This window comes from Lentzea sp. NPDC055074, assembly GCF_053608005.1.
This window is the reverse complement of the sequence record NZ_JBSGUQ010000026.1, coordinates 58,832-114,303: the sequence shown is the minus strand read 5'-3', so window position 1 is coordinate 114,303 and position 55,472 is coordinate 58,832. Positions and strand designations below refer to the sequence as shown.

The window sequence follows — 55,472 nt, the reverse complement described above, 5'->3', positions numbered from 1 at the left end:
GGCGTGATGGGTCTGGGCCGCCGAGTGGGTGGCTTCCAGGTCGTCGAGGGTGCCGGACGCGATCAGGGACTGGAGCTCCGCCCACGCGTTGCGCTCGTCCTCGGCTTCGCGCAGCAGGCGGTCCCAGTCCCGTTGCCACTCGGCGATCGCGCGCAGGAGGTCTTCCGGGCGGTCGCCGGTGCGGCCGATGGTGGTGACGGCTTCGCGCAGCAGGTCGAGGGCCTTGGTGTGGGCGGCCGTTGCCTCGGCGACGGTGGCTTCGGCCAGGCGGCGGTCGGCCAGGGTCTGGGCCAGCAGGGGGCGTTGGGCCGCCATGGACGCCTGGCGGGCTCGGACCTTGCAGTCCGTTTCGTAGTCCACCAGCAGGTCTGGGACGGTCATCGAGGCGTCGACCTTGCCGCGGGCCGCCAGTTCCACGCGGATGGCCTTCTCGGTGCGGGCCACCTCGGAGACCAGGTCGGCGTGTTCGGCCTCCCAGGCGGGGCGGTTCGCCAGGCGCCACAACGTTTCGCGGTCCGCGGGAATGCCGAGGGACGCGCACTCGGCCAGGGCCTCGTCGTGGATTCGTGCGGCTTCGGCGGCCACCGCTCGTTGGCCTTCTGCCTCGGCCAGGGTGCGGTCTGCGGTGAACAGGACGCCTCTGGCCTCGGTGGCGGTGGCGGCTCGTTCGGCGGCGAAGGCCACGGCGGCCTCGCGTTCGGTGGCGCTGCCCCTCGACATCGCGCCGCCCACGCCGGCCACCAGCGCGGCGACGAGGACTCCCATGGCGGCGAGTTGCTGGCCTGTCAGGAAGAGCAGCACGCCCACCAGTGAGGTGAGGCAGCTCAGTGCCAGCAAGGCGTTGCGCAGGAACGGGTTCGGCACCGCGATCTCCTGCACGCGCGCCGCCGCGACGTCCGCCTCTACCTGGGTTCGTGCCGCGGTGGCGGCGGCCTCGTCCTGGTGCTGGCGGGCGGTGTCCACGTCGATCGACGCCGTGGTCAGGCGGCCACCGGCGGCCGGGTCCAGGCGTGTGGCGAGCCCGCGCAGCGCGGACGGTTCGGCGTTCGTCCGCGGTGACGGACGGCGTTCGTGATGTGCCGCGGCGACAGCGGACGCGGTCGCGTAGGCCGAGGCCACGACGCGGAGCTCGTCGTCCAGCGCGGTCTCGCCGACCGGGAAGTCCGGCATGGCGGCGAGCTCGTTCTCCAACGCCTCCGCGGACGGGCCGGGCAGCACCCGCGGGGTCGGTGCGGCGCGCCACGCGGCCAGCGCGCGGTTCACCAGGTGCGTCAGCTCCTCCTGGGCGGCGAGCCCGGACGGCGGCGAGTCGCCGAAGCGCTCCTGCAGCTCGGTCAGCCTCGCCACCCGCGCCGAGATCGAGTCGAGCGTCGCCGCGTGCTCCTGCACGGCCAGGCGGGCACGAGCGGCGGCGGCCGCGCGGGCCCGTGCGCTCAGTCCTAGGTACCGGGTGTGCTCGCGCTGCGCCACGGCCAGGTCGGTCTCGGCCTCGCGCAAGCGGTTCTGGGCGTCCCGCAACGCGTCCACGGGCGCGGTCAGCCGCTGCAACGCCTGCTCGACCGTGCCGTCGGTGCCCGCGGTCGCCGCCGCGCGGCGCAGGTGGTCCTGCAGACCGTCCGCCGCGTCCAGCACCGTCAGCAGCTGCGCCTGGTCCACGCACGCGGTGGCGGCGAACGACAGGCGGTCCAGCCCGACCCAGCGCGAGCCGTCCGGTGCCAGGTCGGCGTTCAGGTCGCGATCCACCGCGACGACCTCGCCCGACTCCAGCGACACCGTCGCCGCCACCCGCCAGGAATCGCCCTCCCACGGGCGGTGCCGCATCGACGGGTCACCGCACAACGCCGCGCGGATGGCGGCGTGCCACGACGACTTCGCCGACTCGTTCGCACCCGACACCACGGTCAGACCAGGAGCCAACGGCAACGTGCGCTCGTGCAACGGCCCGAACGCGTGCGCCGTGACGGACTCGATCCTCATCGTTCCTCCAACGCCCGCAGGCCGGCCGACAACACGCGGCCGCGCAGCGCCATGTCCAAAGACGGATCAGCGAGCACGTCACGAACGAACTGACCGCGCACGGTCCGTTCCGCCGCGACGGTGTCGAAGTCCAGCAACGGGAACGTCTGCTCCGAGTCCATCCAGCCGAGCGACCGCGACGACGACACGTCGAACACCTCGCGCGACACCGAACCGTCCTCGTTCACCGTGCACAGCACGGCTCCGCGTTCCCCGGTCTCGCCCGGTGTCAGCGGGTCCGGGTTGCCCGGGAACGTGTAGTCCGTGGCGTGCTCCGGCGTGTGCACGTGCCCGAGGAACGCGTGGTCCAGCCCGGTGATCGCGACGTCATCGGGTGCGGAACCGTGGCACAGGGCCAGGTTCACGCCACCGCGGTTCACCGCGAACCCGTCCAGGACGTTCCGCGCCGGGCCGGGCCCGACGTGCGCGGCACCCCACAGCGTGATGCCGTCGGCGAGCTCCACGGGCGTCATCGACTCCGACGAGAACACGTGCACGTTCGGCGTCCAGTCCACCTGCTGGTAGACCGACTGCGGCCCGTACCAGTCGTCGTTGCCCGGGACCAGGAACACCGGCACCGGGCAGTCGAACGACGACCGCAGGAACTCCGCGGTGGACGGGGAGCACCGATCGTGCTCGTACAGGTCACCGGCGCACAACATCGCGTCGACCTCGGATTCCTGTGCGAGGTCCACGATGTGGCCCAGCGTGTCACGCAACGCTTGACGCCGCTCCGGTCCCGCGCTGGGAAAGCGCGTGTCCAGGTGCAGGTCCGCGAACAGCAGCAGTTTCACCAGTGCCCTCAGGTGAGGTCGATGTTGCCGGACAGGGTCAGGGTCGGCTCGAGCGCGCCCGCGACGGCGGTGGTGTCGGCGTGCCAGCCGGTCAGCTCCGCGACGGTCGGGGTCAGCTCGTAGCCGTGGTGCCGGATCGCGCGGCTCAGCGCGTGCCACAGCTGGGACGCGTCGTGCGCCACGTCGGTGTCCACATGGGACGGAAGGCTGATCAGCAGCGCGTGCACGGGCTGGTCGGCGTTGTCCGCGCCGCACGCGCGGGCCACCGACCGCTCCACCGCGGTGCGCAACAGCTCGGCGCAGCACCGGATCCGCACGCCGTCGAGCTGCTCCGGGCGCGCCAGCAGGTTCGCCACGCAGGTCAGCCGATCCTGGACGTCGGAGGGGAGGCTCATCTCTGCAGCCACCCCGCGAGCAGCTCGGTGTCGCGGATCAGCACGTCCAGGTCTCCGGTGTCGCCACCGACCCGGCACGCCAGCAGCAGGTCGACCGCCCAAGATCCGACTACCTCTTCCAGATGTGGCAACAGTTTCGACGGCTCAGCGAGGTCGTCCAGAACGGCCAGCGCGAGCTTCTGCCGGGTCGTGAGCGCGCATTCGAGCACGCGCTCCACCTCGGCGTGAGGTACACCGCGACCGAGCCGTGCGCGGCGGAACCGCGCGTGCGAGGCCGCTTCCAGAGCAGCCCTGCAGCACGACGCCACGAGCTCGGCCCGCAACGCGTCCGGCAGGTCCTCGTCTATCCGCATCGCGCGGGCGTCGGCCAGGCACCGGCCGACCGGGTCGTCGGCCAGCCGCACCTGCACGACGGAGTCCTCGCCGCGGCAGACCTCCCAGACCGTCGCCGAGAGCCGCAACCGCCGCAACGCCTCCACGAGCCGTTCGTCGTGCGTGAAGACCACGACCTGGCGGGTCAGCCCGACGTCGGCGAGCACCTGCGCGAGACCGTCCACCTTGGACGGGTCCATCGCCTGCACCGGGTCGTCGATCACGACGAACCGGAACGGGCTCTCGTCCACCATCGCGCGCGGCAGGAACAACGCGAGCCCCAGCGAGTGCAGCTCGCCCTGGCTCATCACCGCGAGCGCCGAGTTCGTGACGCCGTCGACCGACACGTCCAGCTCGACGTTGCGGGCGCCGCCGAGCCGCACCGCGCCCAGGTCGACGTTGCTCTGCTGGCGCAGCCGCTGCCAGATGCGCTGGGACTCCTTGGCGAACGGCGCGATCCGCTCTGACCGCAGCGTGGCCGCGGTCTTGCGGATCCAGTTCTCCGCCTCCGTCACGTCGGCGAGCACCTCGGCGTCCGCAATCGCTTGCTGCGCCTGGGAATGCCACTCGAACAACGCGATGGCCATCGGCCGCCACACCAGGTCGCGCCGTTCGATCTGCTCGCGGGCGACGGCTTTCAGCTGGTCGACAGCCTGTATGAGGTCTGCATACCGATCGAACACTTCCTGTCGCAGCCGCACGGGGTCGTCGATCGAGGCGCAGTCCTCCCACGCCTGCCAGGCCTGCAACGTCGTCGTCGTGTCGAGCACGCCCTGCGCCTCGGTCAGCACCTCGGGCACCGGCACGCACAACGCCCGCGTGGCCGCGACGGCCAGGTCCAGGCGGTCGGCGGCCTCGTGCAGCTCGGCGGCGGCCCTCGCGAGGTGCTCGGCGCGTTCCTTGGCCTTGCCGAGCCACATCCCGTCGAGCCGGCCGAGATCGCACACCGGGCACGTCTGGTCCCGGTGCGCGTCCTTGGCCGACTCCTGCAGCTGGATCGCGAGCCGCAGGATCTCGCTGCACCGCAACGAGTCCTGCGCGTTGGCCGTCGCCACCGCGGTGACGGCGCCGAGCGCGAGGTCGAGCGTCTCGCGGACCCGGTCGACCTCCTCGTCGGGCGGCAGCGCCACGTCCACGATCTGGTGCAGCAGGTTCGTGCCGCTGCCGACGTCCGCGCCGAGCGCGAGGTCCGCGATCGCGTCGAGGTCGGGGGAGTCGCTGCCGAGCAGCGCGGCGGCCCGGCGGGCGCGTTCGTCCTGCGACGCCAGCAGCTCCGTGCGCACGCGTTCGCGCCGGTCGTGAGGGCGGGCGACGATCTCGGCGAGGCGTTTGCGGTGCTCGGCGAGCGCCTGCTGCGCCTCGGTGATCGCTTCCAGGCCCAGGAGGCGGTGCATCGCCTCGTAGAGGTCCTCGGGCTGGGCGTCGAGGACGGTCCCCAGCTCGCTGTAGGGCAGGAACGGCCGGAACGTCTCCAGTGCCTCGTGCCACCGGCTGTCGTCGAACGGCTGCCCGTCCTGCGTCCACTCGCCCCGCGCCAGGTCGTCCTGCGGCGCCCACTGTCTTCGGATCGTCGTCCTGTTCGCCTGGCAGGCCTGGACGAGGTCCAGCTCGACGGCGGTGTCGCTCTGGTGCAGGTTGCGCCAGCCCTGCTTCCACACGTCGTGCCGTGCACGGGTCCAGCGCGCGTTGTAGCCGGTCAGCGCCAGTTCGGCGGCCTCGGCGAAACTCGACTTGCCCGAGCCGTTGCGGCCGGTGACGACGGTCAGTCCCGGACCCGGTGCCAGCGGCAGGCGTGCCTGCGGGCCGATGCCGCGGAAACCGCGCACCCGGATCTCCGACACGAAGATCCCCTGGCCGGGGCCGTTCGTGCGCTCTCGCGGGGCCTCGTCCGGGGAGGGCACGCCGGCGAGCGTGCGCTCCAGCGCCGCGTCGCCCCGGCACGCCGCCAGCACCAGTTCTGCCGCACGTGGGGTGAGATCGTCTTTGGCCAGTCGCCCGGCCATCAGTTCGAGTAACCCGGCTTCACCCGCCACGGTCACATTTCCTCCAGCTGCCACCACTCGATAGGGCGGCAACTTAGGCACGAAAGGGGACCTACTGGTGAGTACTCACACCATCGAGTGGTGTTGCATAGGGTGACTAAAGTCCGGCGCCGTCGTTAGGGACCCCACACCTGCAGGCCCCTGATCACGAAGTACGCGTCGGGCACGTACGTGCCGTGCTTCGGGTAGGTGGTGAACTCGGCCTCGGTCGAGCAGTTCTCCCGCTGGTACACGGTCGCGTCCCTGCTCAGGCGGTTCGCGAAGGACTTCCCGGTCACCGCGAGCGTGATGCACTCACCCGGATTCGCCGATTCCACGTCGAGGCGCTGGATCGTCCCCGTGTAGTCCGGTCCGGACCACACGCAGAACTCGCCCTTGTCGCAGGTCTTGTCACTCTGCGCTACGGCGATCCCACTGGAGGCGATCGCGCCCGCAGTGATCACCAAGGCGGTGATGAGGCTCTTCGTCGACATGGGCGCACCTCCGTCGGAGAAGAGTGTGCGTCCGTTCGGATCAATCGGCCAGACGATCTTGGAGCGCCTTCGCGTCGCGCGGGGCGTAGGCCTTCGCGTCGTTGTCGAAGTACACGAACACGTCGCCGCGCTCGCGCCACGCCCTGACCTTCTCCGCCCACTGGTCGAGGCCCTCGTCGGTGTAACCGCTGACGTAGAGCTCGTCGTGGCCGTGCAGCCGGACGTAGACGAAGTCGCTCGTCACCTCCTCGATGAACGGGTACTTGCCGGCCGCGTCCGCGACCACCAGCGCGATGTCGTGGCGTGCGAGCAGGTCGACGAACTCCGGCGTGTTGTAGCTGTCGTGACGCACTTCGAGGGCGTAGCGCATCGGTCGTTCGGCGTCCGTGGTCGTGTGCGCCGGGTCGACGCGGTGGTCGTGGCGCTTCGCGATCTCGGCGGCCTCGGTGGTGGTGCGGGGGAGACCCTCGAAGAAGTCGCTGAGCAGGTCCGCGTCGAACCGCAACGTCGGCGGGAGCTGCCACAGGACCGGGCCGAGCTTCGGGCCCAGCGCGAGGACACCGGACGCGAGGTAGTTCGCGAGGAGCTCGTTGCCGTCCTTGAGGCGTTTCATGTGCGTGATGAAACGGCTGCCCTTGACGGAGAACACGAAGTCGTCCGGCGTCTCCGCGGCCCACTTCTGATAGCTCGACGGGCGTTGCAGCGAGTAGAAGGAGCCGTTGATCTCGACCGAACCGAGCTGCTCGCTCAGGTACGCCAGCTCGCGCTTCTGCGTGACGCCCTTGGGGTAGAACACGCCGCGCCAGGGCGGGTAGACCCACCCCGAGGTACCGATCCTGACCTCGCCCATGTGGATATCGTGACACGGTGGACGACTACCTACAGCGCATCGGTGCCTCGAGCACTTCTTCGTTGGCAGAGCTGCACGAACGGCATCTGCTGAGCGTCCCGTTCGAGAACCTCGACACCCACATGGACATCCGGATCGTGCTGGAGGTCCCGTGGCTGTACGACAAGATCGTGGTGCAGCGGCGCGGTGGGTTCTGCTACGAGCTCAACGGCTTGTTCGCGGAGTTGTTGCGGCACTTGGGACATCACGTCGACGTGCTCGCCGCGCGGACGATCGGCGAGAAGCAGCGGCTCGGCCCACCGCTCGATCACATGGCGTTGCTCGTGGACGGCGCGTGGCTCGCCGACGTCGGGTTCGGCTCGTTCACGTTGCGCCCGCTCGAGTGGGAGTCGCGTGAGGACCAGCACGATCCGTTCGGTGTCTTCCGGCTCGTGGACGTCGGCGACGACGTGGAGGTGCTGATGGACGGCAAGCCCCGCTACCGGCTGGACCGCCGGCCGCGCGACCTCGCCGAGTTCGCGCCGACCTGCTGGTGGCACCAGACCGCGCCGGAGTCGCACTTCCGCGCCGGGCCGATGGCGTCGCTCGCGTTGCCCGCCGGGCGGATCACGGTGACGGACAAGAAGGTCGTGCGGACGGAGAACGGCCGCAGGACCTCGACTGACGTCGAAGATCCCGCGGCCGCCTTCCTGGAACACTTCGCCCTGAAGTTCGAGCGGAGTCACTTCCTGCAGAGCAACGCGTCCGGGGTCCTGCGCCAGTTGTAGGCGACACCGGCGATGTGCTCGTCCTGCGCGCACTGGCCCTTGTAGTGCCCGTTCGCCCAGTCGCCGCCCTGGTCCGGCCGGTTGTCACTCCGGTCGAACCACAGCACGCGGGTCTGCGATCCCTGCGCGACCGGGGCGCAGACCAACGTGAAGTTCGCGTAGCCCACAGCGGCGTTGCCGGCGGGGCACTGGAGCTTCGTGTAGCCCGACGCCCAGTCGTTGGTCACGTGCTGCTCGTTGGTGACCCTCGTCGTGCCGCTCCACTGTGGACCGCTGACGCACAGCCCGCGGTTGCCGGTGTGGCTGATGCCGACGAGCTTCTCGTTCTGCGGGCAGGACTCCTTCACCAGCTGGTTCCACCGGGTCTCGTTCGGGATCTGCCCGGTCCGGCTCGGAGCGTTGACGAGACGGTTCCACGCGCCGGCCCGCCAGTCGTCGCCGTCGTTGACGCCCATGCGGTTCCCGGCGGCGTCCCAGTGCAGCAGCGCCCATCCGTTGCCGCCCCGGTTGGTGTGGAAGCCGACCAGCGGCCAGTAGGCGAAGTCGGTGTCGTTCACGACGAGCTGGTTCACGAACCGCTCGAACCAGTCGCGCGCCTTGGGGTTGTTCTCGCCGCGGCCGCCGACGCCGAACTCGCTGATCCACAACGGCGCGGTGAAGTGCTTCTGCGCCTCGGTGATGAAGAAGGCCTGGCGCTGCAGGACGTTGACGTGCTCCTGCGGCGAGAGGTCCTGGTAACGCGGGTCGGTGGTCTCGCCGATTCCCGTCGCCCCGCTGTGGTTCGGGCCCGTGTAGCCGTAGAAGTGCGCGGAGTAGACGAGCTTCGCGGGGTTGGCGAGCGTGTGGCTGAGGAACCGCGCCGGCTCCAGCGTCGGCCGTCCGTGCGCGAACCCGTCGACGGGGATGCCCGTCCAGTTGATGCCCTCGACGATGACGAGCAGGTCGGGCGAGGTCTGCTGGAGGCGGTCGGCGGCCTGCTGGGAGGCCTTGTGCCAGTCGTGGTCGTTGCCCCAGCCCCAGTTCGGGTCGTCCCAGACGTTGCGGCGCACCTCGTTGTAGAGGTCCGCGCCCACCACGCGCTTGTTGGCCTTGTAGCGGTCGGCCATGAACGCCCAGTCGTTGATCCACTGGTCGGTGCTCTGGCTGGTGTTCCAGCGCTCGTTGCCGTCGACACCGCAGCACCACCGCGAGGTCGTGGTGTGGTTGTTGAGGATGACGGCGAGGTTGTTGCGCGTCAGCTCGGCCACGACGGCGTCGTAGACCTCCAGCGGCCGCTTTCCGTTGAGCTGCGCGTCCTTCAGACCGTTGACGGGGTTGGTGTCCTTGATCATCTGGTTGGAGAACGGCAGCCGGATGCTGTTGACGCCGATCTCCTTGAACCCGCTGATGATCGTGGCCATGGTCGCCCGGTCGAGGCCGAGCGGGACCTGGTCGGCCTTCTCGCCGGAGTGGTGGTTGGCGGGGTCGTTGATGTCGCCGGACCCGGTGTAGGTGCCGCTCGCACCGTGCCAGTTGCCGGACTTGAGCTTGAAGCGGTCGCCGTGGGCGTCGACGATCCACCGGCCTCGGGTGCTGAGGGGGCCCGTCCAGGCCGCCTCCTCCGCGTGCGCTTGCACGGGAGCCACGAGACTCGCGGCCAGGAGCAGGGGAGCCAAGACGCGAATCGTTCTCATATCTGAACAACCTAGTTGACAACCGGGGTCCCGAATCAAATACTCGGATCCGATCGATCGGAGTCGAGTGATGAAGAACCCGCTGGGTATGGCGGTGCTAGGTCTGTTGATGGAGTCGCCGTTGCATCCCCACGCGATGGCGGCCACGTTGCGCGAGCGCGGCATGGACCGGTCTTTCAAGGTCACGACGGGTTCGCTCTACGACGTGGTGCGCGCGCTCATGCGTGAGGGGTGGATCGAGGCGCGCGAGACCGTGAAGGTCGGAGCCCGGCCGGAACGCACGATCTACGGGCTCACTCCCTTGGGGCGCGAGGAGTTCACGCGCTGGGTCGATCGGTTGGTCCGCGAACCGCAGCCCGAGTTCCCGAAGTTCCTCTCCGCCGTCAGCTACCTGGGCGCGCTCGGACCCGCCGGGGCCGTGGAGGCGTTGCGGGAACGGGCGGAGCGGCTGCGGGCGTCGTTGGAGGAGATGCGTGGCGGCCATCAGAACGCGCTCGAGCAGGTGCCACGGCTGTTCGTCGTGGAGGTCGAGTACGCGGTGCGGCTCGCGGAGGCCGAGCTGGGGTGGGTCGAGGAGATCATCGGCGACATCGAGTCCGGCCGGCTCGCGTGGCCGGAGGAGGCGCGATGACGGTGCTGGTCGCCGGGGCGGGTCCGGCGGGGTTGATGGTGGTGGCCGAGCTCGCGCTGGCCGGAGTCGAGGTGACCGTGGTCGACGCGGCGCCCGCACGGTTCCCGCATCCGCGCGGGTTCACGTTGTCCGCGCGCAGCCTCGAGTTGCTCGACCGGCGCGGGCTGGTGGACCGGTTCCTCGCCGAGGGACCCGTTGTGCCGTACGGGATGTTCCTGCCGGGCGTGGGTCTCGACTTCTCCACGATGGACACCGATCACCCGTACACGCTCGGCATCGCGCAGAACCGCGTCGAGGAGTTGCTGGAGGAGTGGCTCGCTGAACTCGGCGTGCGTGTGCAGTGGGGGCGCGAGGTCGTGGACTTCGCGCAGGACTCCGATGGTGTCGACGTCGTCGTCGGAGACGAACGCCGGCGCTTCTCGTACCTGGTCGGCTGCGATGGCAGTCGTAGTGCGGTCCGCAAGCGTGCCGGCATCGCGTTCCCCGGCGTGGACGCGACGTCGTGGGGACTGATCGCGGACGTCGAGGCCGACTTCGACGCCCTGGCGACCGGTGAGGTCTTCGTCCTGCCCCGGCCAGGATACGTGCGGATCGTGCTGGACGAGCCGGAACCGCGGTCCGGGCCGGTGGAGCTCGGATACGTCCAGGAGCTGCTGAACGCGCGCCTCGGCCGGGAGGTGCCGCTGGGAAGACCGTTGTGGCTCAGCAGGTTCTCTGACGCGGCCCGGCTGGCCGAGAGCTACGTGGCGGGCCGGGTGGTCCTGGCGGGCGACGCGGCGCACGTCCACCCACCGGCGGGAGCCGTCGGCGTCAACGTGGCGCTGGCCGACGCGATGAACCTCGGCTGGAAGCTCGCCGCGACCGTCTCCGGCCGGGCGCCCGCCGGGTTGCTGCGGACCTACCACGACGAACGGCATCAGGTGGGTGCGCGAGTGGTGCGGACCGCGCGGGCTCAGTCGTTGCTCGGGCGCGAGGACCTCTCGCCGGTGCGAGACCTTGTCACGGAACTGAGCGGCGTGGCAGGCAAGTACCTCGCCGAGCTCGCGACCGGTGTCGACACGCGGTATGACCCTCGTATACCGGGTGACCACCCGTTGCTCGGGCGGTTGGCGCCGAACCTGGCGGTCCAGGTCGGTGGCAGGTCCACCACCGTCGCCGAGCTGCTGCGCCCTGGCCGGCCGGTGCTGTTGGACGAGTGCGGCGGGATGCTGATCAGGCCGGACGGTCACGTCGCGTGGGTGGCCGATCCAGAGACGCGGGACGCGGCGCTTCGGACGTGGACCGGGCCATGAGGCTGAGGGCGTTGCGCGGTGCGGCGCCGTGCATGGTGTTGTCGAAGTAGACGTACGTGTCGCGGTCCCACGCGCTGATCTTCTCGGCCCACTCGTCGAGCTGCTCGTCGTCGTAGGAGCTGATGTACAGCTCGTCGTGGCCGTGCAGGCGCAAGTAGGCGAAGTCGGCGGTGACGGCCTCGATGCACGGGAACGTCGGTGCGTCCGACACGACGTGAGCGACGTTGTGCGCGTGGAGCAGGTCGAAGTAGGCGTCGGTGCGGAACGACTCGTGGCGCGGTTCTAGTGCGTGACGGCCTTGGGGGAGTGCGGCGAGGAAGTCCTGGAGCATGGCGCGGTCGAAGCGCAACGACGGCGGCAGCTGCCACAGGATCGGGCCCTGTTTCGCGCCCAGCGCCAGCGAGCCGGCGAACGCGCTGAGCGGGTCTTCGACGTCGCGCAAGCGTTTGACGTGCGTGATCTGCTTCGGGCCCTTGACGGCGAAGACGAAGTCCGGCGGGGTCTCGGCGACCCACTTGCGGTAGTTCGACGCCGGTTGCGGGTGGTAGAAGGAGCTGTTGATCTCGATCGTCTCGACGTGTCCGGCGAGATGGCCGAGCCACAGTCGTTGGGGGACGCCGCGGTAGAAGTCGTCGCGCCACTCCGGGTAGCGCCAGCCCGACGTGCCGATCCTGATCATGTCGTCCGGGTAGCCCGCCGACGGTGTAGCTACTCCGTAGCGCCTTTTTGGGGATTGAGCTACAGTGGTGGCATGCAGCAGCTCAAAGCCATCGGCCAGCGTGAGCTCCGCAACGACAACGCGGAGATCATGCGGCGCGTCGAGGCGGGTGAGAGCTTCGTCGTCACCCGCAACAACAAGCCCGTCGCCCAGCTCTCGCCGTACCGGGAGGACGCCGTGACCCGTCCGCCGCTCGGAGACGTCCAGGTTCTGTTCGGCACCCTGCCGCCGGTCGACGCGGAGCGGTGGGAGGCCGACCGGCGGGCCGCCGACGAGGTGTTCGGCACGGACGACCCGCTGGACGACCCGTGGCAGAGCTGAGCTGTCTGCTCGACACCTGTGTGCTGATCAGGCTCGAGCGGGCGAACCTGGGCGAGTACGTGAACGCCCAGCCCTACCTGAGTGCCGTCACGATCGCGGAACTCGCGTTCGGGCTCGACACCGAGGACCCGGTCGAGCGGTTCGCGCGCACGGAACGGTATTACGCGGCGCTGCAGACGTTCGAGGTGCTGCCGTTCGGGGTCGAGGAGGCCAAGGTCTACGGGCAGATGGCGTCGCTGGTGCGGCGAGCCGGGCGCAGTCCGCGGCCGCGCAGGATGGACCTGCAGATCGCGGCCACGGCGGCGGTCGCGGGGCTGCCGGTGCTGACTATGAACGTCAAGGACTTCAAGGACGTCGGCCGGCTCGTCGAGGTCGTGCCGATCCGTCAGGCGTGAGCGGTCTCTAGGCTTCCGCCATGACTTCCCCGGGGTTCACCTGTTCCAGCTGCGGTGAGGTGCACGACGGCCTGCCGTTCGCCTACTCGATGCCCGCGCCGGTGTACTGGTCGCCGGAGGTCGCGGACAAGCCGGGCAGCTTCCTCGGCGGCGAGCAGTGCGTGATCGAGAACGAGCACTTCTTCGTGCGCGGCCGCATCGTGCTGCCGGTTCGCGACGCCGAGGAGGACCTCGAGTGGGGCGTGTGGGTGTCGCTGTCGCCCGCGAACTACTCCCGCATGATCGACCTCTTCGAGGACCCCGCCCGCGCCGCGGAGCCGCCGTACTTCGGGTGGCTGTCGACGGTGCTGCCCGGTTACGAGTTCACGACGCTCAACCTCAAGACCAACCTGCACACGCAGGAGCTCGGTGTGCGGCCGTTGATCGAGGTCGAACCCACGAACCACCCGCTGGCCGTGGAACAGCGCGAAGGCATCACGGTCGCGCGGGTGCGGGAGTTCGCGGAGATCGCGTTCCACCAGGGAGGAACGCCCTGATCCGTTCGAGGTGGTCGACGCCGATCCCCTTGCGCGGGTCGACCGGCACCAGCAGCGTGTCCGGCCTGGCGGCCGCCCAGTCCGGGTCACGTGGCTGGAACTCGTCGTCCAGCCACGCGATCGGCCGTGGGCCCGCCCACTCGGTGATCGCCGCGACCTTGCCGTGACAGCCGTCGGTGTGGTCCGAGCCGCGGCCGCCGAAGTCGATCCACTCCAGTTCGGGCAGCCCGATCAAGGGGCCGATGAACTCGTTCGCCTCGTGCTCCCAGGTCGTCGCCCACACCAGGTCCGCGCCGGTCGCGGCGGCGAGCGAGAGCAGCCACGGGCCGTGCGACGGGTCCAGCCACACGCGCAGAGGGCGAAAGAAACCGTACGGACGGATTCGATGCGTGGTGTAGCCGGCCGGACGCCGGGTCGGCTTCGCCATGAACGGGTTCAGCGGGCCGTCGACGTCCAGCAGGATGGCAGGACGCGGGAACATGACCTGATCGAAACATCCCAACGGCTAATGATCCCGTGATTTATCCCGATACGTGACACATGACTGTCACGGACATCGCGGCGTGGGGCACGGCGGACCACGTGCGAGCCGCGCTCGAACGTCACCTCGAAGGCGCGCTGGTAGAAGTCCCCGGAGACGACGAGTCGCCCCGCTGGGCGTTCGGCGAGGCGCTGCGCAAGTCGTTGATGCTGCGCCAGACGCACCCGTTCGACACCGTCGCCATCGGTCTTCCCGACCTGCCGCGCTACCGCGAGCTGGTGGCCGGTTCCGAGGTGACGCTGCGCGCGACGAACATCGACGCCTACTTCATCTGCAAGGCCGGCAAGGCCGAGCTGCACCAGCCGGTGATGGTGCCCGAGGCCTGAAATGTGAAAAGGGGCGCCCTCGGCTGAGGACGCCCCTTCCCGTCACGGCTGTCAGGCAGGCACGGAGGCCACGCCCGGTGCCAGGAAACGCTTGCCCGTGACCTTCTCCGAGATGCCGGTGCGGTCCAGGTACGGCGTGATGCCGCCCAGCCAGAACGGCCACCCGGCGCCCAGGAGCATGCACAGGTCGATGTCCTGCGCCTCCGCGACCACGCCCTCGTCGAGCATGATCCGGATCTCCTCGGCGAGCGCCTCGAGCGCGCGCGTCTTCACCTCGTCACCGGTGAGCGGCGACGAGCCGAAGTCCCACAGCGCCTGGACCTCGGGGTCGACGGTCTGCTTGCCGGTGGAGTCCCACTGCCAGACCGCGCCCTTGCCGGCGGCGACGAACTTCTTCATGTTCTCCGACACCGAGAAGCGGTCCGGGAACGCGCCGTGCATCGTCTCCGACACGTGCAGCGCGACGGCGGAACCGACGAGCTGCAGCAGGATCATCGGCGACATCGGCAGGCCCAGCGGCTCGGTGGCCTTGTCGGCGACCTCGAACGACGTGCCCTCGTCGACCGACTTGATGACCTCGCCCATGAAGCGGGTCAGCAGGCGGTTCACGACGAACGCGGGCGCGTCCTTCACGAGCACCGAGGACTTCTTGAGCTGCTTGCCGATCGAGAACGCCGTCGCGAGCGTCGCGTCGTCGGTCTGCTCGGCGCGCACGATCTCCAGCAGCGGCATGACCGCGACCGGGTTGAAGAAGTGGAAGCCCACGACCCGCTCGGGGTGCTTGAGCTTCGACGCCATGTCCGTGATGGACAGCGACGACGTGTTCGTGGCCAGGATCGCCTCGGCGGAGACGTGCTCCTCGACCTCGGCGAACACCTGCTGCTTGACGGCCAGGTCCTCGAACACGGCCTCGATCACGAAGTCGGCGTCGGAGAACGCGGCCTTGTCGAGCGAGCCGGACACCAGGGCCTTGAGACGGTTCGCCTCGTCCGGGGAGATCCGCTTCTTCGATGCCAGCTTGTCGATCTCGCTGTGGACGTAGCCGACGCCCTTGTCCACGCGCGCCTGGTCGATGTCGGTCAGCACGACCGGCACGTGCAGGCGGCGGATGAACAGCAGCGCCATCTGCGAGGCCATCAGGCCCGCGCCGACGACACCGACCTTGGTGACCTTGCGCGCCAGCGACTTGTCGGGAGCGCCCGCCGGCCGCTTCGCACGCTTCTGCACCAGGTTGAACGAGTACAGGCCCGCGCGCAGCTCGTCGCTCATGACGAGGTCCGCGAGGCCCTCGGTCTCGGCGGCGTAGCCCTTCTCCAGGTCGTTCTCGCGCGCCAGCTCCAGCAGCTCCAGGGCCTTCTGCGCACCCGGCGCCGCGCCCTTGGTCTTGCCGTGCACGATGCCCTTGGCACGCGCGACGGCGGCGTCCCACGCGTCACCGCGGTCGATCTCCTTGCGGGGCACGGAGATCTCGCCGCGCACGACGCCGGACAGCCACAGCAGCGACTGCTCCAGGTAGTCGGCGGAGTCGAACAGCACGTCCGCGATGCCGAGGCCGAGAGCGTCCTTCGGCTTGAGCATCTTGTTCTGGTTCAACGCGTTCTCGAAGATCACCGTCACGGCGTCGTTGGCGCCGATCAGGTTCGGGAGCAGCTGCGTGCCGCCCCAGCCCGGGAACAGGCCCAGGAACACCTCGGGCAGCGCGATCGCGGCCGCGTTCGACGCCAGCGTGCGGTAGTGGCACGACAGCGCGAGCTCCAGGCCGCCACCCATGACCGCGCCGTTGACGAAGGCGAAGGTCGGGATGTCCGAGTCGGTGAACTTCTTGAAGACCTCGTGGCCGAGCTTGCCGATCGTGACGCCCTGCGAGCGGTCCGTGGCCTGCTCGACGGCCGTCAGGTCCGCGCCCACCGCGAAGATGAACGGCTTGCCGGTGACGGCGATGGCGGCCGGCTTCGCCGCGTAGGCCTCGTCGAACGCCGCGCCCAGGGACACCAGCGACTGCGGGCCGAACGTCGACGGACGGGTGTGGTCCAGGCCGTTGTCGATCGTGATGAACGCGACCGGCTTGTCGAGGCCGGGAACGCTGATCAGACGCGTCTTGGCGTGGGTGACGACCTCGTCGGGGAAGATCGCCTTTGCTTCCTCAGCGGTGATGGTCACTTGCCACTCCAGTTCGGGTTCTCCCAGATGACGGTCCCGCCCATGCCGATGCCGATGCACATGGTGGTGAGGCCGTAGCGCACGTCCGGACGCTCGGCGAACTGACGCGAGAGCTGCGTCATCAGGCGCACACCCGAAGAAGCCAGCGGGTGGCCGGTCGCGATCGCGCCGCCCCACTGGTTCACGCGGGGGTCGTCGTCGGCGATGCCGAAGTGGTCGAGGAACGCGAGCACCTGGATGGCGAACGCCTCGTTGACCTCGAACAGGCCGATGTCCTCGATGGACAGACCGGCGCGCTGGAGAGCCTTCTCGGTGGCGGGAACCGGGCCGATGCCCATGACCTCGGGCTCGACACCCAGGAACGAGTAGCCGACCATCCGCATGCCGATGGGCAGGCCGAGCTCGCGCGCGGTCTCCTCCTCGGCGAGGATGCAGCCGGTCGCGCCGTCGTTCAGACCGGCCGCGTTGCCCGCGGTGATCCGGCCGTGCGGGCGGAACGGCGTCTTGAGCTTGCCCAGGTCCTCGACCGTGGTGCCCGGACGCGGTGGCTCGTCGGCCGTCGCGAGGCCCCAGCCGTTCTCCGCGGAGCGGGTCGCGACCGGCACGAGCTCCGGGCCGATCTTGCCGTTCTTGAGCGCGTCGGCGTACTTGGCCTGGGATGCGGCCGCGTAGGCGTCGGTGCGGTCCTTGGTGATGTGCGGGAACCGGTCGTGCAGGTTCTCCGCGGTCTGCCCCATCACGAGCGCGCTGGTGTCGACGATCTTGTCCGACAGGAAGCGCGGGTTCGGGTCGACGCCCTCGCCCATCGGGTGGCGGCCCATGTGCTCGACGCCGCCGGCGATGGCGACGTCGTACGCGCCGAACGCGATGCCGCTCGCGGCCGTGGTCACGGCGGTCATCGCGCCCGCGCACATGCGGTCGATCGAGTAGCCGGGGACCGACTTCGGCAGGCCCGCGAGCAGAGCGGCGGTGCGGCCGAGCGTCAGGCCCTGGTCGCCGATCTGCGTCGTGGCCGCGATCGCGACCTCGTCGACGCGCTCCGGCGGCAGCTCGGGATGCCTGCGCAGCAGCTCACGGATGACCTTCACGATGAGGTCGTCTGCACGGGTCTCGGCGAAAATCCCCTTGGGGCCGGCCTTGCCGAACGGCGTGCGGACGCCGTCGACGAAGACCACGTTCCGAACGCGTGCCGGCGCTGCTGGTGCGGCCACGGCGTCTCCTCCACTTGTGGTGACAACTCTGTCCACTCCGGTAGGGCTGCGCGACATCCCTACCGGTCGGTAACGCCAACTCTAACCCTAGTTACTGGTGAGTAACCACAGCGGTACCCCTGTTCGTTCGGTCACACACTTTGCGGATGATCAGGAACACCGGCAACCCGACCGGCGCCAGCAGGATCGTGATCACCAGAACGGGTGCCATGACCAGCGGGTGGACGTCGAGCCGCCGCCCCTCGAGGTACATCCAGCGCCCGACGAACAGGTCCCACGCGAGCATGTGCGCCCACACCAGCGCCGTGCCGGCGGGCGTGGCGAGGTACTCCGCCAGCGGGCCGAGCTCGGGCCGGGTGACCAGCGGCAGCACCGTGGACAGCTCCGGGACCAGCAGGACGATGTAGATCAGGGCGGGCGGCAGCACGATCAGGTAGGACTCGGCGATCCTCTTCGTCCACGACCACTTCGGCGCGAGGATCATCAGCGCCCAGAACGGCGCGGCCACCAGGAACGTCAGGTCGAACAGCAGGGCGGTCATGCGGAAACGAGCTCCTTCTTCGGTTCACGCGCCCACACCACACCGAGTGCGGTCGCGACGACGATCCCGGCGAGCGCGAGCAGGGTCGTGCCGTCGGGCTGGACGAGGGACTGGCCGCGCAGCGCCTGCCAGGTCACGAGCAGGAAGATCCCCAGGAACGACCCGCTGAGCACCCAGGCGAGCTTCGCGTTGGCGCGGTGGCCGAGCAGTGCGATCAGGACGGGCAGCACCTGAATCGCGTGCATGCCCAAGAAGTGCCCGACCCGCAGGTCGCCGTGCTCGGTGCTCCAGCCGGTGACGGCCATGTACGAGCCGCCGTCGGGCGCGCCGATCGTGTGCGAGCCGAGCGTGTCGCCGTCGAGGGCCTGGCCGGGCTTCGGGCTCGTCATCAGGAACCCGACGCCAAGGCCCAGGAACGAGATCACGAGCCCGAGCCGGATCGACCACGACAGGGCCTCGTTCTCGATCTTCGTGCGCCACAGCAGCACCGCGACGATCGCGTGCGTCACCCACAGCACGACGATCGTGGAGCCCATGATCGAGAACAGCGCCGTGTCGAGTGGCGTCTCGAAGTTGAAGTGGCTGCGCCTGCCGCGGACGACCTGGCCGACGATCACGACCATCTCGAGCGCCCCCGCCGCCGCCAGGACGGTGCCCGCCCACCATCCGACGCGCTGGAACCGCTTCAGGAACGTGAGCAGCCACGCCAGCGTCAGCGAGTAGATCGCGAGCGACACGGCGAACTTCAGCGGCTTGAGCCAGATCGGTGAGTTGACCACGGTCCGGTCGTCGACCAGCAGTCCGACGAGCGCGATCGGGATCAGGACCACCATCAGCCCGCCGAACACGACTAATGGCCGGTGCCAGGTGCGAAGCATCTCTATACCCCCTGAATGGATAGCGGCACTCTCTGCTATCCGGAAGCTACACTATCCATATGCGTGTTGGCGAGCTGTCGAAGAGAAGCGGCGTTCCGGTGCCGACGATCAAGTACTACCTGCGTGAGGGACTGCTGCCCGCCGGCGTGCTGACCAGCCCGAACCAGGCCCACTACGACGACGAGCACCTGCGTCGGCTCAGGCTCGTCCGCGCTCTGGTGGACGTCGGCGGCCTGTCGATCGCGTCGGTGCGCGAGGTGCTCGCCGCCATCGACACCCGCGACGAGTCGATGCACAACAAGCTCGGCGCCGTGCAGGAGGCGATCAGCCAGCCGAGCGCGGTCGAGCTCGACCCGCTCGCGATCGAGGACGTCCAGGGCTTCTTCGCGCGGCAGGGCGTCACTGAGTGCGTCGACGTCACCGAGTCCAACGTGACCCACATGCTCGCCGCGGCGCTCACCGTGGCCCGCTCGGTCGGCCACGACCACTTCCGCGACCTGCTCGACCCCTACCTGGAGGGACTGAAGATCATCGCGCAGGCGGACGTCGACTACATCGCGGGACGGGGATCGCGCGACGACATCATCGAGGCGATGGTCGTCGGCACCCTCATCGGCGACACCGTCCTGAAGGCGGTGCGGCGGCTCGCGCACGCCGAGGTCTCGCGCGACGTGATCGGTGACAGGCCCGTCGGCGCGGAGCGTTCCGCGCCGCTGAACTGATATATCGCCCGATATATTAGTTTTCGGCCTGCCCTGACCTGCGTCTTAGCAATGACTCTTTGGACTTCGTCCGCAAAAGACTCGTTGCAAAGGGGTGGCGGGGTCGGCGGAAGTTCTCGGAGCCGGGTGAAAGAGCGGGCGTCCTGCCGGACATGTCCCGGGGTGGAGCAGGTGGACGTGGAACCGCGCCAGACGGGCTTCGAGGCCGTCGCGCAGGAGCTGATCGAGCCGCTGCGCCGGTACCTCGCGCGACGGACCGACGCGGCGACCGCGGACGACGTGCTGTCCGAGACGTTGCTGGTGGCCTGGCGGCGGCGCGACGACATGCCGGCCGAACCGCTGGCGTGGGCGTACGCCGTGGCGCGCAACTGTCTCGCCAACGCGGAACGGGCGCGGCGCAGGCAGGACCGGTTGCTCGTGCGGATCTGGCAGCTCGCGAGACCGCCCGAGCACGCACCGGCCCGTGACGACCCTGATCCGGGGCTGGCCAGGGCGCTCGCGCGGTTGTCCTCCGTGGACGCCGAGCTGATGCGGCTCTGGGCGTGGGAGGAGCTCGGCCCGGCCGAGATCGCCCAGGTCGTCGGGATGAGTGCCAACGCGGTCAGCATCCGTCTGCACCGGGCACGCCGGAAGTTGAGGTCCCTGCTGGACGAGCAGGCGGAAGGAGAGCGGCCATGACGGACGACGACCTGCGCGACCGGATGCGCCGCGCTGATCCGGCGGCCTCGTTGCGTCCGCTGCCCGAGGTCGAGGCGCGACGGCGGGTGGCCGGGGCCGCGCTCGACGCCCCGGTGGCGCCGCGGTTCCCCGCGAGGAGGCTGCCGGTGCTCGTCGGGGCCGCGGCGGTGATCGCGGTGGTCGCCGGGGTGTTCGTGCTGACCAGCGGTGGTCCGGAGCAGGCGCCGTCGCCGGACGTCGCGTTGCCGACGTCGACGCAGCCGGGGCTGGAGAACGGTTCGGGGTTGCCCGACAACAGCGGGGGACGGCCCACCACCAGCGTTCCGGCGCAGACAGACACCACCACGGTGCCGGCGCCGCCCGTCACCACCACGTCCGAGGGGCGCAAGACGACGGTCGCCGTGCTCACGGACGGGCCGGTCGATCCGGAGGTGCGGTGCCGCGCGCCCGAGGCGGCGGTGCTCCGGGAACGCGCGCAGATGGCGTTCGAGGCGACCGTGCTGAAGATCGAGGGCGCCGTCGTGACGCTGCAGGTTCAGCGCGCCTGGGCCGGTGAGGCCGACCTCGTCGAGGTCAGGAACACCACGAGCTCGCCGGTGCTCGCGGGGTTCGAACCCGAGGTCGGCCGGAAGTACCTGGTCGCGGCGAGCGAACTGCGGGTCATGGGGTGCGGCTACAGCGGACCCGACGAGCCCGGACTGCGGGCCGTCTACGACGAGGCGTTCCCGAAGCGCTGACGGAGGACGGGCGCCGTCGCAGGACGGGCGCTGGCGGACGACAGGCGCTGGCGGACGACGGCGATGCGCCCTGGCACGGGCGCATCGCCGTTCCGGTCTACTTCGTCAGGTAGGCGTCGACCACGGTCTGGGTGACCGAGTCACCGCCCCTGCCCACCGCCGTGGCCCGCAGCGAGACGCTGCCGCCCCTGCCCGGGTTGACGACGAACAGCGCGTCGCCGAAGACCAGAGCCTTCTGCCAGGTCGCGCCCTTGTCGTAGGACACCTGCGCGCTCAGCGACCTCGTCTTGCCCTGCACCGTCAGCGGGATCCGCTGGAACCGGTGCGCGGGCAGCGTTCCGTCGAGGCCGAGCTCCGGCGTGAACCGGACCATCGACAACGGCACCTGCGCGACGCCCGAGGTCGTGGCCGAGTCGAAGCCCCACGTCGTCGTGACCGAGGTGCTGATCGCCGCGACGCCCGAACGGTTCGCCGTGGTCGTCAGCTCGTAGCGACCCGGAGCCGGCGGCATCGAGAAGAACGTCTCCAGGTCGAGCGGCCGGTCCGTCGAGTCGACTACCACGCCGCCGAGCTTCAGCACCGTCGAGCCGGAGTCGACGACCGAACCACCGGAGCGGCCCTGCCCGTCGGCGAAGAACGGCAGGCTGCCGAACAGGATGTCGCCGTCGCGGTAGAGGCCCACGCGCCGTTCGCCGGTCAGCTTCGGGCCGAAGACGCCGGTGTTGAACGTCTTCTTGTAGGTGCGGCCCGGCTTGAACTGCTCGTTCTCGGAGTTCCAGTACGCCTCGGTGGTGTCACCGTTGTCCTGCTCGAAGCGGAGGCTCCAGGTGTGGGTGGGGGAGAACAGGTTCAGCTTCCGCGTGTGCGGCAGCGCGTGGCCGAAGGCGACCCCGAACAACGGGCTGTCGCCGACCTCGGCCTGCGCGTGCAGGTAGCCGGTGCGGCCCTGCGCCGTCGCGCCCGCCGTGGCCGTGATGGTCACGAGGTCCTTGGACTTCAGCTGCCTGCGGTAGCCCGTCCAGAACTTCGTGAGCGTCGTGTTCTGGTCGACGACGTGGAACTCCTCGCGGTCGGCGCCGGTGTACGAGGCGATGACCAGCTCGTTCATCTCGCCGGACTTGCCCTCGGGACCGACGTGCGCGGTGCTCAGCGAGCTGAGCGGCACGCCCAGCAGGCCGAACCCGTACTCCATCTCCGGCACCTTGTGGCCGACGCGGATGTAGGAGTGGCGTTCGGTCGGCTTGCCGGGCAGGCCGATGTCGAAGGGCTTGGCCTGGCGGGCGTCGAGCGTGATCGTGGTGTCCGCGCCGACCTCGATGTTCGTGCCGTTGAACCAGGTGTAGTACGGGTTCGGCTGGTCGGGACGGACCCACTCGTGGCCGTTGAGCAGGTAGCGGCCCTTGGCGACGCGCAGGGACTCCAGCCCGGTGCCGAGTCCGGCGAAGGCGCCCTTCGCCTCTCCGCTGACGCCCTGCAGGCTCGCTCCCCAGTTCGCGGCGGGCTTGCCGTCACGGCCGATCGTCTTGATCGTGAGGGAGTAGCGCTCGGGTTCACGCGTCACGGCCGCAGGGGTCACGACGGACTGGCCGCCGCCGCTCGCGTTGATGTACGCGCTGAACGTGCCGGACGCGTCACCGCCGAGCTTGGTGTCCGCGGTCAGCGTGGTGGTGGCCGTGCCGTGCGCGGGCACGGTCAGCGTGGCGTCCTTGAGCGTGAAGAAGCCCTGCGGTGCCGCCGTGTCGACCTGGAGCGCGAGGGTGACCGGCTGGTCGCCTTCGTTGCGATAGACGACGTCCTTCGTCATCGGGACGTCGTCGTGGTGCGGCCACAGCGCCGTGCCGAAGGAGACCGAGCCGGACGAGACGGTCTGCTTGAGGGCCTTCGCGACGTCAGTGCGCCCGGCACCCTGCTCGAACGGGGTGTGCGCGCCGGGCTTCGCCGACGCCATCAGCGCGGCCTTGATCTGGTCGCCGCGCCAGTCCGGGTGCACCTGCGCGAGGATCGCCGCCGCGCCCGCGACGTGCGGGGTCGCCATCGACGTGCCGTCGAGCGAGATGTAGCCCTCGGCGGGGCTGGGCCTGGTCTCGCCGAGCCTGCCCGCCGCCGCGGCGCCGATGCCGACACCGGGTGCGGTGATGTCCGGCTTCACGGCGCCGTCACCGTTGCGCGGGCCGGTGCTGGAGAAGCCCGCGAGCGTGTCGGAGCGGTCCACGGCGCCGACGGTGAGGGCTGCGTCCGCGCTGCCGGGCGAACCGACGGAGTTCGGCCCGGCGTTGCCCGACGCGATCACGAACAGCGTGCCGGTCTCCTGCGAGAGCCGGTTGATCAGGATCTCCATCGGGTCCAGCAACGGGCCGTCGTCACCGCCGAGGCTCATGTTGACGACGTCCGCCTGCTGTTCGACGGCCCACTCGATGCCCGCGAGGATCCCCGACTCGTAGCCGGACCCGTCGTCGCCGAGCACCTTGCCGTCGAGGATGCGCGCGCCCGGTGCCACGCCCCGGAACTTCCCGCCCGACTTCGCCCCGGTGCCGGCCGCGATGGACGCGACGTGCGTGCCGTGCCCGACGCGGTCCTGGTTGTCGGGGGAGTCGGTGAAGTTCTTCTCCGCGACCTCCTGCGTGGCGAGGTCGGGGTGCGTGTTGTCGACGCCGGTGTCCAGCACGGCGATCTTCACGCCCTTGCCGTCGAACCCGGCCTGCCACGCCTGCGGCGCGCCGATCTGGGCGGTGCTGCGGTCGAGCGCGGCCTTGTGCACCGCGTCCAGCCAGACCGTGGTCTTCGCGCCGCGGTTGCCCGAGCCGGCCAGCGACTTCCACACCTGCGGCGCGGTCTCGGCGGTCACCGTGACGGCGTCCACGCCGATGCGGCTGAACGAGCGGGCGCTCGGCAGACCGGACCCGGCCGACACGAGCACGCCGAGCCCCTGGCGCTTCGTGTACTCGGGCCTGCTCAGCAGGGCGAGGTCGAACAGCCGTCGGTCCAGTCGGCCTTCGTTGATCAACGGCTCCACGTCGGCGGGCACGGCGTAGTGGTGCGCGCCGTCCTCTCTCGTCGACACCAATACGTGCTCGCGCCCCGGTGCGGGCTTGAACTGAATCGGCTTGCCCTTGTCGTCGGTCAGCACCTGGTCACCCGTGAGGAGGGTGATCCACTGCTGGACGGGCTGCCGGCTCGTGCCCGGCTCGGCCGTGGTCGCGGCGGCGGGGGTGGCGCCGCTGAGGGCTGTGGCCAGCACGAGGCCGGCCACGGCGAGGGGGAGATGAGGTTTCAACGGGGGCCTCTCCTAGGGACGGACAACTCCTCGGCGGGATATGTCCGTCACCGCGCCCCGATATTTCGCAACGGCAACTGTCAACGGTCCGGTGTGCTGACCAGCGGCTTAGCAATGAGACTTTTGACTTCGTCCGCAAACGAGCCGTTGCAAGGGGTCAGGGGAGGCGGAGGAGCCAGCGCACCTCGCCGTCGTGGACCTCGTCGGTGGCGGTGAGGCCGGCGGAGGTGGCGACGGCGGCGGAGGCGTGGTGGTCCGGGTGGACGTGCGCGATCACCGTGCGGACCGGCTGGGTGGTCAGCCAGGTGACGAGGCCTCGGGCTGCTTCGCGGGCGATGCCTCGGCCCTGCCACGGGGTGCCGACGACCCACGCGATCTCGGCGGTGTGGTCGGCGAGGGTGATCGTGGCTTGGACTGTGCCGACGAGAGCGTCGGCGTCGCGGAGGCGGATCACCCAGTTCAGCCACCGGACGGCCGGGTCGGGCGAGCCCGCGGCCAGGCGTTCGTAGCGGGCCGCGAGGGCCTCCCCGGCCAGTGGGAGGCCGCCGGTGAAGGTGTGGAGGGCCGGGTCCGAGAGCACGACGGCCATCTCGGTGGCGTGGCCGGGCCGGAGCGGCAGCAGGTCCAGGCGGCCGGTGGTGATCATCGCGAACCGGGCCGGTGGCGGTGCAGGAAGGCCGCGACCAGGTCGTCGGTGAACGTGCGGGGGACCGGGGTGCCGGTCACCAGGACCCGGTAGTAGATCGGGCCGACCAGGTGGTCGAGGGCCGCCTCCAGGTCGAGGTCCGGCGGGAGCTCGGCGCGTTCGACCGCGCGCTCCAGGGGGAGGCGGTCGCGGGTGCGTTGGGCGCTGAGGTGGTCGTCGCGCAGGCGGGTGGCCAGCTGGGGGTCGTGCTGGGCCTGACCTGTCAGGGCGCGGAAGACGGCGCCCGGATCCGAGGTCGTCAGGAACTCGGCGAGGGTGGCGAGGTGGGTTCGGAGGTCCGTGCCCAGGTCGCCGGTGTCGGGCGGGGTGAGGTGGTCGGCCATGTCCTCGGTGAAGGCCTCCAGCAGCACGTCGACCTTGGACGGCCACCAGCGGTAGATCGTCTGCTTCGCCACGCCGGCCCTGGCCGCGATGCCCTCGATCGTCACGCCGGCGAAGCCCCGTTCGGCCAGCAGGTCGTCCGCCGCCTCCAGGACCGCCTGGCGGGCCTGCTCGCTGCGGCCGTGCCGGTTTCCGCGATGTGCGGTCTCCATCGCCCACCTCCCGGAGGGAGACTGTAGTCAGAGCTAGTCTAGACGCAACGTTGCGTCTACTCTGGCGGCATGACCATCACTTTGCACGAGCCGCGGGTGCGCGGGGTTCTTGATCGGCTCTTCGGTGCGGCCGGGGGCGACGACGACTTCGAGGCGCCTTGGGACGTGGTGCGCACCGGGAGTGCGCAGGAGCGTGCTGACGCGTTGGCCGGGGTCTACATGCCCATCTCGGCCAGCGGCGGGGAGTTGCTGTACGGGCTGGTGCGGTCCGGGCGGCCGGAGGTCGTCGTCGAGTTCGGCACGTCGTTCGGGATCTCGACGCTGCACCTGGCGGCGGCCGTCGCGGACAACGGGCGCGGGCACGTCTACGGCACGGAGATGTCGGCCGCGAAGGTCGCCGCGGCGCGGGAGAACCTCGACGAGGCCGGGCTCGGTGGCGTCGTGACGATCCTGCCGGGGGACGCGCGGCGCACGCTGGCCGATCTGGCCGGGCCGATCGGGCTGGTGCTGCTCGACGGCTGGAAGGAGCTGTGCCTGCCGGTGCTGCGCGACCTCGAACCGCGGCTCGCGCCCGGTGCGCTGGTCGTGGCCGACGACATCGACCAGGCCTCGATGGCCGGCTACCTCGAGTACGTGCGCGATCCGGCGAACGGGTACGTCAGCGTCGCCTTCCCCGTCGAGGACGGCATGGAGATCAGCTGCCGGGCCTGAGCGGCTCGGTGCAGCGCAGCGCCAGTGACGCGGCGGTGCGCATCGCGGCCTGCGTCGCCTCGACGTGGTCATCGCGTTCGAGGCTGGTGATCGTCGCGGCGCTGATCGCGCCCATCAGGGCCCCGACCAGGGCGGCGGCGGTGACCTCGTCGAGGGCGTAGACGTCGCGCAGGGCCTTGGCGATGCGGGTCTGCGCGGTGAACGTCGTGTGCAGCACCCGGGCCTGCACGGCCGGAGTGGTCACGACCAGGCGTGCGCGGAGAGCGGCGAGGCCGGCCGGCAGGTCGGGCTCGGTGGTGCTGGTGATCATCCGGTCCGCGGCCGTGGCGAGGGCGTCGCGCAGGGGAGTGCCGGGGGCGCATTCCTCGATGGCGCGGACGGCCAGCGTGATGCGCTTGGTGCTGTCGGTCAGCAGCACGTCCTCCTTGGCGGAGAAGTGCAGGAAGAACGTGCGTTTGCTGACGTCGGCGGCGTCGGTGATGTCCGCGATGCTCGTCTGGTCGTAGCCCCGCTCGGTGAAGAGCCGGACCGCCGCGGCCATGAGCGCCTGACGGGTGGCCTGCTTCTTGCGTTCGCGGCGTCCTGGATCCACTGGCACCGGCGGATTTTAGTGCACTTCGACAATCAATGCACCCGGGATACTGATGAGCCAAGTGCATCAAAAGAGGAAAGCACGGTGACGACGGCGTCGAGGCCGTCGTCACCGTGCTGGTGAACCGATATATCGGATATCAGTTGGTTTGCTGGTCGGACGGCGCGGGTGCCGTCGCGGTCAGCGCCTTCGCCAGGGCGTCCAGGGTGAGGTCGATCTGCCACGACCTGGCCCCGCCGTCGCGCAGCACCGTCGCCACGGACTCGGGGGAGAGGTCGGCCGGCGGCTGCCAGCAGGTGCGTCGCACCAGGTCGGGCAGCAGCAGGTTCTCCACGGGGAGGGTGTTCGCCTCGGCGATGGTCGCCAGTGCCGCGCGAGTGGCGGCGAGACGGGCCGCGGCGTCCGGGTCCTTGTCGCCCCAGCGGTTGGGCGGGGGAGGGCCGTCGTGCTGGCCCGCGGGCTCCGGGAGCTCGGCCTTGGTGAGGGCTCCTGCCTTGCGCAGGGCGTTCATCCACACGCCGGACATGCGGCGCTGGGAGCGGCCGCGGAAGACCGGCAGAGCGAGCAGCTCGGCCTCGTTGGCGGGGTTGCGGGCGGCAGCCTCCATGAGGGCGGAGTCCGGGAGGACTCGACCGGGAGCGATGTCGCGTTCGCGGGCCACGGTGTCGCGGGCTTCCCAGAGCGCGCGCACGAGGGCCAGCTGCCTCTGGTTGCGCACGCGGTGGATACCCGACGTGCGCCGCCAGGGGTCGGTGCGGGGACGCGGCAATGGCGCCGTCCGCACCGCCTCGAACTCTTCGAGCGCCCAGGCGAGTTTGCCCTGGCGCTCAAGCTCGGTTTCGAGAACGTCGCGCAGCTGCACGAGCAGCTCCACGTCGAGAGCGGCGTACGTCAGCCAGTCGGCAGGAAGGGGCCGGCGCGACCAGTCGGCCGCGCCGTGCCCCTTCTCGAGCCTAAAACCGAGTAGCCGTTCCACCAGCGTGCCCAGTGCGACACGCTCGAACCCAGCCAGCCTGCCCGCCAGCTCGGTGTCGAACAGCACGCCGGGTCGGAGACCGAGTTCGGCGAGGCACGGCAGGTCCTGAGACGCCGCGTGCAACACCCACTCAGTGCCCTCCAACGCCTGCACCAGCGGGTCTAGCCGTCCGCCCAAGGCGATCGGGTCGACCAACCAGGTGCCGGCGCCTTCCCGGCGCAGTTGCACCAGATAGGCACGCTGTGAGTAGCGATAGCCCGAGGCTCGCTCGGTGTCCACCGCGACCGGGCCCTTCGCCCCGGCGAGCGCGTCAGCGGCTCGCCGGAGCGCAGCTGGATCGGCGACCACGGGCGGGACCCCATCAGCAGGTTCCGTCAGCGGTACCGGTTCTGGTCCGGTTGGTGCGGTTGGCTCGTCGGCGGGTACATCCACAGCGGATGACCCTACGACGATCGCACCACTCACAGGTGTTCTCGGCCGGTTCAGTGCTTCAAACCGGTATCTAACGGATCACGCCGGCACGCATGGCCAGCGCGACCATCTGAGCGCGATCCCCGGTGCCCAGCTTCCGGCCGATCCGCGACAGGTGAGACTTCACCGTCAACGCGGACAGGCTCAGAGCCTCGCCGATCTCCTTGTTGCTCTGGCCATCGGCGACCAGCTGGAGCACCTCGACCTCACGCGCGGAGAGTTCCCGCGGCGTGTTGTCGGTGCCCGGCACCCGAGTACCCGCTGCGAGTACTGGTGCCACGCTCGGATCTGCGTAAACGCCGCCGTCGAGAACCCTGCGCACCCCGTCGGTGACCACCATCGGAGAGGCGGACTTCAGGAGGTACGCCTGGGCGCCCGCCTGGAAGGCCGACCTGACCGCGTAGGGGTCGTCGGAGGATGCGAGGACCACGATGCGGGGCCAGCCCTGGGCACGGAGTTCCGTGACCAGGTCGATGCCGGTGCCATCCGGCAGACCCAGATCGAGGATCGCGAGGTCGCAAGGACCGGTTGCAAGTGCCCGCGCCCGAGCCTCTGCCACCGATGCGGCCTCATGCACTGTCCCGGCTCCCATTTGGGTGAGCCGAGCTGATATCGCCTCCCTCAGCAGTGGGTGGTCGTCGACCACCAGCACTGAAAAAAGCTCTTCCCGCGGGTGCGGGACCATGTTCGCCGGCAACGAGCCGGCTGGCGTGGTACGAACGGCCTGACCTAAGCCGACGGCAGCCACGTCACTACCTCCCTGGAGTCGGTCGTGCCCCCCGACCGGCACCGGAGACTTTCGTCCAATCAGCCGCGCCACTGATCGACCGAAAGTGGTGTCGTCTGGGGCAGCGTAGCCGCCCATGCGGGTCTACGGGACGATCAATCGGGTATCTATCCCTATTGAGTTGTGACAGATGGCCCCATGTGTCACACGATTGGATGACAACTAGATAGGGGGTGTAACGCGAGCCCCTCTCAGAACGACATCTTGGAGTTGGTTGTGTCTAGTAGTTCCGGAGTCGAGCGAGCCCGGGCCTTGCTGCAGCGTGTCCCCCTCCTCGACGGCCACAACGACCTCCCGTGGGCCCTGCGCGAGTTCGGCGACGGAACGGGCGAGGACGTCTACACGACCGCCGCGAAGATCGATCTGACCGAGCGTCATCCCAGCCTGCACACGGACCTCGTGAAAATGCGCGAGGGCGGCTTGGGGATGCAGTTCTGGTCCGTCTGGATCCCCGGCAGGCTGGCGGGCGACGGAGCCGTGACCGCCGTGCTGGAGCAGGTCGAGCTGGTCTACGAGCTGGCGGAGCGGTACTCCGATCACCTGGGCCTCGCGACGACCGCCGCCGAAGCCGAAGAAGTTTTCGCCTCCGGGCGTGTCGCCTCCCTCATCGGTGCGGAGGGCGGACATTCCATCAACTCTTCACTCGGTGTTCTGCGCGCGCTGCGCCGGCTGGGCGTCCGCTACATGACGCTGACCCACAACGACAACACCCCGTGGGCCGACAGTGCCACTGACCAGCCCGAACACGGCGGGCTCACCGAGTTCGGCCGCGACGTCGTGCGTGAGATGAACCGGATCGGCATGCTCGTCGACCTCAGCCACGTCGCGCCCAGCACGATGCACGCCGCGCTGGAGACGAGCGTCAAGCCCGTCATCTTCAGCCACTCGTCGTGCCGCCACGTCGCGGACCATCCGCGCAACGTCCCGGACGACGTGCTGGTCAAACTGAAGGCGAACGGCGGTGTGGCCATGATCACATTCGTCCCGAGCTTCGTGTCGCCCCGGTTCGCTGAATGGGACGCAGCCCTTCGTGACGCCATGACAGCCGCGGGGCAGAACCACGCCGACATGGACCAGCGCAGGACGTTCGGCGAGAAGTGGATCGTCGACCACCCGGCGCCGGGCGCGACGCTCGACGACGTCGTCGCGCACGTCGAGCACGCGCGTGAGGTCGTCGGCATCGACCACATCGGCGTCGGCGGCGACTACGACGGCGTGCAGGCGCTCCCGCAGGGGCTGGAGGACGTCTCGACGTACCCGAACCTCTTCGGCGCGCTGCTCGACAAGGGCTGGTCCGAGGACGACTGCGCCAAGCTCGCCGGCGCGAACATCCTCAGGGTCCTGCGCGACGCCGACTGACGCCGGGAAGAACTAGCGCTGCCCGAACAGGGTGACGCCGACCGGCGGCAGCCCCACGGCCGTCGCCATCAGCTCGTAGAACGCGGTGCCGTGCTCGGCGAGTTCCCCGTCGAGCGCGGTCCACGACGCGCGCAGCTCCAGGTCGTCGGTGCGCGCGGGACCCGCGATGTCGCCGAAGCGGGCCGACGACGTCTGCGTGACGGTCCCGCCCAGCGCGGTGAACCCGGCCCCGGACTGCTCCAGCGCCTCGGTCAGCCACGACCACCCGACCTCGGGCAGCAGCGGGTCCGACGCGAGCTCGTGGTCGAGCTCCACCCGTACGTACGCCACCACGCGGAGGACACCGCCCCACGCCTCGTCGCCTTCCGGGTCGTGCAGCAGCACGAGCCTTCCGGTCGACAGTTCGTCCGACGGGCCGGTGACCTCAGCCGTCAGCGCGTACGCCCACGGAGCGAGCCGCTGCGGTGGGCGAACTTCGGTGAGTTCGATCTCGGGCCTGTGGCGAACCGACTTGAGCGTCCCCACCGCCCGGCGGAAGATTTCCGGCTCGGTCACACAACTGACTGTATGCCTCGCAATCCGGCCGAGTGACGGCGGCACGCCGGGACGTGGGACCATGAAAGAGATATGAGCACTCAAGTCCCCCTCCTCGTGGCCGCAAGTGGCGGCACCCCGTCGCACACCCCTGTCTGGTTCATGAGGCAGGCGGGACGGTCGCTCCCCGAGTACCGCGCCCTCCGCCAGGGCACCGTCATGCTCGACGCGTGCATGGACCCGGAGATGGTCTGCGAGATCACCATGCAGCCGGTCCGGCGGCACGGCGTCGACGGCGCGATCCTCTTCTCCGACATCGTCGTGCCGCTCAAGGCCGCCGGTGTCGACCTCGACATCGTCGCGGGCACCGGTCCCGTGGTCGCGAACCCGGTCCGGACGCTCGAGGACGTGAAGGCTCTCCCCGAGCTGCACGCCGAGCAGGTCCAGCCGGTGCAGGACGCGATCGGGTTGCTGCTCAAGGAACTCCCCGCCGAGGTCGCCCTGATCGGGTTCGCCGGAGCGCCGTTCACGCTGGCCTCCTACCTGGTCGAGGGCGGGCCGAGCAAGAACCACGAGCGCACCAAGGCGCTCATGCACGGCAACCCCGAGCTGTGGCACGCGCTGCTTGCAAGGATCGCCGACGTCACGACGGCGTTCCTGCACGCGCAGATCGACGCGGGCGTGCAGGCCGTGCAGCTGTTCGACTCGTGGGCGGGCGCGCTGTCCGAGCGCGACTACCGCGAGTTCGTGCTGCCGCACTCGAAGCGCGTCCTGGAGACGATCAGCACCGTCCCGCGGATCCACTTCGGCGTCGGCACGGGTGAGCTGCTGCCCGCGATGCGCGAGGCCGGCGCGGACGTCGTCGGCGTCGACTGGCGGCTCCCGCTCGACGTCGCGGTCCAGCGCCTCGAACAGGCCGCTCCCGAGCTGCCGAAGCCGGTCGTGCAGGGCAACCTCGACCCGGCGCTGTTCTTCGCGGGCTTCGAGGCCGTCGAACGCGAGGTGCGCCGCATCCACGCCGAGGGCAAGGCCGCGCGGGGCCACATCTTCAACCTCGGCCACGGCGTGCTGCCCGACACCGATCCGGAGATCATCACCCGGACCGTCGAGCTGATCCACAGCTTGTAATGCACGGTAGAGCGCCGCACGTCGCCGTCGTCGGGGGAGGCATCTCCGGACTGGCCGCCGCACACCGGTTGCGCATGCTGCTCGGTCCCGACGCCAGGATCACGGTGATCGAGCAGTCCGACCGGCTCGGCGGCAAGCTGCGCACGACCGAGCTCGCGGGCGTGCGGTTCGACGTGGGCGCGGAGGCGTTCCTGCACCGCAAGCCCGAGGCGCAGGAGCTGATCGCCGAGGTCGGCCTGAACGACCACGTCGTGCACCCCACGTCCGCGAAGGCGTCGGTGCACGCGGCCGGGCACACGCACCAGCTGCCCGCGCACACGTTCATGGGTGTCCCGGCGAGCGTCGAGACGGTGCGGCACATGCTGTCGTCCGAGGGCGCGCTGCGGGTCGAGATGGAACCGACGCTGCCGCCGATCGCCCTGCGGGGCGGTGACGTCGCCGTCGGCGCGCTGATGAAGGACAGGTTCGGCCCCGAGGTCGCGGACCGGCTGGTCAGCCCGTTGCTGGGCGGCGTCTACGCGGGCCGCGCGGACGAGCTCGGCCTGCGCGCCACGATGCCGCAGATCGCGACGCTGCTCGACAAGGGCGTCGGCTCGCTGCTCGCGGCCGCCGCGACGATGATGCCCGCGCCGCCGCAGCCGCGTGCCGTGCGCCCGCCGGTGTTCGCCAGCCTCGCGAACGGCGTGTCGTCGCTGGCCGACAGGCTCGCCGAGGTCGCTAGGCCCGAGGTCAGGCTCGGCCTGCCGGTCCGCGTGCTGTCGTGGCTCGGCGCCGGCTGGCGTCTTGAGATCGGCTCGGCGGCGACCCCGGAGTACCTGGAGTGCGACGGCGTCGTGCTCGCGGTCCCGGCGCCGTCCGCGCGCAAGCTGCTGCACGAGATCGCCCCGCAGGTGTCCGCCGCGTACGGCAAGGTCGAGGTCGCCTCGATGGCCGTCGTCGCGCTGGCCCTGCCGCCGGGCACCGTTCTGCCGCAGCGCTCCGGCGTCCTGATCGCGGAAGGGGAGCGGTACTCCGACCGCATCACCCCGTTCACCGCCAAGGCCTTCACGTTCTCCAGCCGCAAGTGGGCGCACTACGGCGAACCGGTCATCCTGCGCGGTTCGGTCGGGCGCCACGGCGAGACGGCGCTCCTGCAGCGCAGCGACGCCGACCTGGTCAAGGCCGTTCGCAACGACCTGCACGAGCTGACGGGCATCAAGGCCGCGCCGATCGACTCGGTGGTGCAGCGCTGGGGCGGCGGGCTGCCGCAGTACGGCGTCGGCCACGTCGACCTGGTGGACACGATCGAACGCGGCATCGCCGAGGTGCCGGGCCTCGCCGTCGCGGGCGCCACGCTGCACGGGGTGGGCGTCCCGGCCTGCATCGCGACCGCCGACTCGGCCGCCGCCCGTGTCGCAGCACACCTGCTGGGCCGCGTTCGCCGTTGAGGGGCCCGTGCCAAGATGGACCTATGGCGCGCCTGAACTACAACGAGCTCAACGACACCATCCGCTACACGATGTGGTCGGTGTTCCGGGTCGAACCCGGCAAGCTTCCGGACGACCGCTCGGCGGCCGCCAGCGAGACCCAGAACTACCTGGACGCGTTGGAGGGCAAGGGAGTCGTCGTCCGCGGCGTCTACGACGTGGCCGGCCTGCGCGCCGACGCGGACTTCATGATCTGGTGGCACGCCGAGGAGATCGAGCAGGTGCAGCAGGCCTACACGGGCTTCCGCCGCACGCCGCTCGGCAAGGTCTCCACGCCGGTCTGGTCGCAGGTCGCCCTGCACCGCCCCGCGGAGTTCAACCGCAGCCACATCCCCGCTTTCCTCGCGGGGGAAGAGGCGCGCAAGTACATCTGCGTCTACCCGTTCGTGCGGTCTTACGAGTGGTACCTGCTGCCGGAGGAGGACCGCCGCAAGATGCTGGCGGACCACGGCAAGGAGGCCCGCGACTACCCGGACGTGCGCGCGAACACCGTCGCGTCGTTCGCTCTCGGCGACTACGAGTGGCTGCTCGCGTTCGAGGCCGACGAGCTGCACCGCATCGTCGACCTCATGCGGCACCTGCGCGGCACCGAGGCGCGGCTGCACGTGCGTGAGGAGATCCCCTTCTACACGGGCACCCGCGTCCCGGCCGCCGAGCTGGTTCTCAACCTGCCGTGAGCGATGGGGGCCCGCAGGCCCCCATCACCACTACTTCGCCGCGACCTTGTAGGCGCGGATCACGGTGAGTTCGACGGTGCTGCCGTTCGCGTCCTTCGCCGTGGCCTTCAAGGAAGTCCACTGCGAGTTCAGCGGGTGGTAGACCAACGCGCTGTCGCCCACCACGCCCGCACGGCGCCACGACTTGCCGTCGTCGTGCGAGTACTCGACGCCGGTGATGCGCACCTTGCCCGCGTCACCCTGCTTCTGCGTGAGCAAACCGATGCGCTGCAACGATCCCGCGGGCACCGCGCCGTTGTCGTCGAGCTTCGGCTCGAAGCGCACCACCGGCAGTGAAGGCGTGGTGATCTGGCCTTCGACTCCCGCGGACTTGAAGGTCCACGCGGCGGACACCTTGGTGCTGAACTCGAACTGCGAGCTGCGGTCGAGGCTGACCTCGGCGCGGAAGTCGCCCTGCTGCAACGGGACACCGGTGAACGAGCCACCCGGAGTGGTGGTCTCGCCGAGCAGCACGCCGTTGCGGTACAGGGCGGCCCTCGCGCTGTCCACAGTGGACGCACCCGTGCCGTGCGTGCCGTCGCTCAACATCGACGGGCCGACGTAGAACTGCGAGCCGTACCGCTCGATGTACCCGTACGGCGACTCGGGCAGGCCCGGCGAGAACACCGGCCGCACTTCACGTTCGCGGTAGGTCCTGCCCGCCGCGTAGTCGCGGATGCCGGACGTGATGCGTTCCTGCGCCCCGTTGGCGTGCCGCGTCGACACCGTGGACTGCCAGCGCACGTTCTCGGTCGTCAGGTACTCGACCGAGGTCTCACCGGGAGCGACGGGGTAGAGCGCGGTGCCGCCGCCGACGTCGTTCGGGTCGACCGAGAACAGGCCCTTCTGCGCCTGGCTGTCCGGCTTCTGGCCGCCGATGGTGGACTCGACCTTCGCCAGGTCCTTCTGGGCCGGAGCCTTGTCCAGACCGATCGGCAGGCTGCCCGGCACCGGGTAGGCCAGCCGGTAGAACGTGCGCGGGTCGGCCGTGGTGTTGGCGTGCAGCAACGCGACCGACGACAGCTCGGCCGGTGGCAGCGGGCCGCCCGCCTGGGCGATCGCCATGCCCTCGAAGCCGCCGAACGAGAAGAACGTGCCTCCCAGGCTCCGGCCGTTGTACGTGCGCTTGAAACTCATCACACCGACCGTGAAGTCACCGGTCGTCTCCGGTGCCTTGATCGACAGCGGCTGGGCCTTGCGGGCGTCCTGCGTGACCGTCAGGTCGCCGGTCAGCTTCACGGTGGGCTGGTAGAGCATGTCGATGCCGCGCTCACCGTTCGGCAGGGACGTGTCGAGGAAGTAGGTGCCCTTGGGCAGCCTCGCCTTCACGTCGCCCACGCCGTAGAGCGGCTTGAACGTGTTGTTGTCCAGGCCGATGAGGAACGTGAACGAGTCCGCCGGGTCCGCGCCGTCACGGCCGATCATGTCGATCGTGAGCGTGTAGCTCTCCACCTCGCGGTCGATGCCGACGAGCGTGCGGACGGTGTGCGTGCCGGACGTGGCGACGACCTCGCCCGTGTACGCGGCGTCCCGGGTGCCGACGCGCGAGTCGCCGGTGATGTTCACCGACGCGGTGCCCTTGGCCGGGACGGTGACCTTGGTGGCGCCCAGCGTGAACAGGCCCGCCGGAGCGGTGCTCTTCAGCGCGAGGTCGAGCGTGACCGCCGCGTCGGTCGGGTTGGTGTAGGTGACGGGCTTGGTCACCGGCTTGTCGTCGCCGTGCGGCCACTCCTGCAGGCCGAGGTTGACCGTCACGTCACCGGTCAGCACCTGGCCGATCGCCTTGGCCACGTCGATGCGTCCCGCGCCCTGGTCGAACGCGCTGACGCCCTCGGCGGGCTTGGCCGTGGTCGCGAGCGCCGACTTGAGCTGCGCCGGCGTCCACTCCGGGTGCTGCTGCTTGAGCAACGCCGCGGCGCCCGCCACGTGCGGGGTCGCCATCGACGTGCCGCTGAACGCGACGTGGTCAGCGGTTCCCGCCTTCGCGGCGACGATGTCGACGCCGGGTGCGGTCACCTCGGGCTTGAGCCCGCTGTCTCCAACGCGAGGGCCTTTGCTGGAGAACGGGGCGAGCACGTCGCCGCGGTCGACGGCGCCGACCGACAGCGCGGCCTCCGCCGTGCTGGGTGAGCCCACCGATCCCGGCGAACCCGAGTTGCCCGCCGCGATGACGAACAAGGTGCCGTACTGGGCCGTCAGGTCGTTGACGGCCTGCTCCAGCGGGTCGACCTCGGGGGTGTCGCTGCCGCCGAGGCTCAGGTTGATCACCTGGGCGCCCTGCTCGGCGGCCCAGCGCATGCCGTCGAGGATCCAGGACTCCTGGCAGCCGAACTCGACGCAGACCTTCGCGTCGATGAGCTGGGCTCCCGGCGCGACACCACCGTACTTCGCGTCGTGGCTCGCGACGGTCGACCCGACGTGCGTGCCGTGGCCGACGTTGTCGGTGTTGTCGGGGTCGGTCGTGAAGTTCTTCTCCGCGATCTGCTGACCCGCGAGGTCCGGGTGCTTCTCGTCGACACCGGTGTCGACGATCGCGACCTTGATCCCCTTGCCGGTGATGCCCTTCTGGTGGGCGGCCGGCGCGCCGATCTGGGCGACGCTGCGGTCCAGGGTCGGCTTGCGGAGGCCGTCGAGCCAGACCTTGTCCCCGGTCGCGGTCTCGGCCTTGAGCGCCGACCAGTCGCCCGAGGACCGGGCACCGAGTCTCGCCCGGCCGTCCACGATCAACGGCATCCGGTCGCGGTAGCCGAACTCCAGCAACGTGGTCACGTCGAAGAGCCGGGTGTCGAGCCTGCCCGCCGCCAGCGGCTCGAACGCGTCCTTCGGCACGACCATCAGGTGACCGTCCGCCGTGCGGGCGGTCTTGAACGACATCTTCTGGCGGCCCTCACCGGGCTGGATGGCGACGACCTGCCGGTCGGGTCCCAGCAGGACCTTGTCGCCGGTGACGAGCGTGACCTCGTCCGCCGCGTTCCGCGGAGCCTCGCCCGCCGGTGGAGCGGCGGTGGCGGCCGGTGCCGCGATCAGGGTGAGCGCCGTGACGGCGCCCAGCACTTTGGTTTTTCCGCGCATTCGAATCCCCTCGTGGTTCGAATTCTGCGCGCTGTGGTTCGCGCAGGCCGGAAGGCCTTCCGCGACAAAGCGAAGGCAATGCGAAAAAGGTCCCCCGACCCTTCGAACGTATCGATGTCACGACTAGATAACACAGGGCCGAACGGGGGATTCTGGCCCCCTTTCCGTTCGCCCGTCAGTTCGACTGCCAGAACTTCCAGCGCGCCTTGCGTTTCGCTGACAGTTCGCCCGAATCGCGGCACCACTGAGCGAACGATGCGGCATCCTCGCGCGCGCGGGAGCCCGATCGACGTGGGTGTTCGACGGCGTACGCGTCGAAGAGCGGCCGGAACCGGTCGCCGAGCTCGTCGGCGACGGCGGGGCCCAGCATGCGCACGATTCCGCGCCGTTTCGACAACAGGGCACGCCGTTCGACGGCCAGGCGTTGTTCGCCGAATCCCGGCGGAACCGGGCCGTTCGAGAGCAATGCATTTAGCAGCTCGGCCTGCTTGGCGGCAAGCCTTTCGCGTGCGGCCAAAAGTTCGTTCTCGTTCACGATTTGGTTCCGCGGTGCTTGTCCACGACTGCGCGGATCGCGGCCAGTTCGGACGCGATTTCGGTGTCGGACGGGTAGTTGTCGTCCCGTTCCAGCAGAACTCCGGGCGGTGCGACGCGTGAGCACAGCTCGTCCAGCACCTCCAGGACCTCCGGCAGCACCGCGTGCGCGTGCGTGTCGTGGTAGATGTCGCCGTGCTGCTCACCGCCGGCCACGTGGACGTAGGCGAGGCGCTCCAGCGGGATCTCGTCGAGGAACCGCTCCGGGTCCGTGCCGATGTTGCGGGCGTTCGCGTAGAGGTTCGCGACGTCGACGAGCAGCCAGCAGTCCGTGCGCTCGACGAGCTCGGCGAGGAACTGGCCCTCGGACAGCTCGCCGTCCGGCCACTCCAGCAGCGCGGCGACGTTCTCCAGCGCGAGTGGCACGGGCAGGTTCCGCTGGGCCAGCGTGACGTTCGCGACCAGCACGTCGAGCGCGTCCTTCGTGCGCGGCACCGGCATCAGGTGGCCCGAGTCGAGTCCGCCCGCGCGGACGAAGCACACGTGGTCGCTCACCATCGGCGCGCCGACCGCCTCGGCGACCGCGCCCAGGTGCTCGACCCGGTGCAGGTCGACCGGGTCCGCGCCGCCCAGCGACAGCGACACGGCGTGGGGGAGCACCGGCACGCCGCGGTCGAGCAGCAGCGTCACCGACTCCGGCAGGTGTCCGATGTGGAGGTTCTCGGCGACGACCTCGACGAAGTCCACGCCGGGCAGCCGTTCCACCGTCAGGTCGATCTCCGAGCGCCAGCCGATGCCGACGCCCAGGTCCTTGATGCCCGCCATCAGTCGCCTCCTCCTCCGCCACCACCGCAGCTGCTGCCGCCACCACAGCTGCTGCCGCTCGAAGAACAACTACTGCTACCACAACTGCTGCTGCCGCATCCGCCGGCGGCACCGCAGCCAGCACCGGCGGAGGCCGCCGAGCCACGACCCTTGCGCCGCCTCGGCTTCCTCTTGCGCGGCAACGTCTTGACCACGCTCTGCGGCAGTCCGAAGAGATCACCGACGGCCCGGTCGCCGATCCTGCCGCGGAAGCCTTCCAGCGCCACCGCGAGCACCCTGTCGTCCGTGCTCAGGCCCGCCAGTGCCGCTTTCCCCGCCCTGGTGAGGGGTTTCGCGCCGTACGACCAGTACGCGAACCCCAGGAAGCCGGCCGCTCCGAAGAGCGTCCACGGCTCGAGGAACGCGGCCAGGGCCAGGACGACCCCGATCACCAGGAAGACCCACCACGCGCCGAGCTTCGGACGAGGGGTGCGCATCAACCTCTCGGCGCGCAGCCGCTGGTGCAACGCCCGCATCTCCGCGCCGCCCGCGGCCTTGCGCACGACCGGCTCGAACCGGACCGGCTTGCGCAGGTTGACGAGGATGCTCGTCTCCACCGCGGTCGTGACACCCAGGTCGGTCTCGTGCACCGCGGAGACCACTCCCTCGCGGGACACCCGCACGAGGCCCGCGTCGAGCAGCCTGGCCAGCGCGGTCTCGGCGGCCCGCTGCGGTCCGGCCACCAGATAGCCGATCTGCTCCGGCGGCACCCGCGTGCCCCGTGCGTCCGTCGATGCCACCATCAGCTTCCTCCTCCTCCGCCACAGCCTCCGCCACCACCACAACCGCTGCCGGCCGAGGAGCACCCACTGCTACCACACGCACTGGCGACCTGGCCGCTTCCGCATCCCGTGCCGCCGTGGGACGCGGCCACCTTCCCGCCGGTGCGGGGGAGCGCCGCGGTCACGATCCCGGGCAGCTTCAGGAGGTCGCCCACCGGCAGACCCCCGACCGTGCCGCGGAACCCGTGCAACGCCACCGCGAGGACGCTGCCGTTCGCGGTCGTGCGCCTCACCGCCGCCTTGCCGGTCCTGGTGACCGGGCTCGTCCGGAGCCAGCCGCGGGGAGTCCTCGCCAGTCCTTGCCGCGACAGGCGGTCGTGGACCGCCTGAACCTCAGGGCTGTCCGCGGCTGCCCTCAGGACCAGGTCGAACCGCACGGGAGTGCGCAGGTGCGCGAGGATGTGCGCCTCGACGGGGGTGAGGGCGCCGTGCTGGTGGTGCACCGCGGACACGTCGCCGAGACGCGACACCCGGACCAGGCCGGCGTCGATCAACCTCGCCAGCGCGGTCTCGGCCGTCCTGCCCGGCCCTCCCGCCAGGTACCCGATCTCCTCGGGCGAGTGGCCGGTCGCCATCAGTCGCCCCCTCCGCCCCCGCCACAGCCGCCCCCGCCGCCGCAACTGGAACCGCTGGAGCTGCTGCTCGAACAGCTGTTGTACCCGCCGCCACATCCGCTGCCGCAGCCCGACGCGCCACCGCGGCCACGACGGTCCGAAGTGGATCGCCTCCGCGCCTGGGGCGGGACCATCCGCACGACGTTCGGCGGGAGGTCGAAGAGCTCGCTGACGTTCTGGCCCTGGATCCTGCCGGAGAACCCGCGCAGCGCCACCGCGTGCACCCGGTCGCTCGCCGTCACGTGCCGCAGCGCCTCCCGGCCGGCCCGGGTCACCGGGCCTCGGCCGTACTGCCAGACGAAGAGGCCCAAACCGATCAGCGCGCCGAGGAAGAACACGGGAGCGATGAAGCCGAGCACGATCGCCACGCCCGCGACGGCGAGCGAGAACCACCAGCCCTCGTTGCGACGGCGGGGCACCTGCATGAGCCCGCGGCTGAGCAGCTGCCGGTACAGCTGCGCCATCTCGGTGCTGCTCGCGGTCGACTGCACGATCGAGTCGAACGGGACGGCGGTGCGCGTGTGCCGCAGCATCCGCTCCTCGATCGACGTCGTGGCGCCGCGGCCGTCCTGGTGCACGGCCGAGACCAAGCCGGCGCGCGACACCCGCACGAAGCCGGTGTCGACGAGCCGGGCCAGCACTGTCTCCGCGGCCCGCTCGGGACCGGCCGTCAGGTAGCCGGCCTCCTCCGAGGACAGCCACGTCCCCTGCGCCGCTGCCGGTGTTGTCATCGGCTTCCCCCTCTAACTGCTGGAGCTGCTGCAGCTGCTACTGCTGCTGCAGCTCGAACTGCTGCTGGAGCAGCTGCTGCTGGAACTGCTGCAGCTGCTCGAACTGTTGCAGCTGCTGCTCGAACAACTCGACGACCCGCCGCAGCTGTGGTTGTCCCAGTCGTAGGAACTGGAGCCGCAACTGGTGGCGGCGATGTACGGAGTGGACGACTTCGAACGCTGCTTTCCCCGGCGCAGTCCGAACAACGCCACGGAGTCCGCACTGGCGCGCGGGTTCCTCAGCGCGTACATCCACACGGACTTCCCGTTCGCCGTGAGCCTGCCCGGCTTGCGCAACAGGATTGCGAGGACCAGCAGCATTCCCGTCACCACGAACACTCGGGCGTCGAGCGCGAAGGCGAAGAACACCGAGACGAACGCCAGCACGAACAGCACGATCCGCAGCGCGATCTTGCCACCGCGGGGCTTGCCGAACTGACGATGCACCAGCCCTCTCTCGACGAGGCTCTGGTGCAGCGCGCCCATCTCGTGGCTCGCCCTGGTGACCTGCACCACCTGCTGGATCGGGCGGCCGGCGCCCCGCAGTCCAGCGAGGACGTACGCCTCCAGCGGCGTCCTGGCGCCGTGGGTGGTCTGGTGGACGGCGGTCACGAGTCCCTGACGGGAGACGCGCACGAGACCGCCGTCCATCAGCCGGGCGAGGACGGCCTCGGCCGCCCTGCCCGGTCCCCCCGAGAGAAACCCGATCTCCTCCGCGGACCACGTGGTCTGGTGCGGTGTCGAAGAGTGGGACATCAGCACTCCCCTCACTGGTGTCAGTGCATCTTCGACGTGAGATCTACCCCTGGGTTCCTCGTGTTACCTGATCAGTACCGAACGAACGGATCAGCTGCCTCCGCCACAGCCACCACCGCAGCCGCCGCCACCGCCCCCGCCGCCGCAGCTGCTGCTTCCGCCTGAACACGAAGAAGAACTGGTCGAACACGTGCTGTAGCTACCGCTGCCGGAACCGGACGACGCGAGCAACGAGCTGCGCACCGCCAGGTCCGGGTAGACGAGCAGCCCGCCGAAGAGGACCGCGCCGGCCGCTCCCGCGTACACGACCTCGTCCACGCTGCCCGACGTCCTGGTGCTCGTGGTGCGGGCGGAGCTGAGGACGCTGTTCCCCTTGCCGGTGCGGATGTGCTTGCCGCGCCGCGTGAGGAGCAGGATCAGCAGGCCCGTGACGACGAGCTGCAGCGTGAGCCAGCCGACGGACGCGCCGAGCGCGATGCCGTTGACCCAGCGCACGACCCCGATCGCGAGCAACACCCACAACGCGAGGGATCCCTTGCGCAGCGCGCTTTTGGCGACGGCCGGGTTGACGATCAGCCCCATGTCCTCGAGGCGCCGGCCGATGGCCGTGACCACGCCGTCCTCGGCGACGGCGGGGATCATCAGGTTGACCGTGCGGTTGGTGTAGCGCTGGCAGTCCGTGATGACCGCGCGGTCCACCTGGTTGAGCGACTGCGTGGTGGACGTGGCCTGAACGGTGCCACGCCGTGAGGTCCTGAGCTCACCCGCGGTGAGCAGACGCGCGATGGACGTCTCGACCACACGCCTCGGACCGCCCGCGAGATACGCGAGCTCGTCCATGTCCAGGGAACGCACCGGCTGCGTGCCGTGACCCGCCCTCACGCGCACCCGGACGACGATCGCGACCAGCACCGCCAGTGCCAGCCCGATCCAGTACAGCTGAAGGAACTCCGGTCCGGACAACCCCCAAGGCTTCATGCGACCCACCCCCTGACTGCCCCGAAATGCTTCGGTGAGTCAATGGTGTGGTCCGCGCCACAGCCTCACAAGGCTTGTTGACGAAGCCTTAGGGTTGCCGCACCTCTGCCACGTTTTCGTGGCTATGGCTGGTGCTCAGGGGCTCAGAACGCGGCCGGGTTCGCACCCGGCCGGCGCTCCGAGCCGGCCCGCTAGCTGGACGAGCCGCCGTCGACTCCGCCGGAGCCTTCGCCGTCGGTGCCCTGCAGGGCGGTCGAGAAGATCATTGCGCCTCCCAGGTCTGTCCGGCCTTGGTGACCGGACCGGGGCTCAGTCTCCTATTCGGACGGAACGAGTTTCAAGGAGACGGAGTTGATGCAGTACCGCTGGTCCGTCGGGGTGGGGTACCCCTCGCCCTCGAAAACATGCCCGAGGTGGCTGTGGCACGCGGCGCAGAGCACCTCCACGCGCTTCATGCCGAGAGCCCGGTCCTCGCGCAGGATGACCGAGTCCCCGGCCAGCGGCGAGAAGAACGACGGCCAGCCGCAGTGCGAGTCGAACTTGGTGTCGCTGCGGAAGAGTTCGGCTCCGCAGGCACGGCACTCGTAGAGCCCCTCGGTCTTGGTATCGGTGTACTCGCCGGTGTAGGGACGCTCGGTGCCTGCCTGCCGCAGCACCGCGAACTCGGCGGGGTCGAGCAGGGCGCGCCATTCCTCTTCGGAACGCACGACTTTGGGGGTGGCGCCGACAACAGGTTCCATGACTCTTTATAACTCCGCTGTGCCCTCGGGGCTTCCCGGCGGGAGGTGTGCGCTGCGGCGCCGTAAGACCCCGTTAAGGACTCGTTCTCGTTTGTGACCGGAAGAGTTCGGGTCAGAAGATGATGGCGATGATGTCGCCCAGCGCGAACCAGATCGTGAGGAGCACGCCCAGCAGGATGAGCCCCACGACGATGACGGCGACGAGCCGCTGGTGGCCCGTCGTCCGGTTCGCGGAGTCGGCGAAGTCACCCACGCCCTCCAGATAGCCCTCGACGGTGTAGCCGGGGCGTTGCCGCTGCATCTTGTCGAGATGGTCGGCGAACGCCTGCGTCTCGGGGTCGTGGGGGTCGAGGCCGATCAGCTCCTCCTGGAACTTCTCGTTCTCGTCCTTCGAATCGCCCATAACTCCCCAGCTTAGTGGCTGGGGAGCGCGATTCCGGTGTGCCGCGTGTTCACCGCCGGCGTGACGGTCAACTCGCGAGCGCGAGCGACGGCTTGACGGCGCCGACCGCGCGACCGTGCCCGAGCACCGGCACGGTGGCCAGGTCCTCGAGCCTGCTGACGTCCACGCCGAGCCGCTTGAGCACCGCGACGACGACGACCGCGCGGGCGCGCGACGAGCCGTCCGCGATCTTCAGCGCCACGCCCTCGCCGGTCGGCAGGCCGACCGCGTAGACGCCCTCCGCGCCGTCCTTCGCGATGACGCCGGGCAGGGCGGCCATGAGCGCGGTGACGTCGCGGCCGGTGCCGCCCACCCACTGCGGGTAGGTGTTCATGGCGGTGGCGACGCGGTGTTCGAGGGTGCCCGCGGGAGCGCTCGCGAGGCGGCCGAACGCGAGGGCGAGGCCGGTGAGGCTGATGGCGAAGATCGGGGCGCCGCAGCCGTCCACGCCGACCTGGGCGACGGGCTCGCCGGCCAGGTCCTCGATGGTCTCGCGGGTCGCGACCTGCAACGGGTGCGTCGGGTCCAGGTAGTCGTCCGTCGACCAGCCGTTGACGACGCAGGTGGCGAGCATCGCGGCGTGCTTGCCGGAGCAGTTCATGTACTTCGGCGCGGCGGCGAGACCCTGGGCGAGGTGCTGGGCGCGGGCCTGCTCGCCGAGCGGCAGGTCCGGGGTGCACCGCAGGGCGTCCTCGCCGAGACCGGCCGAGGCGAGGATCCGCAGGGCGCCGGCGACGTGGAAGTCCTCACCCGAGTGGGAGGCGCAGGCGAGGGCGAGCAGCTCGCCGTTGAGGTCGAGGCCGGCGCGCAGCATCGCGAGTGCCTGCAAGGGCTTGTTCGACGAGCGCGGGAACGCGACGTCGCCGGGACGGCCGACGGACAGGACGGGGGTGCCGGACGGGTCGGTGGCGACGACGGTGCCGTGGTGCACCGACTCGAGGAAGTCGCCCCGCCAGACCTCAGCCACCACTTCGTGTGCCATGTCGCCCCTCCAGCCCGTGAGTGAAACTGCCAACTGTCGACAGTTGACACGTTCGCTAGTTTAGCGGGAGGACGGCCGGTGCCGTCCAGATCAGGAGACGAAGGTGACACCCCCTCTGCACCTCAGCCTGGCCGGGCAGGCCGTGGACGTGCTGCGCGAGCAGGTGCTCACGGGGGAGATCACCCCGGGCTCGCGGGTCAACGAGGTCGAGGTCGCGCAGAAGCTCGGCATCAGCCGCGGGCCGTTGCGCGAGGCGATCCGGCACCTCGCCTCCGAGGGCCTGCTGACCCTCGTCCCGCACCGCGGCGCGTTCGTGCCCGACGCCAGCCCCGAGGACGTCAAGGCGTTGTTCGAGCTGCGCACCGCGCTGGAGTGCGCGGCGGCGGAACTGGCGGCGTCGCGCCGCACCGACGTCGACCTCGTGCGGCTGCAGGACGTGTGCGCGGAGAGCCGCCGCAACTACCGCACCGGACAGCCGTTCCCGTACCGGCTGGACCTCGCGTTCCACCAGACGTTGCTCGACGCGGCCCGCAGCCCGTACATCTCCGAGCAGGTGCGGCTCGTGCAACAGCGCGTGGTGCTCCTCCGCAGCGCGCTGGACGACGACCCGCCGCACCAGCACGCGTCGCTGGACGACCACGACGAACTCGTCCGCGTGATCGCCGACGGTGACGCGGCGAAGGCGTCGACGGTGATGCGCAGGCACCTCTCTCGGGTGTGCGCTCAGATGCTCACGAGTTTGACCCACTAACTTCGGTGACATGACGTTCGGCGCCCGGCTCCTGCACCACCGCAAGAACGCCGGGCTCAGCCAGGAGGAGCTCAGCGAACGGTCCGGCGTCAGCGTCCGCGCGATCAGCGACATGGAACGCGGCCGCGCCCGTTCCCCGCAGCGCCGCACGACCGAGGCCCTGCTCGACGCCCTCGGCCTCGACGACCACGACCGCGCCGCACTGCGCCTGCTCGCGAGGGCCGGCCGCGTCGCCCCGGCCGGCCCGGTGTGGTCGCTGCCGATGTACGTGGCGGACCTCGTCGGCCGGGACGAAGAGCTCGACGCGATCGCTAGAACCTCTAACGGACTGGTCGTCGTCCACGGCGCCGCGGGCACCGGCAAGACGAGCCTCGCCGTGAGGGCCGCCCATCTGCTGGAGGGCCGCTTTCCGGACGGACAGGTGTTCGTCGACCTGGAAGCCTCCGCACAGCCCCTTCAACGGTTGCTCAAGGACCTCGGCGTTCCGGCTGAACACGTGCCTGAGGACGTGCATGGGCAGACGCGGCTCTACCGCTCGTTGCTCGCGGGCAAACGCCTGCTGCTCGTGCTCGACGGCGCGAGCACGGAGGAGGAGATCCGCATACTCCGCGCGGATCCGGGCTGCCTCACGATCGTCACCTCCCGGCGCAGGCTCGCGGGGCTGGAGGGCGCGACGTGGATCCGGCTCGGCGGGCTCACCGAACCGTGCGCGGTCGAGCTGCTCGCGTCGATCATCGGGACCCACCGCGTGGAGGCCGACCCGGAGACCGCGCGGGCGCTCATCCGGTTGTGCGGGATGTCGCCTCTCGCGCTCCGCATCGCCGGCAACCGCCTCGCCAGCAGGCCGCGCTGGCCTCTAGGTCACCTCGTCGAGCAGATCGAGGAACGCCGTCTCGCCGCGCTGACGGCGGGAGACCTGGACGTGCGCGGCGCGTTCGAGGTCTCGCTGGCGCACCTGCCCGAGACGGCACAGCTGGTGTTCCGGCGCCTCGGCCTGCTCATCGGCACGCACGTGACCCCGGCGCTCGCCGCCGAACTGGCGGGCATCGGCGTCGCCGACGCCGAGCAGGCGCTGGACGAGCTCGCCGACGTCAGCCTGCTCGACCCCGACGACCGCGGCTACGCGATCCACGGCCTCGTGCGGACGTTCGCCACTGGCTTGATCGACGCCACCGACGACGACGCGGACCGCAGGATGCTCGCCTGGCTCCTGGAGACCACCGTCGCGGCGGGCGTGCTCTTCGGGCAGACGGGCGACGCGCGGCGCGTCCAGGCGCGCCGGCAGGCTTTCCCCGGCGTGGCGGCGGGACGGCGCTGGCTGGGTGAGCACCGCGACCTGCTGCCCGAGATCGTCGAACGGGCCCAGGCGAGGGGCCTGCACGAGGACGTGACCCGCGCGGTGATCGCCCTTTCGCACTACGCGGCCATCGAACCGGGCCTGGTGTGGGAACGCGTCTACCGCCTCGCCCTCGCCTCGGCTCGTGAGCCGTGGCAGGAGATCGCGGTGCGCGGCCAGCTCGGCTGGGCGTTGTTCGACGTTGCGCACCGGCCCGGCCCAGCGCTGGACGTGCTGACCGAGGCGGCGAGGATCGCGCAGGAGTCGGGGGAGACCGGGCACCTCGGCTGGATCCGGCTGATCGCGTCGGCCGCGCACAGCGGCCTCGGCCAGTTCGACGAGGCTGAACGCGTGTGCCTCCAGGCGATCGAGTCGATGCACGAGCCGATGGACGAGCACTACGCACGGTCCGTGCTCGGCGTGCTGTGGCGGTTGATGGACCGCCCGATCGCCGCCGTGACCGCCCACGAAGAAGTAGCGAAGGAACAACGCGCGTACGCCAACACCATCTACGAACTCTCCGCGCTGGGCCGCACGCTCGGATGGCTTGGCCTCGCACTGATAGACGTCGACCGGCCAGACGAGGCCATAGCCGCGTTGACGGAGGCGGAGCAGGTCTACCGACGCGCGCACATGGCGTCGTGGCTAGCGACGACGTTGTGGCATCGCGGTCTCGCCCACCGCGCCGCGGGACGGCTCGGGGAGTCGGACGAGGACCTGTGCCAGGCGCTCACCGGGTTCCGCGCGATCGGCGACGGCATCGGGGAGATCGAGCTCCTGAGGGCCCTCGCGGACAACGCCGAGTCACGAGGTGACCACAGCGCGTGTCGGCTTCATCTGCGAGACTCGCTCGCGGCGTGCGAACGGTGGGACACCGACGCGACGCGCGAGATCGCCGCCGAGGTGCGGGAGCGCTTGGCTGAGGGATGAGGGAATGCGGGCGACGACCTTCAGCGAGTTCCTCCGGTACTACCGCCGCCGGACGACTCTCACCCAGGAGGGGCTCGCCGCGCGCACCGGCCTCGGCGTCCGCACGCTGAGCGATCTCGAACGCGGTCGCGTGCACACCCCGCAGGCCCAGACCGTCGACCTGCTGGTGGCCGGGCTCGAACTGGACGACGCCGAAGCAGCCGAGTTCGTGGCGCTCGCACGGACGTCGGAGGCCGCGAGAGCACGTCCCGAACGCACGGACTGTGCGCCACCTCCCGCCGAGACGCTCATCGGCCGTGAAGCAGAACAACAGCAGCTAGCCGAGTGCATCGGCCGTGCGGCGGCGTCGTCCGCACTCGATGTCGTTGTCGTGCACGGGCCTCCGGGCGTGGGGAAGACCTCTCTCGCGGTCGACGCGGCGCACCGGTTCGCCGATCAGTTCAGCGACGGCTGCCTGCACCTCGACCTGCGCGGCACGGACCCGTCGCCGTTGTCGCCGGAACGCGCCATCGCCCGGCTGCTCAGGGCGTTCGGCGTGCCGGACGCCAAGATGCCGTCCGACGCGGGCGACGGCCTGCGGCTCTACCGGTCGATGCTGCGCGAACGGACCGTGCTGCTCGTGCTCGACAACGCCGCGAACGAGGCCCAGATCCGGCCCCTGCTCGCGGCCAGTCCCGGCTCGCTCGTGGTCGTGACGAGCCGCAACGTCCTGGCAGGCCTCGCCTGCCACAGGCGGCTCGACGTCGGCCCGCTGCGGCACGAGGGCGCCGTCGCGCTGCTCGCCGCGACCGCCGGGGCCGAGCGGATCGCGGCCGACCTGGAGGCGGCGGACCGGGTCGCGACGCTGTGCGGCGGGGTGCCGCTGGCCCTCGCCATCGCGGGCCGCACCACGTCGTCGCTGCGGCACCTCGCCGAGCAGCTCTCCGACGAACGCGCGCGCCTCGGCGTGCTCGCGACCGCCGACGTCCAGGTCCGCACCGCGTTCGAACTGTCCTACCGCCTGCTCGCGCCCGAGGCCGCGACGCTGTTCCGCCGGCTCGCGCTCGTCCACGGCCCGGACACGTCCGTCGCGCTCGCCGCGGTGGCCGCCGGGATCGACGACGCCGAGACGGTGCTGGAGGACCTCGTCGACGCGAGCCTCCTGCGTCCGGACGCGCCCGGCCGGTACTCGTTCCACGACCTGATCCGCGACTACGCGCGCGAGCGGTTGCACAGCGACGAACCCGATGTGGAGACCCATCGGCTGCGCACGCGTGACTGGTTGCTGGACACCGCGACCCGGTCCGCGTCGGCGTTCCTGCCCGGTGAGGGCGCGGCCGACCTCGCGAGCGCGGGCCGGTGGCTGTCCGACGAGCTCGCGAACTGGCGTGGCGCGTTCCGCGAGGCCGTCGCCGACGAGGCCCACGAGAAGGTCCTGGCGCTGGCGCGGTCGATGCACTGGTACTCGGACCACCGCGGCACGGGCGAGCTGTGGCTCGAGGTCTACACGGCGGGCGTCGCCGCGGCCGGCCACCTCGGCGAGTGGGAACGGCAGGCCCAGCAGCTCAACTTCGTCGTCTGGGTCTACGCGGCACGGCACACGAACCTCCCGCAGGCCAAGCGGTGGCACCACGAGGCGTTGCGGGTCGCGAAGAAGTGCGGCTCCCTCGGCGAGACGGCCTGGGCGCACTACTACCGGGCGGCCGTCGAGAGGCGGGACGGTGACCCGGCGGCGGGCGTGGTCCACGCGAGGAAGGCCGCCGACCTGTTCCGCGAGGCGGGCCAGCCGATGAACGTGGTGCTGACCCTGTCGTACCTGGGTGCTCTGCACCAGCAGCAGGGCCACTTCGCCGAGGCGGTCGAGACGCACCGGACGTGCGTCGAGCAGGAGCGTGCGTTGCGGGGGGCCGAGAGCGGTGTGGCCCTGGAGAACGCCGCGCAGCTGATGCTCCGGCTGGCCGACGCCCTGGTCGAGGCAGGCGAGCACGACGAGGCGTTGCGGGTGGTGGCGGAGGCCGAGGAACTGCTCGGGCGGGGCGCGGCGAACCTGCTGTCGATGGCCGGGCACACCCGCGGCCGCGCGCTGGTGGCCGCCGGGCGGTTCGCCGAGGCGCGGGACCAGCTGGCCGGGGCCGTGGAGTCGCTGTCCGACCCGGAGGTCAAGGTGGCCGTGCTGATCGAGATCGCCGGGCTCTGCGACCGCGTGGGCGACCACGACGCCGCCGTGCGGCACCGGGTGCGGGCGCTGGCTGAGAGCGAGGGCTACGAGTCGCCGGGCATGACCAGGCTGCAGCACGACCTCGCCGAGGAGCTCGGCCTCTCAGCGCAGGACGGTGCTCAGGAACGCGTCGGCGTCGAACCGCTCCGAACCGCGAGGCACCAGCCGGTCGGTGGCGTCGAGGAACTTGCGCAGCGTGCCCGCCGGCACCCGGAAGACCGTCATGTGCCGGTCGGAGACCAGCTCCAGCACCAGCACCCGGCTCGAGTGCGGCCGCAACCGGACGTCGCCGTCCCCGGCTCTCATGCTCATGCCCTCGGCGAGCAGGTCCCTGCCCATCACCCAGGTGGCGACCGAGCCTCCCGCGTGAAACCTCATCGTGACCGCGAAGGGGTCTTCCGACCGGTAGAGCAGCTCGGTCTCGACCGGAGCGGTGGAGCCGTTCGCCCGGACGAAGTCGAAGACGGTGCGTGAGGCGACCCGCATCGGAACTCCTAGAGGTGTTCGAGGTGTACACAAGGAATCACGTAATGGGCGCCGAATTGGTTCACGAGGCGTTCCTCTGATTACCAATTGATTGGTCGAATGGTTTTCGCGTTCGTGACGGGTGCTTCGGCCGGTGATGCTGTGCGAAGGGGCAGACCTGCGGAACTTCTGCCGGTGCTTCTGCATGGTCCTGCGGGCGCGCCCGCGATTTGCTGGACGGCATGGTCGCCCCACTTCGCCCGGGCCTCGTCGGCAGCGCACTGCGCCAGGCGGGCAGCCTGCTCGTGGGCCGTGAGCGGGAGATCGCCGTCCTCACGGAGGCGCTGAGCGGTGGCGCTCGCTCGTGCGTTGTGCATGGTGCAACTGGTATGGGTAAAAGTGCATTGCTGTCCGTTGCGTCTTCAATCGCGGTGCGCAGCGGGTTGCGGCCGGTGCGAGGAATGCGCGCGCTCAGCGGTGTAGACGGTCAGACCGTGCTCGTGGTGGACGACGTCGAACGGCTCAGCGGGGAAGAGGCCGACCGGCTGGCGCGGTTCCGCGGCGCGGTGCTGCTCGCCGGGGACTGCGATCCGGACGTCCTGGGGGTCGTCGACGCCGTGCGGGTGCCGTTGCGGCCGATCGGTGCTGCCGAGGTCGCGGAGATGATCCGGCGGCGGTTCGACGCCGAGGTCCCGCCGGAGCTGACCGCGCTGTGCCTGGAGTACAGCGGCGGTGCTCCAGGCGTGCTGAGCGACGTGCTGGACGTGGTCACGGACGCGGGGTCGCTGCCGGCGCTGCTGCCCGGGCTGCGGCTGCCACGACTGCTGCGGGCCGTGCGGCGGAGCTGGGAGGCGCTGGACGCCGACGCGGTGGCCGTCGCCCGTGCGCTGGCGGTGCTGGGGAGCGCGTCGCTGGACGTGCTGTGCGAGGTCGCCGGGACGGGGTCGTTCCGCACCTTGGCCGCGTTCGAACGCCTCGTCGACGCGCGTCTCGCTGTGAACGAGCCGATGCGGGTTCTGTCGCCGGCGCTCGGGTGCGCGATCCGGCACGAGATGACGCCGGAGTCGCGGGAGGTCCTGCACCGTGCGGCCGCTCGGGTGCTGCACCGGCGCTGCGACCCGCCGGCGGTCGTGGCCGAGCACGTGGTGGCCTGCGCGGAACCCGTCGGGGCGCCGTGGGTGGCGCCGGTGCTGCACGACGCGGCGAGGGTGCATCGGGCCGCGGGCCGGCCGGAGCAGGCGGTGAGGTGCCTGCGAGCTGCACTGCGCGAGCCGTTGGACGGTGGGATCGCGGAACACGTGGCCGTGGCGATGGCGGAGCTCCACCTGCGGTGCGGGATCGCGCCCCGGGCCGACGAACTGGTCCGGCAGCGAACCGCCGCGGGGGAGTGGTTCGACGCGGTGGTGCTCGACTGGCAGTGCGACGAGGACCTGCTCGGCTGGGCTGTTCCCCCTGTCGTTCCAGAAGATCCCGAACGGGTACTGCGCGAGCTTCCCGAGAGCGGTCCACGGCTCGCTCTCGCCGGGCTCGGCCTGCTGCGACGGGGTTCCGAACGTCTGGTGCTGGATCTCGCGCCCCGGCTGCGGTCCCGGCTCGTCGGTGCGGAACGCGACTGGCTGACCGCGCTGGAGATGTGGGCGCACCGGGCCGGCGGGGACCACGCCGAGGTCGCCCGGCTGATGCGGGAGCTGGCCGCGGCGTCACCGTTGCGGGGATGTACGGCGCTGGGGGCCGCGGCGTACGTGGCGTCCTGTGTGGACACCGGACGGCCCGGCGAGGCGCGGGAGACGCTGGTGCGGCTCGGTTACACCGCAAATCTGCCACCGGTGTGGGCCTGCGAGCTGCTGCTGCGCCACCGTGCGCGCATGCACCTCGCGCTCGGTGCGGTCCGGAGTGCGCTGGCCGACGCCGAACGCGCCGGGGATGCCGAACTGGTGGACCAGGCGAAGGCGGCACTGGTGCGGCAGCACCGGCCGTTGCGCGGGGCCGCGTGGGAGAAGCTGACGCCGCACGAGTCGCGAATCGTCTTGCTGGTGCTGGAAGGCGAGACCAATCGCGCGATCGCGGCACGGTTCGGCGTGACGCAACGGGCGGTCGAGCTGCACCTCACCCGTGTCTACCGCAAGGTCGGCATCAGCAGGCGAGTACAGCTCTCCTCCGTCTTCGGAGTCGCTTAGAACTCCCAACAGAATGATCTTGGGACAAGGTTGATCACCGGCGCGTTGATCACGGTGTGAGGAGGGGCGAGCAGCTTCCCCGGATCGTGTCCGACGAGGTTCCGCCGGTGCGCGGCAAACGCGGCCCGCCCCGGTTCCGTCCTGACGCGTTGTACGCCGACCGCGCCTACGACCACGACAAGTACCGCACGCTGGCCCCTGACAAGGCATCACACCGGTGATCGCTCGGCGTGGCGGGGGCATGGCTCCGGGCTGGGCCTGTACCGCACCCTCGGATGCGCACCGATCTGCTGGCGACGCCTGAACACCCAGTAGTGGTTCCACAACAGGAACGGCAGACACTGACAGCCCGGTGGCCGACCTCAGACTGGCTTGCGCCACACGGAGATGTGCTTCGCGGAGTTCTGGGTGAACGGAGCCTCGTCCCAGTCCGCGACGCGCCGTTCCAGCTCGAGCCCAGCGATCCGTGCCATCAGGTCGAGCTCTGCCGGCCAGGCGTACCGGTGCCGGGAGTTGTCGCGGCGGTAGCGACCGTCGTCGTCGCGGCTGAAGTGGTGCGAGACGAGAATCTGCTCGACCAGGTCGAAGGTGTCGAAGCCGAGATGCTGCTCGGAGACGTCGAACGGCACCGCGACCTGGCCGGGCGGCAGGAACCTCAGCGGCGGCACACCCAGCTCGATGACGAATCGGCCGCCGGGCTCCAGATGTCGTGCGGCGTTGCGGAAGCACTCGACCTGCTCGTCCTGGGTGAGCAGGTTCGTGATGGTGTTGTAGACGAGATAGACCAGGGTGAACTCACCGGGAACGACGGTGGTGGCCATGTCCCCGATGACCACCGGGAGCGTGTCCTCGTCGATCTTGCGCCGCAGCACCGCTGCCATGTGCTCGGACAGTTCGATGCCTACTACCGGCACACCGCGTTCCCGGAGCGGGACTCCCACTCGTCCGGTTCCGATGGCGAACTCCAGCGCCCGGCCGTCTCCGGCGAGCTCGGCGAGGAAGGCGAGAGTCGGTCCGAGGACGGCAGCCGAGAACGCTTCGGTCTCCTCGGCGTCGTAGCGGTCGGCGGTCGCACGGGTCCACAGTTCACTGCTCGTCACGGACAACCACCTTGCCGAGTGCCAAGGGCGCTGTCGACGCATTTACGCAGCGGCGCAGCGTGCACCGCCCACAACTCGTCATCGCCTTTCCATGGCTTCCGCTGAACCATCCCGCATCCGGACCATCAGTCCTGGCTTGTTCCCACCTCCTTGGAGTCTTTCGTCAGGAGTTCTCAGAGCAGGCCCGAGCGCAACGCCCACGCCACCGCGTGCACCCGGTTGCGCAGCCCGAACCGTTCCAGCAGCTGGTGCAGCGCGTACTTCACGGTCCGCTCCGAGCAGAACAACCGCGCGGCGACCTCCGCGATCGTCGCGCCGTCGGCCAGCAGCCTCAGCAGCTGCAGGTCGCGGTCGTTGAGCACCGGTGTGCGGTCCTGCACCGCCTGGCCGCCGACGAGCAGCTTGATGAGGCGTTCGGCGTTGACGTCGGCGCGCCGCAACGGGATCGAGAGTCCCGCCTGGGCCGCGATCGACGGTGTGAGGTCGTGCACGCGTGCGGCGATGACCACGATCTTGGCGGAACCGCAGGCGCGCAGCCGTGCGGCCTGTTGCGCGCACAGCTCGTTCACCAGGGCCAGCAGGACATGCGCGTCCGAGCGGTCCTGGACCACTCGCACGCGTGGTGAGTTCTTCAACAGGTGGGTCACGCCGGCCGCGCTGATCAGGTCGCGGGACTCCACCGCCACGCGCACCGGTTCGATTCCGGAGTCCACGGTTGCCAGGGCACTACTCATGACACGATCGTGCGAAATTTCAGCCGCTGTCCACTTCGGAAAACCGAACCGATCCGAGGAGAACCTGCCGGCCGTTCGCCCACGTGCGGAACTCGCCGGTCGGCCAGCGCTCGATCCGCAGCTCGTCGCCGGGCGTCACGGGAGCGGTGAAGCGGGCGTGCAGCTCGGTGAAGTCCAGGCCGCTCACGGTGATCCCGAGCGTGCACAGGCCGTGCAGGATGGGCGCCGTGAAGCCTGCCCGCCGGGCGAACTCCGCATCGTGGTGCATCGGGTTCGCGTCGCCGGTCTCGCGGTAGCGCAACGCCTGGTCGGCCGTCGTCTGGAAGAAGCCGACCTCGTGCAGCCTCTCGGGGACGGTGAACTCGCGCGTCTCACCGCGTTCGCCGCCGAAGCCGCCTTCGCCCTTGACGAAGCAGGACGAGCGGGTCGTCGCGAACTCCGACTCCCACGTGCTGACGACGAGCGCGCCGGAGCCCTTGTCGTAGATGTTGGTGACGGTCTTGGTGACGACCGTCGAGCCGTGCGGCGGGAGCGGGCCGTGCAGCCACAACGACTGTTCGGCGTGCAGGACCTGGGTCATGTCGGCGCCGGTCAGGCCGAGCTGCGGGCCGCCGTGCTGCAGCAACGGGATGGCGAACGCGGGGGAGTGGCCGCCCGTCGCCGCCGCGTACACCTCGGCGTCGCCGGGCGACCAGGTGCGGACCTGTCGTTCGACGACGCCGAGGATGTCGTGGCTGAGCATCAGCCCAAGATAGAGCTAGTGGCGTGGCTCAGAACCTTGGCAGGGTGATTCACGCTCAGCATGGCACCTCGTGGTGGGGGGGGCCCCCCCCCCCCCCCCCCCACCCCCCCCGGGGGGGGGGCCCCCCCCCCCGCCCCCCCCCGCCCCCCCCCCCGCCCCCCCCCCGGGCGGCGCACCCCCCCCA

Annotated in this window: 54 protein-coding genes and 1 pseudogene (1 of these 55 cut by a window edge); 20 read left to right on the top strand and 35 right to left on the bottom strand. The window is 70.3% G+C overall.

Going from position 1 to position 55,472, the window contains the following annotated elements; all coding sequences use genetic code 11:
• From ACWF7A_RS39785 to ACWF7A_RS39760, 6 genes are all read right to left on the bottom strand, one after another.
• Positions 1-1,977 carry the 5' portion of an ATP-binding protein gene (locus ACWF7A_RS39785; protein ID WP_452255673.1) on the bottom strand. Its footprint begins 654 nt before the window's first position, so 1,977 of the gene's 2,631 nt are visible here — the first part of the coding sequence; the start codon lies at positions 1,975-1,977; its stop codon lies beyond the left edge, outside the window.
• Positions 1,974-2,810 (bottom strand): metallophosphoesterase family protein, encoded by an 837-nt coding sequence (locus ACWF7A_RS39780; RefSeq protein WP_452255672.1) that lies wholly within the window; start codon positions 2,808-2,810, stop codon positions 1,974-1,976. Before ACWF7A_RS39780 ends, ACWF7A_RS39785 begins: the two co-directional genes overlap by 4 nt.
• An 8-nt stretch (positions 2,811-2,818) precedes the next feature.
• Positions 2,819-3,205 carry a hypothetical protein gene (locus tag ACWF7A_RS39775; protein WP_452255671.1) on the bottom strand — a complete coding sequence of 129 codons (387 nt, stop codon included), beginning with the start codon at positions 3,203-3,205 and terminating at the stop codon, positions 2,819-2,821.
• Positions 3,202-5,580, bottom strand: coding sequence for an AAA family ATPase (locus ACWF7A_RS39770; RefSeq protein WP_452255670.1), 2,379 nt, complete (start codon positions 5,578-5,580; stop codon positions 3,202-3,204). Before ACWF7A_RS39770 ends, ACWF7A_RS39775 begins: the two co-directional genes overlap by 4 nt.
• 155 nt (positions 5,581-5,735) lie before the next feature.
• Positions 5,736-6,092 carry a peptidase inhibitor family I36 protein gene (locus ACWF7A_RS39765; protein WP_452255669.1) on the bottom strand — a complete coding sequence of 119 codons (357 nt, stop codon included), beginning with the start codon at positions 6,090-6,092 and terminating at the stop codon, positions 5,736-5,738.
• Positions 6,093-6,132: 40 nt separating this feature from the next.
• On the bottom strand, positions 6,133-6,942 hold the full coding sequence (locus ACWF7A_RS39760; protein ID WP_452255668.1) for a DUF72 domain-containing protein: 810 nt from the start codon (positions 6,940-6,942) through the stop codon (positions 6,133-6,135).
• 17 nt (positions 6,943-6,959) lie between these two features.
• Here ACWF7A_RS39760 and ACWF7A_RS39755 point away from each other — a divergent pair, with 17 nt between their 5' ends.
• Positions 6,960-7,709 carry an arylamine N-acetyltransferase family protein gene (locus ACWF7A_RS39755; RefSeq protein WP_452255667.1) on the top strand — a complete coding sequence of 250 codons (750 nt, stop codon included), beginning with the start codon at positions 6,960-6,962 and terminating at the stop codon, positions 7,707-7,709.
• Here the strand turns inward: ACWF7A_RS39755 and ACWF7A_RS39750 are convergent.
• Positions 7,664-9,364 carry a glycoside hydrolase family 5 protein gene (locus ACWF7A_RS39750; protein WP_452255666.1) on the bottom strand — a complete coding sequence of 567 codons (1,701 nt, stop codon included), beginning with the start codon at positions 9,362-9,364 and terminating at the stop codon, positions 7,664-7,666. The genes ACWF7A_RS39755 and ACWF7A_RS39750 overlap by 46 nt on opposite strands.
• A gap of 88 nt (positions 9,365-9,452) precedes the next feature.
• On the opposite strand from ACWF7A_RS39750, the gene ACWF7A_RS39745 reads away from it, so the two are divergent.
• Positions 9,453-10,013 (top strand): helix-turn-helix transcriptional regulator, encoded by a 561-nt coding sequence (locus ACWF7A_RS39745; protein WP_452255665.1) that lies wholly within the window; start codon positions 9,453-9,455, stop codon positions 10,011-10,013.
• On the top strand, positions 10,010-11,305 hold the full coding sequence (locus ACWF7A_RS39740) for an FAD-dependent monooxygenase (RefSeq protein ID WP_452255664.1): 1,296 nt from the start codon (positions 10,010-10,012) through the stop codon (positions 11,303-11,305). The genes ACWF7A_RS39745 and ACWF7A_RS39740 overlap by 4 nt, the downstream gene beginning before the upstream one ends.
• Here the strand turns inward: ACWF7A_RS39740 and ACWF7A_RS39735 are convergent.
• Positions 11,226-11,984, bottom strand: a complete 759-nt coding sequence (locus ACWF7A_RS39735; RefSeq protein ID WP_452255663.1) for a DUF72 domain-containing protein — start codon at positions 11,982-11,984, stop codon at positions 11,226-11,228. The genes ACWF7A_RS39740 and ACWF7A_RS39735 overlap by 80 nt on opposite strands.
• Positions 11,985-12,056: 72 nt before the next feature.
• Here ACWF7A_RS39735 and ACWF7A_RS39730 point away from each other — a divergent pair, with 72 nt between their 5' ends.
• From ACWF7A_RS39730 to ACWF7A_RS39720, 3 genes are read left to right on the top strand one after another with little or no spacing between them, the layout of a single operon-like run.
• Positions 12,057-12,344 (top strand): type II toxin-antitoxin system Phd/YefM family antitoxin, encoded by a 288-nt coding sequence (locus ACWF7A_RS39730; RefSeq protein WP_452255662.1) that lies wholly within the window; start codon positions 12,057-12,059, stop codon positions 12,342-12,344.
• The gene (locus ACWF7A_RS39725; protein ID WP_452255661.1) at positions 12,332-12,739 is read left to right on the top strand and encodes a PIN domain-containing protein; all 408 of its coding nucleotides are present in this window, start codon (positions 12,332-12,334) and stop codon (positions 12,737-12,739) included. The genes ACWF7A_RS39730 and ACWF7A_RS39725 overlap by 13 nt, the downstream gene beginning before the upstream one ends.
• A gap of 20 nt (positions 12,740-12,759) precedes the next feature.
• Positions 12,760-13,275, top strand: coding sequence for a DUF2199 domain-containing protein (locus ACWF7A_RS39720; RefSeq protein ID WP_452255660.1), 516 nt, complete (start codon positions 12,760-12,762; stop codon positions 13,273-13,275).
• Here the strand turns inward: ACWF7A_RS39720 and ACWF7A_RS39715 are convergent.
• Positions 13,214-13,756, bottom strand: a complete 543-nt coding sequence (locus ACWF7A_RS39715) for an HAD domain-containing protein (RefSeq protein WP_452255659.1) — start codon at positions 13,754-13,756, stop codon at positions 13,214-13,216. The two genes, ACWF7A_RS39720 and ACWF7A_RS39715, sit on opposite strands and share 62 nt — an antisense overlap.
• Before the next feature lie 59 nt (positions 13,757-13,815).
• Here ACWF7A_RS39715 and ACWF7A_RS39710 point away from each other — a divergent pair, with 59 nt between their 5' ends.
• Positions 13,816-14,142 carry a hypothetical protein gene (locus ACWF7A_RS39710; protein WP_452255658.1) on the top strand — a complete coding sequence of 109 codons (327 nt, stop codon included), beginning with the start codon at positions 13,816-13,818 and terminating at the stop codon, positions 14,140-14,142.
• A gap of 51 nt (positions 14,143-14,193) precedes the next feature.
• Here ACWF7A_RS39710 and ACWF7A_RS39705 read toward each other — a convergent pair whose 3' ends face one another.
• Genes ACWF7A_RS39705 through ACWF7A_RS39690 form a run of 4 tightly spaced genes read right to left on the bottom strand, consistent with a single transcriptional unit; the run spans position 14,194 to position 18,887 of the window.
• Entirely contained in the window at positions 14,194-16,302 is a 2,109-nt protein-coding gene (locus tag ACWF7A_RS39705; protein ID WP_452255657.1) for a 3-hydroxyacyl-CoA dehydrogenase NAD-binding domain-containing protein, read from the bottom strand.
• Positions 16,299-17,570: a thiolase family protein gene (locus tag ACWF7A_RS39700; protein ID WP_452255656.1), complete on the bottom strand. Its 1,272-nt coding sequence runs from the start codon at positions 17,568-17,570 to the stop codon at positions 16,299-16,301. The genes ACWF7A_RS39705 and ACWF7A_RS39700 overlap by 4 nt, the downstream gene beginning before the upstream one ends.
• A gap of 34 nt (positions 17,571-17,604) precedes the next feature.
• Complete coding sequence (locus ACWF7A_RS39695) at positions 17,605-18,054, bottom strand: ABA4-like family protein (protein ID WP_452255655.1); 450 nt, start codon at positions 18,052-18,054, stop codon at positions 17,605-17,607.
• Positions 18,051-18,887, bottom strand: a complete 837-nt coding sequence (locus tag ACWF7A_RS39690; protein WP_452255654.1) for a hypothetical protein — start codon at positions 18,885-18,887, stop codon at positions 18,051-18,053. Before ACWF7A_RS39690 ends, ACWF7A_RS39695 begins: the two co-directional genes overlap by 4 nt.
• A 104-nt stretch (positions 18,888-18,991) precedes the next feature.
• Between ACWF7A_RS39690 and ACWF7A_RS39685 the strand changes: the two genes are divergently transcribed.
• From ACWF7A_RS39685 to ACWF7A_RS39675, 3 genes are all read left to right on the top strand, one after another.
• Positions 18,992-19,654, top strand: coding sequence for a MerR family transcriptional regulator (locus tag ACWF7A_RS39685; RefSeq protein WP_452255653.1), 663 nt, complete (start codon positions 18,992-18,994; stop codon positions 19,652-19,654).
• Between the two features lie 171 nt (positions 19,655-19,825).
• Positions 19,826-20,332 (top strand): RNA polymerase sigma factor, encoded by a 507-nt coding sequence (locus tag ACWF7A_RS39680; RefSeq protein ID WP_452255652.1) that lies wholly within the window; start codon positions 19,826-19,828, stop codon positions 20,330-20,332.
• Positions 20,329-21,069, top strand: a complete 741-nt coding sequence (locus ACWF7A_RS39675) for a hypothetical protein (protein WP_452255651.1) — start codon at positions 20,329-20,331, stop codon at positions 21,067-21,069. The genes ACWF7A_RS39680 and ACWF7A_RS39675 overlap by 4 nt, the downstream gene beginning before the upstream one ends.
• Positions 21,070-21,166: 97 nt before the next feature.
• Here ACWF7A_RS39675 and ACWF7A_RS39670 read toward each other — a convergent pair whose 3' ends face one another.
• The 3 genes from ACWF7A_RS39670 to ACWF7A_RS39660 form a co-directional block, all read right to left on the bottom strand.
• Complete coding sequence (locus ACWF7A_RS39670; protein WP_452255650.1) at positions 21,167-24,343, bottom strand: S8 family serine peptidase; 3,177 nt, start codon at positions 24,341-24,343, stop codon at positions 21,167-21,169.
• A 157-nt stretch (positions 24,344-24,500) separates the two neighbouring features.
• Entirely contained in the window at positions 24,501-24,989 is a 489-nt protein-coding gene (locus ACWF7A_RS39665) for a GNAT family N-acetyltransferase (RefSeq protein WP_452255649.1), read from the bottom strand.
• On the bottom strand, positions 24,986-25,582 hold the full coding sequence (locus tag ACWF7A_RS39660) for a TetR/AcrR family transcriptional regulator (protein ID WP_452255648.1): 597 nt from the start codon (positions 25,580-25,582) through the stop codon (positions 24,986-24,988). Before ACWF7A_RS39660 ends, ACWF7A_RS39665 begins: the two co-directional genes overlap by 4 nt.
• 69 nt (positions 25,583-25,651) lie before the next feature.
• Between ACWF7A_RS39660 and ACWF7A_RS39655 the strand changes: the two genes are divergently transcribed.
• Positions 25,652-26,293 (top strand): O-methyltransferase, encoded by a 642-nt coding sequence (locus ACWF7A_RS39655; protein ID WP_452255647.1) that lies wholly within the window; start codon positions 25,652-25,654, stop codon positions 26,291-26,293.
• Here the strand turns inward: ACWF7A_RS39655 and ACWF7A_RS39650 are convergent.
• The 3 genes from ACWF7A_RS39650 to ACWF7A_RS39640 form a co-directional block, all read right to left on the bottom strand.
• Positions 26,277-26,891: a TetR/AcrR family transcriptional regulator gene (locus ACWF7A_RS39650; RefSeq protein ID WP_452255646.1), complete on the bottom strand. Its 615-nt coding sequence runs from the start codon at positions 26,889-26,891 to the stop codon at positions 26,277-26,279. The genes ACWF7A_RS39655 and ACWF7A_RS39650 overlap by 17 nt on opposite strands.
• A gap of 133 nt (positions 26,892-27,024) precedes the next feature.
• Positions 27,025-28,293: an HRDC domain-containing protein gene (locus ACWF7A_RS39645; protein WP_452255645.1), complete on the bottom strand. Its 1,269-nt coding sequence runs from the start codon at positions 28,291-28,293 to the stop codon at positions 27,025-27,027.
• A 70-nt stretch (positions 28,294-28,363) separates the two neighbouring features.
• A complete protein-coding gene (locus ACWF7A_RS39640) occupies positions 28,364-29,080 on the bottom strand; it encodes a response regulator (protein WP_015099292.1) in 717 nt (238 codons plus the stop codon).
• 294 nt (positions 29,081-29,374) lie between these two features.
• Here ACWF7A_RS39640 and ACWF7A_RS39635 point away from each other — a divergent pair, with 294 nt between their 5' ends.
• On the top strand, positions 29,375-30,478 hold the full coding sequence (locus ACWF7A_RS39635) for a dipeptidase (protein ID WP_452255683.1): 1,104 nt from the start codon (positions 29,375-29,377) through the stop codon (positions 30,476-30,478).
• Between the two features lie 12 nt (positions 30,479-30,490).
• Here ACWF7A_RS39635 and ACWF7A_RS39630 read toward each other — a convergent pair whose 3' ends face one another.
• Positions 30,491-31,033 carry a DUF3000 domain-containing protein gene (locus ACWF7A_RS39630; protein ID WP_452255644.1) on the bottom strand — a complete coding sequence of 181 codons (543 nt, stop codon included), beginning with the start codon at positions 31,031-31,033 and terminating at the stop codon, positions 30,491-30,493.
• Positions 31,034-31,105: 72 nt separating this feature from the next.
• Between ACWF7A_RS39630 and hemE the strand changes: the two genes are divergently transcribed.
• The 3 genes from hemE to hemQ are packed head-to-tail and all read left to right on the top strand — an operon-like array spanning position 31,106 to position 34,283.
• Entirely contained in the window at positions 31,106-32,140 is a 1,035-nt protein-coding gene (hemE, locus tag ACWF7A_RS39625; RefSeq protein ID WP_452255643.1) for a uroporphyrinogen decarboxylase, read from the top strand.
• On the top strand, positions 32,140-33,567 hold the full coding sequence (gene hemG / locus ACWF7A_RS39620; RefSeq protein WP_452255642.1) for a protoporphyrinogen oxidase: 1,428 nt from the start codon (positions 32,140-32,142) through the stop codon (positions 33,565-33,567). The genes hemE and hemG overlap by 1 nt, the downstream gene beginning before the upstream one ends.
• Before the next feature lie 23 nt (positions 33,568-33,590).
• Complete coding sequence (hemQ, locus tag ACWF7A_RS39615; RefSeq protein ID WP_452255641.1) at positions 33,591-34,283, top strand: hydrogen peroxide-dependent heme synthase; 693 nt, start codon at positions 33,591-33,593, stop codon at positions 34,281-34,283.
• Positions 34,284-34,313: 30 nt separating this feature from the next.
• Here hemQ and ACWF7A_RS39610 read toward each other — a convergent pair whose 3' ends face one another.
• The 11 genes from ACWF7A_RS39610 to ACWF7A_RS39560 all read right to left on the bottom strand — a co-directional run bounded on the left by ACWF7A_RS39610 (position 34,314) and on the right by ACWF7A_RS39560 (position 44,856).
• A complete protein-coding gene (locus tag ACWF7A_RS39610) occupies positions 34,314-37,394 on the bottom strand; it encodes a S8 family peptidase (protein WP_452255640.1) in 3,081 nt (1,026 codons plus the stop codon).
• 175 nt (positions 37,395-37,569) lie between these two features.
• Positions 37,570-37,929 carry a hypothetical protein gene (locus tag ACWF7A_RS39605; RefSeq protein ID WP_452255639.1) on the bottom strand — a complete coding sequence of 120 codons (360 nt, stop codon included), beginning with the start codon at positions 37,927-37,929 and terminating at the stop codon, positions 37,570-37,572.
• Positions 37,926-38,753: a DUF692 domain-containing protein gene (locus ACWF7A_RS39600; RefSeq protein ID WP_452255638.1), complete on the bottom strand. Its 828-nt coding sequence runs from the start codon at positions 38,751-38,753 to the stop codon at positions 37,926-37,928. The genes ACWF7A_RS39605 and ACWF7A_RS39600 overlap by 4 nt, the downstream gene beginning before the upstream one ends.
• Complete coding sequence (locus ACWF7A_RS39595; RefSeq protein WP_452255637.1) at positions 38,753-39,535, bottom strand: TIGR04222 domain-containing membrane protein; 783 nt, start codon at positions 39,533-39,535, stop codon at positions 38,753-38,755. Before ACWF7A_RS39595 ends, ACWF7A_RS39600 begins: the two co-directional genes overlap by 1 nt.
• On the bottom strand, positions 39,535-40,149 hold the full coding sequence (locus ACWF7A_RS39590; RefSeq protein ID WP_452255636.1) for a TIGR04222 domain-containing membrane protein: 615 nt from the start codon (positions 40,147-40,149) through the stop codon (positions 39,535-39,537). Before ACWF7A_RS39590 ends, ACWF7A_RS39595 begins: the two co-directional genes overlap by 1 nt.
• On the bottom strand, positions 40,149-40,919 hold the full coding sequence (locus ACWF7A_RS39585) for a TIGR04222 domain-containing membrane protein (protein WP_452255635.1): 771 nt from the start codon (positions 40,917-40,919) through the stop codon (positions 40,149-40,151). Before ACWF7A_RS39585 ends, ACWF7A_RS39590 begins: the two co-directional genes overlap by 1 nt.
• Positions 40,920-40,931: 12 nt before the next feature.
• Entirely contained in the window at positions 40,932-41,714 is a 783-nt protein-coding gene (locus tag ACWF7A_RS39580) for a TIGR04222 domain-containing membrane protein (RefSeq protein ID WP_452255634.1), read from the bottom strand.
• 90 nt (positions 41,715-41,804) lie between these two features.
• Positions 41,805-42,692: a TIGR04222 domain-containing membrane protein gene (locus ACWF7A_RS39575; RefSeq protein ID WP_452255633.1), complete on the bottom strand. Its 888-nt coding sequence runs from the start codon at positions 42,690-42,692 to the stop codon at positions 41,805-41,807.
• Between the two features lie 317 nt (positions 42,693-43,009).
• On the bottom strand, positions 43,010-43,432 hold the full coding sequence (gene msrB, locus ACWF7A_RS39570) for a peptide-methionine (R)-S-oxide reductase MsrB (RefSeq protein ID WP_189160426.1): 423 nt from the start codon (positions 43,430-43,432) through the stop codon (positions 43,010-43,012).
• A 112-nt stretch (positions 43,433-43,544) separates the two neighbouring features.
• Positions 43,545-43,835 (bottom strand): hypothetical protein, encoded by a 291-nt coding sequence (locus ACWF7A_RS39565; protein WP_452255632.1) that lies wholly within the window; start codon positions 43,833-43,835, stop codon positions 43,545-43,547.
• Positions 43,836-43,902: 67 nt separating this feature from the next.
• Positions 43,903-44,856 (bottom strand): asparaginase, encoded by a 954-nt coding sequence (locus ACWF7A_RS39560; protein ID WP_452255631.1) that lies wholly within the window; start codon positions 44,854-44,856, stop codon positions 43,903-43,905.
• A gap of 103 nt (positions 44,857-44,959) precedes the next feature.
• On the opposite strand from ACWF7A_RS39560, the gene ACWF7A_RS39555 reads away from it, so the two are divergent.
• From ACWF7A_RS39555 to ACWF7A_RS39545, 3 genes and pseudogenes are all read left to right on the top strand, one after another.
• Positions 44,960-45,607 (top strand): GntR family transcriptional regulator, encoded by a 648-nt coding sequence (locus tag ACWF7A_RS39555; protein WP_452255630.1) that lies wholly within the window; start codon positions 44,960-44,962, stop codon positions 45,605-45,607.
• A gap of 10 nt (positions 45,608-45,617) precedes the next feature.
• Entirely contained in the window at positions 45,618-47,873 is a 2,256-nt protein-coding gene (locus ACWF7A_RS39550) for a helix-turn-helix domain-containing protein (protein WP_452255629.1), read from the top strand.
• Between the two features lie 4 nt (positions 47,874-47,877).
• A pseudogene (locus tag ACWF7A_RS39545) lies at positions 47,878-48,801 on the top strand (helix-turn-helix domain-containing protein); the annotation flags it as partial.
• A gap of 1,371 nt (positions 48,802-50,172) precedes the next feature.
• Here the strand turns inward: ACWF7A_RS39545 and ACWF7A_RS39540 are convergent.
• Positions 50,173-50,448: an SsgA family sporulation/cell division regulator gene (locus ACWF7A_RS39540; RefSeq protein WP_452255682.1), complete on the bottom strand. Its 276-nt coding sequence runs from the start codon at positions 50,446-50,448 to the stop codon at positions 50,173-50,175.
• A 548-nt stretch (positions 50,449-50,996) separates the two neighbouring features.
• Here ACWF7A_RS39540 and ACWF7A_RS39535 point away from each other — a divergent pair.
• Together ACWF7A_RS39535 and ACWF7A_RS39530 are read left to right on the top strand one after the other, a co-directional pair.
• Complete coding sequence (locus ACWF7A_RS39535) at positions 50,997-52,712, top strand: helix-turn-helix transcriptional regulator (protein WP_452255628.1); 1,716 nt, start codon at positions 50,997-50,999, stop codon at positions 52,710-52,712.
• 86 nt (positions 52,713-52,798) lie between these two features.
• Entirely contained in the window at positions 52,799-52,933 is a 135-nt protein-coding gene (locus ACWF7A_RS39530; protein WP_452255627.1) for a hypothetical protein, read from the top strand.
• Positions 52,934-53,074: 141 nt separating this feature from the next.
• On the opposite strand, the gene ACWF7A_RS39525 is transcribed toward ACWF7A_RS39530, so the two are convergent.
• The 3 genes from ACWF7A_RS39525 to ACWF7A_RS39515 all read right to left on the bottom strand — a co-directional run bounded on the left by ACWF7A_RS39525 (position 53,075) and on the right by ACWF7A_RS39515 (position 55,288).
• Positions 53,075-53,812: a class I SAM-dependent DNA methyltransferase gene (locus ACWF7A_RS39525; RefSeq protein ID WP_452255626.1), complete on the bottom strand. Its 738-nt coding sequence runs from the start codon at positions 53,810-53,812 to the stop codon at positions 53,075-53,077.
• A gap of 173 nt (positions 53,813-53,985) precedes the next feature.
• Complete coding sequence (locus ACWF7A_RS39520) at positions 53,986-54,546, bottom strand: LuxR C-terminal-related transcriptional regulator (protein WP_452255625.1); 561 nt, start codon at positions 54,544-54,546, stop codon at positions 53,986-53,988.
• Positions 54,547-54,565: 19 nt separating this feature from the next.
• Positions 54,566-55,288 (bottom strand): MaoC/PaaZ C-terminal domain-containing protein, encoded by a 723-nt coding sequence (locus ACWF7A_RS39515; protein WP_452255624.1) that lies wholly within the window; start codon positions 55,286-55,288, stop codon positions 54,566-54,568.
• Between the last annotated feature and the right edge of the window lie 184 nt (positions 55,289-55,472).

Bases quoted from the DNA above. Each gene is read 5' to 3' on its own strand.
- ACWF7A_RS39550 (WP_452255629.1), top strand. From the start codon at position 45,618: ATGACGTTCGGCGCCCGGCTCCTGCACCACCGCAAGAACGCCGGGCTC.
- hemE (WP_452255643.1), top strand. From the start codon at position 31,106: ATGAGCACTCAAGTCCCCCTCCTCGTGGCCGCAAGTGGCGGCACCCCG.
- ACWF7A_RS39685 (WP_452255653.1), top strand. From the start codon at position 18,992: ATGCGTGTTGGCGAGCTGTCGAAGAGAAGCGGCGTTCCGGTGCCGACG.
- ACWF7A_RS39765 (WP_452255669.1), bottom strand. From the start codon at position 6,092: ATGTCGACGAAGAGCCTCATCACCGCCTTGGTGATCACTGCGGGCGCG.
- ACWF7A_RS39730 (WP_452255662.1), top strand. From the start codon at position 12,057: ATGCAGCAGCTCAAAGCCATCGGCCAGCGTGAGCTCCGCAACGACAAC.
- msrB (WP_189160426.1), bottom strand. From the start codon at position 43,432: ATGGAACCTGTTGTCGGCGCCACCCCCAAAGTCGTGCGTTCCGAAGAG.
- ACWF7A_RS39585 (WP_452255635.1), bottom strand. From the start codon at position 40,919: ATGACAACACCGGCAGCGGCGCAGGGGACGTGGCTGTCCTCGGAGGAG.
- hemG (WP_452255642.1), top strand. From the start codon at position 32,140: ATGCACGGTAGAGCGCCGCACGTCGCCGTCGTCGGGGGAGGCATCTCC.
- ACWF7A_RS39700 (WP_452255656.1), bottom strand. From the start codon at position 17,570: ATGTCGCGCAGCCCTACCGGAGTGGACAGAGTTGTCACCACAAGTGGA.
- ACWF7A_RS39600 (WP_452255638.1), bottom strand. From the start codon at position 38,753: ATGGCGGGCATCAAGGACCTGGGCGTCGGCATCGGCTGGCGCTCGGAG.
- ACWF7A_RS39655 (WP_452255647.1), top strand. From the start codon at position 25,652: ATGACCATCACTTTGCACGAGCCGCGGGTGCGCGGGGTTCTTGATCGG.
- ACWF7A_RS39735 (WP_452255663.1), bottom strand. From the start codon at position 11,984: ATGATCAGGATCGGCACGTCGGGCTGGCGCTACCCGGAGTGGCGCGAC.
- ACWF7A_RS39660 (WP_452255648.1), bottom strand. From the start codon at position 25,582: ATGGAGACCGCACATCGCGGAAACCGGCACGGCCGCAGCGAGCAGGCC.
- ACWF7A_RS39610 (WP_452255640.1), bottom strand. From the start codon at position 37,394: ATGCGCGGAAAAACCAAAGTGCTGGGCGCCGTCACGGCGCTCACCCTG.
- ACWF7A_RS39560 (WP_452255631.1), bottom strand. From the start codon at position 44,856: ATGGCACACGAAGTGGTGGCTGAGGTCTGGCGGGGCGACTTCCTCGAG.
- ACWF7A_RS39675 (WP_452255651.1), top strand. From the start codon at position 20,329: ATGACGGACGACGACCTGCGCGACCGGATGCGCCGCGCTGATCCGGCG.
- ACWF7A_RS39565 (WP_452255632.1), bottom strand. From the start codon at position 43,835: ATGGGCGATTCGAAGGACGAGAACGAGAAGTTCCAGGAGGAGCTGATC.
- ACWF7A_RS39540 (WP_452255682.1), bottom strand. From the start codon at position 50,448: ATGAGGTTTCACGCGGGAGGCTCGGTCGCCACCTGGGTGATGGGCAGG.
- ACWF7A_RS39535 (WP_452255628.1), top strand. From the start codon at position 50,997: ATGCGCGCGCTCAGCGGTGTAGACGGTCAGACCGTGCTCGTGGTGGAC.
- ACWF7A_RS39595 (WP_452255637.1), bottom strand. From the start codon at position 39,535: ATGGTGGCATCGACGGACGCACGGGGCACGCGGGTGCCGCCGGAGCAG.
- ACWF7A_RS39520 (WP_452255625.1), bottom strand. From the start codon at position 54,546: ATGAGTAGTGCCCTGGCAACCGTGGACTCCGGAATCGAACCGGTGCGC.
- hemQ (WP_452255641.1), top strand. From the start codon at position 33,591: ATGGCGCGCCTGAACTACAACGAGCTCAACGACACCATCCGCTACACG.
- ACWF7A_RS39665 (WP_452255649.1), bottom strand. From the start codon at position 24,989: ATGATCACCACCGGCCGCCTGGACCTGCTGCCGCTCCGGCCCGGCCAC.
- ACWF7A_RS39745 (WP_452255665.1), top strand. From the start codon at position 9,453: ATGAAGAACCCGCTGGGTATGGCGGTGCTAGGTCTGTTGATGGAGTCG.
- ACWF7A_RS39580 (WP_452255634.1), bottom strand. From the start codon at position 41,714: ATGTCCCACTCTTCGACACCGCACCAGACCACGTGGTCCGCGGAGGAG.
- ACWF7A_RS39760 (WP_452255668.1), bottom strand. From the start codon at position 6,942: ATGGGCGAGGTCAGGATCGGTACCTCGGGGTGGGTCTACCCGCCCTGG.
- ACWF7A_RS39590 (WP_452255636.1), bottom strand. From the start codon at position 40,149: ATGGCGACCGGCCACTCGCCCGAGGAGATCGGGTACCTGGCGGGAGGG.
- ACWF7A_RS39575 (WP_452255633.1), bottom strand. From the start codon at position 42,692: ATGAAGCCTTGGGGGTTGTCCGGACCGGAGTTCCTTCAGCTGTACTGG.
- ACWF7A_RS39775 (WP_452255671.1), bottom strand. From the start codon at position 3,205: ATGAGCCTCCCCTCCGACGTCCAGGATCGGCTGACCTGCGTGGCGAAC.
- ACWF7A_RS39690 (WP_452255654.1), bottom strand. From the start codon at position 18,887: ATGGTGGTCCTGATCCCGATCGCGCTCGTCGGACTGCTGGTCGACGAC.
- ACWF7A_RS39695 (WP_452255655.1), bottom strand. From the start codon at position 18,054: ATGACCGCCCTGCTGTTCGACCTGACGTTCCTGGTGGCCGCGCCGTTC.
- ACWF7A_RS39710 (WP_452255658.1), top strand. From the start codon at position 13,816: ATGACTGTCACGGACATCGCGGCGTGGGGCACGGCGGACCACGTGCGA.
- ACWF7A_RS39715 (WP_452255659.1), bottom strand. From the start codon at position 13,756: ATGTTCCCGCGTCCTGCCATCCTGCTGGACGTCGACGGCCCGCTGAAC.
- ACWF7A_RS39740 (WP_452255664.1), top strand. From the start codon at position 10,010: ATGACGGTGCTGGTCGCCGGGGCGGGTCCGGCGGGGTTGATGGTGGTG.
- ACWF7A_RS39770 (WP_452255670.1), bottom strand. From the start codon at position 5,580: ATGGCCGGGCGACTGGCCAAAGACGATCTCACCCCACGTGCGGCAGAA.
- ACWF7A_RS39720 (WP_452255660.1), top strand. From the start codon at position 12,760: ATGACTTCCCCGGGGTTCACCTGTTCCAGCTGCGGTGAGGTGCACGAC.
- ACWF7A_RS39515 (WP_452255624.1), bottom strand. From the start codon at position 55,288: ATGCTCAGCCACGACATCCTCGGCGTCGTCGAACGACAGGTCCGCACC.